This is a genomic window from Pseudoalteromonas sp. PA2MD11, from assembly GCF_017808125.1.
Classification (GTDB): Bacteria; Pseudomonadota; Gammaproteobacteria; order Enterobacterales; family Alteromonadaceae; genus Pseudoalteromonas; species Pseudoalteromonas simplex.
This window is the reverse complement of sequence record NZ_JADKNF010000018.1, coordinates 56,859-100,231: the sequence shown is the minus strand read 5'-3', so window position 1 is coordinate 100,231 and position 43,373 is coordinate 56,859. Positions and strand designations below refer to the sequence as shown.

The following is a 43,373-nucleotide window of genomic DNA, read 5'->3' as shown; positions in this document are numbered from 1 at the left end:
CACTGAGCAGGTAGCGGCTCAGTCCAACAAGCGATTATGCAACACAAACTGCGTGTCGCATAAATACTAAAATGTTATATGCCTATGATATTTTTGAGCCGTTCTACAGCTTTGGTGTTTCTTCTTATAAGTTTTATCATGCTATATGGTGTAGGTGAGCGCTTTTTAGGTGCATTATGGATGCTCTATAAGTTTTATGGGAGCAATGGAGAAGGGATTTCGCTTGGTGTCTCAGTGACACTTACTACTTACCTTGCCTCATTTGGTTTAATAGCTGTTTCAAGAGTTCTGTTCACCAAATCTGGTGATAAGGTTGTTTTATCACTATCCAAAGTTACGGGCTACATAGTGTGGTCTGGGCTAATACTTTTAACTATTTTGCTTGTTACACCACTAGCTCACCTCTACTCGAGATAGCGGCATATAACAAAGCAAATTAAAAGTGCGGACAAAAAACAGTTGGCTTTGTTCGTGCCTCACAAATTATAGCCAACTATTTTTAGCCGTTTATTTGCGGCGTTAGGCATACAAGGAAAGTCATGTTCAAATATCTCTTCATAGGTTTAATTTTTCTCTATTCACAATTAGCTTATTCTACTGCACAGCAGCCAGATACTATTATTATTGATGGAGTTGAACTCCCTTTAAACACTAACCCACTTGATGACTTCATAGAAAAGAAAGGATGGCAACCTCCGGAAGAAGCCTCTATATGGTCTTCAAATTGGCGAGGGTATATAGCCAAATGGGAAGTGGTTGCCGGTCACCTAACTTTAATAGATGCTTCGATTTTGTTGAAAGGGCAGCCTATTGATGATCCTAAACGAAAAACAATAGTGCCGGAGTTGTTCCCTGAAAGTCATAAATTAGTAGCTGATTGGTATTCAGGAGCACTAATTGTTCCTGATGGTGAGATGACGGAATATGTGCATATGGGATACGGCTCAGAATATTCGCATTATCAAATCCTGCGTGTAAATAAAGGAGTTGTGATAGAACACTTGTCGTTTACAGCGGAGCAATTTGAAGCTTATCAAAACCGCAAGTTTCAAAGCTTCAAAGAATCTGAAAAATTTAGGAATGAATTTGATGAGTTGGTCAATGGCAAAGATAAGTGGCTAGAAGAAGACGCTATACATTTTTTAAAAAGTTTTTATGCAGAATATTACCTTTCTTTGTAATGTATGCCTAACAAGCCAATTAAGCGCGGGACTGCTAAAGCTTGGCTCAGTTCCGCTTCGCTACACAGTTTAGCCAAGCATTATCAGCCCCTTATTGGGGCGTTATGTAACTAGAGAATATGAAAGCTCCGAGTAAAACCACAGAATTAAGAGAACTCATAAAAGATGCTCGTTGGGGCATCTGGCTTTTTGTTGGACTTAATCTCCTTGTTTTAATCTTCTTTTTACTCGATGGTATTTACAACGAACTTGTATTTGTGCTGCTCTTTATTCAAATTCTACTGTTCGTTGTGTGGTTTTTACCTGTATTTTGCTATCAAGTGTTTTACAAAAAATTAAGAGTAAAACTTGCTATATATAAAGCGTTAGCATCGTACAAAGAAGCCGTAAGTCATTTTTCGTGGTAACGTTACATAACAAGCGCCTAAACTCCGACAATGTTAAGTTGTCATGGTTTTGGCAAACAACGCAAAAAGCCACGCCAACACATTGCGTGTTAGGCGGGCGTTATAAATCACTATGAGCATCGAAGAAATCTTTAAAATAGCAGCTGCAATAATCGCATCACTGGGTGGTGGTGCATTGTTGCTTGCCGCATTCTCCCATTGGCTTGGAAGCTTATGGGCAAAGCGCATGCTGCAAAATGAAAGAGCCAAGCATGAGGAGAGCCTCCAAAAACTAAAGGCTAAGAATGAGGCAGCCCTAGAGGACTTGAAAGCTCAAATAGATACCTTGAAGCAAAAAGAGTTGAATCGTCACTTTGATAAATTGGCTATCTACAAGGATGTGATTCATATAGTTTCAGAAATTCTTAGAGAACTAGAGGCAGTTGCCACATCAACGCAAGAGTCTATTAGTGCAGACGTTGAGCATTCCTTCGCCCTAAATCGAAATAAAGCTTATGGCTACATATCGTTAGTTTCCTGCCAAGAAGTGCTGGATAAATACAATGAGATGATCGATTTCTTTATTCCATTACTTTACGAGGGCAAGCAAGCGACATGGGAGCAGATGAGAGAAAAAGCTGACTCTATGCTAAATGCCATGCGTAACGATCTTGGGATAAATGAAGGAGAAGTCGTGTATAGAGGCACAAGGTGATTTATAACAAGGCCAGCCAGAGGGACCAAAAAACCGCCGCTTTCGCTCTGGTTTTTCGGCCCCTGCTGGCGACGTTATAAGCCACAATAGCCACCGTCACTTTGGAACCCTGTGAGTATTTTAAAACTAGAGAAACGATATTTTAACTTTTGGCTTTTATTAGCGTATTTCCTCGTTATTGGGTTAATTGATTACCAATTATTCAGCCCAATACTCATATTATTAGCTATTCTTTTAAGCTACTTATTTCCTGAAAAACGCGAAAGTGGTTATTTCTTGGATGCTATTGATTTAGGGGAGTATTCTGACCAATATTTATATGCATTATATCGAGCGTTTCTTTCATACACGTATATTTATTTGGCATATTCCATTAACTATCAGCTTTCGTTGGATATAGTATTTTTTATTTTCTGGTGCACTGGCGGTTTTTTATATTCATTCGCGGCTACATTTGTACCCAAGGATGGCTTCAAAACAGGCGGTAATTTTAAAGTAGCTCAACTTTATGCAATCATGTATCTTTTAGTTACTTTACTGTTAACTTATTGGATAATAGTTAGTTTTAAAGGGCTTGATTGGTTTAGTCCCTTAGTCACAAATATCTATCATTTAGTTATCGGTGGCTTATAACAAGGCAATTATGTGTGGGACGCAAAACACTTGGCTTGCGCTCCTTCGTCGCTAATTTTAGCCAAGCATTTATGCGCCCCATATTGCGGCGTTATATTTCTATTGAGTCATTGGCATGAGTATAAATCAAGAATTGCTACCACTAGCGATTGAAAACTTCAGGAGCATATTGAATTCAGGCTTTAGCTCCGTATTGGCTTCATATGAATCATATGCAAAAGAAGCTGATTCAAGAGATAGAGACTTTGCCGTTTGCTTTGATGATTATTTCCATGATTGGGCGCAATCAAATTGGGAATTAATTGTTGAAAGAACTGTTTGCTCCAATGAATCCAGCTTAGTGATATACGGTTGTGGTAGCGACTATGAAGCTGCGGCACATAGCCGAGTTTTCTTTCACTCAATTGCTCCTACCCATGAAATTACTTGCAATAAAGGCCAGTTGGTGACTGATTTGTTCACTAGTGAGGGTATTGACCTTTTAAAGTATGATTTTGAAGGTTTTGTATCTTTTAGGGATGGAACTTATGATTTAAGCCCGCCTTTTGACCATATACTTTTCACTGAAAAAGAGTTTGAGGGTTGCGAAAGGCACGTAGTTATTTCTCTAAACGGAGTGATTTGGAGTGCAGTAGAAATATAACAAGTTAATTAAGCAATAGACGTAAAACAGCAGGCTTGCGCTCATTCTTCGCTTAGTTTAGCCTGCTATTTTTCGCCGTTTATTAAGGCGTTAGGTATACTAATGAGCCTGATGCCAATGGCTGATGCCGTTTCCGATGAAAAGTATAAAAAAGAAGCAAAGAGAATTATTGCTGAAAGGCAGTTGGTTGGGGCAGCCAACAATACCAAATGGAATGAGCTTATTTCTGAGGTTCGCGATTTTTCAGAAAAACCTTGTTACCGAACAAAGGTAGTTAACGGTTACATTTCTGGTTGGGATAGCGAATGGTACTATCACTTGCCATTCACACTGCTGAGTGTTGAGTGGATTGATATTGATTTGTCTGAAAAGGTTCTAAACCTTATTCAACGCATCGGCTTTGAATTTGAAGCGACAGACTCATTTATAAGAGTTTGGGGTTACTTTCCAAAGTGTTACAAAGAATTTGGTGCAAAGTATACCTAACAAACGCATCAATGAATGGACGTCTTTAGCTTGGCTGTCGCTCATTCTTCGCTATTTTAGCCAAGCTTAATCCGCCCATTATGCGGGCGTTAGGCAACTCGATGAAATGTAGCGTCTGTGGAAATAAATCTAAACGGAAAATCGAATTTAAAATTAGTCTGTTAGATTGTTTTGGATTGTTTGTACTTTGCATTCCTTTCGCCTCAATTTTGTTTGCGATAGTCTACGGAGTAACATCACTGTTTGTCGGTGCCGTTGGATCAATTTTGGCAAGTGTAAACACAAACCCTGTACTTTTAAGGTCTTTAGTATCTGTAGTTATTTTGTATTTAATACTTGCACGCTTTTTAGTGAAGTACATGCCAAAATTGCTCAACATTCTTGGGTATTTCATCAACTATAAGTTGGTTATCTCGGCAGATTGTGACAAATGTAATCAAAGGTGTGTAATGCATAGTTACCCAACTGAGCCTCATGCGTAACACATTGCCTAACAAGCAATTAAACAGGGATAAAAAACTTGCGGGCTATTCGCTTCGCTCAATTTTAGCCTACAATTTTTTACCCGTTAATCGAGCGTCACTGATTAAATACTCTAACGTGTTTTTGTCCAATAATGAGTTAAAGCCATAGACTTCAACTCACTATTGATAAATATTTAAGACTAACAATGTGTCTTACACTATTTAGGCAGGCTTTAATTTTTAAGTTCTATATAGCACTTTAATAACATGCCAACCAAAGCGAGTTTTCACTAGATGCGGCTCTAAAATTTCGCCGCTGAAAGCTACTTTGTCAAACTGTGGCACCATTTGCCCACGTCTGAATTCGCCCAAGTCGCCGCCTTTTTTACCCGACGGACAGGTTGAATATTTTTTAGCTAACGTCTGAAACTTCGCACCTTTTTTAAGTTGCTTGATGATGTCTTCAGCTTGTTCTTTATGCTTAACAAGGATGTGCAGTGCGTGCGCTGTATTTGCCATGGAAAATCTCGTAAATTAAAACGCGCGTATAATAACATAAAAACGCATAATCACTGATATGTTATCTAGTTAATCAGGCTGGCTTACAGGTAAGTAATGAACTCTTTTCACTCCTTTGAGACTGTTAAGTGTTTGAATGTGGGACTTTAATAAGCTTGGCTCTATGTTTTTATCGAACTCAATGATTACACGCCCGAGCTCTGGGTCTACAGCTCTTAAATAGCCACTATTCACTTTTGAAAAATCAGCTAACTCAGCAGACTCAACATATTCTTTTGCTACAGACAAAACGAGTACACCACATTCATACTTTAAACCTTCGTAAACGCACTGATTTCGATCTTGCTTACAAGCACTTATAAAGCTCGTAAACAAAAGGATGTTGAAAATAAAAATACGCTTAAACATTATTGCCCCTAAAAAGCGGGTATTTATTAAAAATACCCGCTATTACTTTACTCTGCTACAGGAACTGTAATTGGTAGAACAACCCTTCTTAGAACAGCACTTTCATCACCTCTAACCCATAAAATAACTTCATAGTTTAGTGGTTCTATTGATGCACTTTTAACGCCTTGCAATGTTACATCAAAAGTTACTGTGTCACCTGGTTTAGCCGCCTGGATGACTTCTGGTGTGATATTAGCTACCCACTCTTCTCCAGAGATATGTTCAATCGAAATATCAATCTCTTTCAGCGCTTCATCTAATGCTTCAGAGATTCTATCTGCGATTTCATTACTGTCTGTTGATAGCATAAATGATACACCGCCCGTTGCGCTTACAACACGGTTGATATCTTCTGTTGTATCACTGTTACTACCACTTTGAAGTCCAAACACCGTGATGCCGTTATCTTGCAGCTCACTAATAACTTGTGTGAAACCTGCACCTGGATAGTCAGTTTCGAGATCAGAATCATGGAAAGCGGCATCGGTCGCAAGTAGCACAACCTTTAATGCCCCTTCACGCCAACCTATACTAGAAGGCGATATTTCACCCGCGTCTGTGTATTGACCGTCGTCGTTGATATCGCGTCCTGCGCCTGTTGCTACTTGATAAAGGCCTTCAAGTTGTGACTCTTGATAATCACCGCCATAAAAGGTCTCTAAACTAGTAATACCTGACTTCACATCATCAACATTAGTGGTAACTTCTTGAAGTAAATAAAACGCTTCATCACCACTTCCTGCACTACCATACCCATCAATTGGAAAATCAGAAAATGCCGATACACCAAAGGCTACGTTAATACCCCGACCAGTTAAGTTATCAAGGATTGCATCAGCTTGTGTCTTTAAATTACTAATGTCATCGTCATAGCTACCGCTAACATCAATTAAAAACATAATATCTAATGCATTTACTGTTGTTTCTGGTAAAGAAAACTCGATGGTTTTATTAATTTCAGTGCCTTTGCTCAATGAAGTAGCTGCCATAACCTCAAGATCAGAGTCCACTGTTAATTGTGCTGTTTTAACTGCCGAATTAAGGTTTAGTAATTTTGTAGGTGATGTAGTGCCTACATCTTTAGACTCATCAGATAAAACAACTGTATTACTTGCAGTTGAAAGTAAAATATCACGAACTTCAGCGGCTTTTAACGATGAGTTGATACCTTTGATCAAACCAGCAGAACCTGTGACTAAAGGGGCAGCATATGATGTCCCGCTTCCAACTTCGCCATTACCCCAACCTAAATCGACACCGGGCGCAGCTATATTTACCACTTCCCCCATACGTGAAAAAGTAGCATCCATATTGCTACTATCAGTAGCAGCAACAATTAGCGCGTTTGTTTTCCACGCATCAGCGCCAATATCATCTTCAGATAGTAATAGTTGGTGATCAGCTTTTTCGCAGTTGTTACCTGCAGAATACACAAGTAACGCATCTTTTGATTTTGCATATTCAACAAGGTTGGTTTGATTTAATCGCCAGCTACGACGGCTTTGTAACCTTACTTCAGTTGGATCTGAGCACTTACTTGTATCACCCCAAGATAAGTTAACAATACTTGCGCCATTATCTATTGTTGCTTTAGCACCAGCAATTAAGTCAGTTACAAATGTTTTCTCGCCAATGCCAAATGGGCAATCAGCCGCACTTAAAATTCCATCACAACGTCTAAAATACACATCGGCATGAATAACATTTGCATACGGGTTAACCCCCGAATAACTTTTACCTTCTGCCATATTGTACGCTGCAACAAAGCTAGTAACCCACAAGCCATGCTCTGAATCAGTATCGTCAGTATCTGTGGTTACATAACCTCCGTCTGCTAATATCTGTAATCGAGATAGTCGTGACTCATCTAAACTAGTTTGTGAATCTGAGATACCTGTATCTACAACTCCCACTTTTACTGATTCTAAACTGTCTTCTTCAATAGCTTGCCATGCTTTATCTGCAGAAATGATACTGTGCCAATAATCACCTGTGTAAGTCGATTCATCTTCAACACTTGCAACCTTCTTAGCCATTGCCAGCTGCATCGATTTATTCGATTTTCGCTTTTTAAATTTGATCGGATTTTCTCGTAGGCTATCTGGCGCTACAATTTCATTTAATCCAGAGTGACGTACCCCTTCAAGGTTTGCTAGATCATTAATCAACACAGACTCTTCAGCTGTATCTCTGACCCTTACTTGCATTAATTTTAATTTTTTGTCGTAGCTGTTTAATGAACCACCCAATGAATCAATTTTATCGAGTACTGCCTGCTGCTCTTCAAGGGTAATATCTTCTTTTAAATGCACTAGTACTTCATTTTGAGCTGCTTCAACGCTTCTTCCGTTAACCTCAATGGTTTCTAAGCCTTTAGGTGAACCAAGCGCGTCTGTAGGTACATTGACAACAATTACATCAAGCGTCTGAGTAAATGTTTGACCATCGTTATCAGTAACAAGAAGCTCAAATTGAAGCTCTTCATCAAAGTCTACATCTGGGGCCGTGAACTCAAGGTTAGTGTTTGAATTATCGGCTATTTCTACCTCAACGCCACTTACTTGCGACCATGCATAAGAGATAACTTCACCATTTGGATCAGATGCCTCAGGATTTAAGGTCGCCGATGTATTTTCATTAATTTCTTGGGGATCTTTAGCATCAATTACAGGAGCAATTAATACATTTTTAATAGTCAATGTTGTTGTATGTTTAGCCGAAGCACCTTGGTTATCTGTTGCTGTTAATTCAATTTCAACAGTCGTATCTTCATCAACCTCGGGGGCGGTAATTAAAAAAGTAGCGTCAGTCGTATTAGATAAATCTATTTCTGGGCCTGAGAGTTGTGCCCATTGATAACTACTGATAGTGCCATCGGAGTCCTTTACTTCAGGTTCAAGAGTTAAAGTTGTAAGTTCATCGAAGCTAACTTGACTCTCTGCGCTTATAACAGGTGCAATATTTTGTTTTTTATCATTACTGTCATTATCGCTACCACATGCTGCTAACAATGAAGTAGCAATTAAGGTAAGCGCAAAATTGCGAGGGTGTTTCATTATTTAATCCTTAAATAATTTAATCGTTATTACGAATAAAAGAACACTTTGGAGATATAAGCCTTTCCATGGTTTATTAACTAGAAATGCTAGGAAATATAACAATGGGCTATATATCCAAAACATAAGCACGCTAACATCTTGTCAGTGCGCTCTAGGTGGGAAAGTTTAATACAAAAGAACTACAATGCAACAATCACAAACAACTTTTTTCATTTAAACACAACAATTTAACAAGCGAAGCTTACTAAAAACCACTAATAGCAATAATACAAAAAGATGGATTTTGCTCATTTTGTCATCAAGCACCTTGCTATATGGCTAGTTAAATCCTGCCGTTATTTATTTGAATGATGATTTATAAAACCATTAATTAAGAAAAATTGCGCAATGTAATACGTTATCATTATTGCGATATCTGCATGCGCTATTTCTAAATAAAAACGGTTAAGGCCAAGAATAGAGTCTGATATAACAAACACGGCCCCACCTAACACTAAAAAGCCGTTCGATTTATCCGTCATCCAAGTAAGGCTTGCCATTATAGTAAGCACCAGCATGTAGAAAAGCACAGGAATGAGTATGTCATTTAAGTTTGGATAGAATAAGCAAAAAACGATGATGGCCAAAAATAGATAAAGAAGTACAACGTCTAGTCGCCAAGTTTTAATTGGCAACATGGTAATGATATAAAAAGCGTGGCTTATAAAAAATGCCGCTAAACCACCTATAAACAGTTGCCCTGTATCAAGGGCTAGCAACACATCACCTAGTGCTGAAAAACTAAGAGCGAATAATAAAGTAATAAAAGTGCGATTTTGTAACTGATTGCGCCCTTTTAATACCATCACAATCAACAGGCCGATTGGTAATGTTTTAAATAGCGCCATAATAGGCTGAGTTAATGATGGTTGTAAGAGCAGTAAAGCAATGTAAACCGAACTTAGGATTAGAAAGAGAATGTTCATATTCTTATTATTGTTGTTTGTTCCCAATAACGAGAATAGCAAGCTTTACTCTAAATGTTTATAAAAATAAACCGCACACAAAAATCGCACAGGTTGCACTGACCATCAAACAAGATGACTGGGCAGTGAGTTTGCAAAATTAACCGCTTACTTGTACGACTTGTTTACCGGTAAAGCCACCAGCAAGTTGTTTATTTAAAGCTGCTGAAACAGCCTCTGCGGTAAAATCAACGGCATGAATTTGTGGCAATTTGATCTCGCCACGGGCTGCATTATCGAGTAATAAGTTACCCATAAAGCTCAGCTTTTGCTGCGCACATAAGCTATTTGCAAGCCACGCTCCGCCTAAGGATACAATGCCAATATTTGGTGCGCGCCTAAACATAAGTTCTTGTTCAAATTTAGGTAATTCATTTAAACAGGCAATACGGCCACAAAAGCGCATTAGCTCAACGTTACGAATGGTGCTATCGCCACCAATACAATCAAGCACCGCGTCAAAGCCTTGCGGGCCTAATTCACGGCGAATTTTATCTTCAAGTTTAGGGTCTTTGTAATCAAACACCACATCAGCACCTAATTGCTTAAGTAACTTATGATTGTGTTTACTGGCAGTGGTAAATACAGTTGCACCACGTTGCTTAGCAAATTGAATAGCAAATTGACCAACGCCGCCCGCCCCTGCGTCAATAAACAGTGAATCCCCTTCGCTTAGTTGCAACTTATCAAGGGCAATTAATGCCGTCATACCTGAACAAGGTAAGGTTGCAGCATCTGCCGGTGAAACGTTATCTGGCACAACCGATACCGCATAGTTTGGCACCGTTGTGTATTCAGATAACACACCTTGGTCGCCAAGGCTGGCGTGCCATACAACACGCGCGCCCACACCTGGGAATACACCTTTATTTGCCTGAACAACCACCCCAACAGCATCATGACCTAATACATGGGGGTAATGCCATTTGCAAAAACCTTGTTTTGCAAAGTTGGCATCACCATGATTTAAGCCTACATATTCAACTTTAACCAAAAGCTCATTGCCTTCAGGGCTCGGTACTGGCACAGAAAGTTCAGATAACGCTATGGCGTCATTCGGCTCAATCAGTGCAAGCGCGCGCATTGTTGACGGAAGTTCTGTAGTTTGTTGAATATGTGACATTGAATACTCTGGGTTAAAGGTTGTTTAGTTCAAAGCTCCAACGACCATTAAATGCTTGATAAGCACTTACTTTGGCCTGTAATGAAGCAATTGTTGAATCAACAGCGTTCTCTTGCGCTATTAAAACATCCTGTCTCGCATCTAACAACTCTAAGTAAGGAATTTGTCCTTCTTGGTACATTGCTTGAGCTTGACCAAATGCTTTATTGGCATAATTAAAACGCTGATCAGCATAACTTAACTGTTGCTGCTGTTTGACTAGCCTTTGTAAAGTAAGTTCACTATCGCTAATGGCTTTTAGTACTTTACTTTGATAGTCACTGTAAGCGGCTTCACTTAAAAACTGCTGTGCATCACGCTGCGCTAATAATGCAGGATAGCTGAGTAATGACCATTCAACTTTTGGTGTGACTTGCCATTGTTGCACAGTATCTTCTAAGCCATTGCTGGTTAAGCTCACCACACCTGCAAACCCAGCCAAACTAATATCTGGCAGTAGTGCTTTTGAGGCGGCAACACTTAGCGAATAAGCCTGACTAAACTGATATAAAGCACTGGTGATATCTGGTCTCAGTGCCATTGCTTCACTGGCTTTAGTAAACGACACACTAAATTCGTGACTGAGTAACTCAGGCTCTTCGATTAATGTTATGTCACTTGCAAGTCGCCCTGTTAGCACCGCAAGGGTTGCGAGGTCGCGATATTGCAAGTAACTAAGCTCAGGAATAAGCGCTTGTTGCTGCTTTAACTGCGCTAGAGTACGGTTAAGATCAAGTTCATTCGCAACCCCCTCCTCTACTCGCGCTTTGAGCACATCAATACTTTGCTCGAGCGCCTCGATTTGCATTTCAATAATCGCTTGCTTTTGTACATTACCTTGATAGCTGACATAGCCTTGCACTACGGCAGAAACCACTTCAACCTGTAATGCTCTTAGCTGCTCCGCTTGGTTTAATGCACCCGCATTAGCTGCATCAACCAGTGCGGTAATACGACCAAACAAATCAAGTTGCCAATTAACATTAACACCAGCGTTTGATTGGCGCGTAATTGCGCCATCTAAGCTGCTGCGTTCTGCGCCCACACTTAGGCTGCCCTGCGGATAATAATCCGCGCGGGCTGCACCTAAACGGGCAATGGCTGCATCAAGCTGAAGTTGACTGGTTTTTAGGTCGTGATTCATTGCTAATGCATCAGTCACTAAATTGTTTAACTGCGCTGAATCTAAACGACGCCACCAGTTATTTTCGCTCGCACCTTCGTTTTGTTCACCAATTTGTGTATCGCTTACAAATTGTGTCAAGCTCACTTGCTGCTCTTGCATATCTACGCTTTGTGCGCAGCCAGTCAGTGCTCCAGCTAACAGCATCGCACTGACTAGTTTGCCGTGTTTAAAGATTCCATGAAGAGGCTTATGCATCGTGTTGCTCCTTCTGCGATTTTTTAGTGACTAACATATAAAACACCGGGGTGAACAATAAGCCAAACACAGTTACACCAATCATGCCTGAGAACACTGCGTTACCCATAGCATGACGCATCTCTGCACCTGCACCTGTGGCTAAAACAAGAGGTACAACGCCTGCCGTAAAGGCAATTGATGTCATTAAAATTGGGCGAAGTCGTAAGCGACACGCTTTAATAATGGCTTCAAGGTGAGACAACCCCGTTTTATGCTGATCTCGTGCAAACTCTACCATCAAGATGGCATTTTTACTTGCCAGTGCAACCAGTACGATTAATGCGATTTGCGTGAAAATGTTGTTGTCATCACCAACAAACCACACACCTAACAAGGCCGAGAAAATCGTCATAGGTACAATCAAAATAATAGCCAGTGGTAATCTTAAGCTCTCGTATTGCGCTGCAAGTACCATAAACACAAGCAATACAACAAGTGGGAAAACATACACCATGGTATTACCCGCTAATATTTGCTGATAAGTTACTTCTGTCCACTCAAACTCAATACCATTTGGTAATGTATCGGCAAGGATTGCTTCAATCGCATGTTGCGCTTGATCAGAGCTATAACCTGGTGCTGGGCTACCATTTAATTCAGCTGTAGGGTAACCATTGTAGTGCATTACACGATCTGGGCCTGTTGTTGGTGTGACCGTTAATACAGAGCCTAATGGCACCATTTCACCCATGCGGTTACGTACTTTAAGATTCAAGATTTGCTCAGGATCTTGGCGGTAATCAGCATCAGCTTGCGCATTAACCTGATATGTACGACCAAACAAGTTAAAGTCATTCACGTACACAGAACCTAAGTACACTTGTAGGGCATTGAATACTTCATCAAGTGGAATACCTTGGATAAGCGCTTGCTCACGGTCAATGTCGATATCCATTTGCGGTACTTGAATTCTAAAGCTTGAATAAAGCCCCATTAATGCTGGGTCTTGCTGCGCTTTCGCAATGGTTGCTTGTAAACTGTTAAAGAGTGCTTCAAAGCCTTTGTTTGCACGGTCTTCAATTTGCAGTTTAAAGCCACCCGTTGTACCTAAACCTTGAATTGGCGGTGGCGGGAATACCGCAACAAATGCTTCATCAATACTAGCAAACTTCTGATTTAACTGAGCCGCAATCGCCATTGCCGACATGCTCGGATCTTGACGCTCTTCAAAAGGGGCAAGCGGTGTAAATACAATGCCGCTATTAGGGCTATTTGTAAAACCATTCACCGATAAACCAGGAAACGATACTGTGTTTGCAACACCCGGTACTTGTAATGCAATTTTTTCCATTTCTTGCACGACTTCTTGAGTTCTGTCTAAGCTTGCCGCATCGGGTAACTGTGCAACAGCCACTAAATACTGCTTATCTTGCTGTGGGATAAAACCACCTGGTACTGCGTCAAACAATTTTACTGTGCCACCAACAAGTGCAACATAAGCAACTAATACAATCACACTCATACGAATTAGCTTTTGTACCAGCTTTTCGTAGCCATTGGCGCCTTTATCAAATAAGCGGTTAAAAGGTTTAAATAACCAGTTACCAAATACACGGTTTAATAGCTTAGTTAAACGATCTGGTTTTGCATCATGACCTTTTAATAGTAACGCCGATAACGCAGGCGATAGTGTTAACGAGTTAAACGCTGAGATAACCGTCGAAATAGTAATGGTTAAAGCAAATTGTTTATAAAATTGACCAGATAAACCCGTAATAAATGCCGTTGGAATAAATACCGCACACAATACAAGTGCAATGGCGATAATTGGCCCTGTTACTTCTGTCATTGCAACACGGGTTGCTTCAAGTGGCGATAAGCCCTGCTCGATATTACGCTCAACGTTCTCAACCACAACAATGGCATCATCAACAACAATACCAATGGCAAGAACCAAACCGAATAGCGATAAGGTATTAATCGAAACCCCCAACCATTGCATAACCGCAAACGTACCAATCAAAGATACCGGTACTGCAATCAGTGGGATTACTGATGCACGCCAAGTTTGTAAGAACACCACAACAACGATTACAACTAATGCAATTGCTTCTAGTAGCGTTTTAATAACAGCATCAATTGAACCGCGTACGAATACAGTTGGGTCATAAACAATGTCGTATTCAACACCTGCCGGAAAGTCTTTTGATAATACTTTCATGGTTTCACGCACTTGATCAGAAAGCTCAATCGCATTTGAACCTGGGCGCTGGAAAATCGGCATTGCAAGCGCAGGTTGACCATCTAACATCGCTCTTAATGCATAGGTGTTTTGGCCTAATTCAAGGCGTGCTACATCACTTAGGCGTGTAAGCTGACCTTGGTCACCTACTTTGATGATCACATTTTCAAATTCTTCTTGTGAGCTTAAGCGCCCTTTTACATTCATCAGAATTTGAAATTGATTACTTTTCGAGGTAGGTTGCGCACCTAAACTACCCGCAGCAACCTGTTGGTTCTGAGCGCGTAATGCATTTACTACGTCCATTGCTGTTAAATCGCGAGCAGAGAGTGCATCAGGGTTAAGCCAAACACGCATTGAATATTGACCACCACCAAACATTTGCACATCACCCACACCGCCTAAGCGCGCAATTTGGTCTTTGATATACAAATCAGCATAGTTCGCTAAGTAGGTCGTATCATGTGTTTTTTCAGGCGAGTACAAATGCACCACCATGGTTAAATCAGGTGATGATTTTTCGGCTACAACACCTAAACGCTGAACTTCTTGCGGTAAGCGTGGTAGTGCACTATTGACACGATTTTGCACTTGAACTTGTGCACGGTCTAAATCAGTACCTAATGCAAAAGTAACTGTTAAAGTCATGCGGCCATCACTGGTTGCTTGTGAAAACATATACAACATGTTTTCTGTACCATTGATTTCTTGCTCAAGTGGCGTTGCCACTGTTTCGGCAATCACCGTTGGGTTAGCACCCGGGTAATTTGCTGTTACTACAACCGTTGGTGGTACAACCTCAGGGTACTCACTCACTGGCAATTGAAATAGCGAAATTGCCCCTGCAATGAGAAATATAAGCGACAGCATCGCTGCAAAGATGGGTCGCTGGATAAAAAAGTGTGAAAATTTCATTTTGACCTACTGTTTAGCAACCAAATCTGAGTGATTATTTGAAAGAGTAAATGCAATTCCGTCGCTATTGATTGTGACTGTGTTTGGTGAAATTGGCATACCAGGGCCAACACGCGCCGGGCCATTCACAGCAATCACATCGTTTTCGTTTAGTCCTGATGTAATCGCACGTAAACTGCCGTAACGCTCACCCACCGTTACTAATTTGTATTCAAGAACATTGCCTTCACCTACAGTGAGTACAAAGCGATTCTTTAAATCAGTACCAATTGCACGCTCAGGCACAATGACTTTTTCACTTACTTTATTGGCAGCAAGCTTAATACGTGCAAATGAGCCCGCACGTAATTGTTGTTCATCGTTTTCGAACACCGCACGCACACGAAGAGTGCCCGTAGTTTCATTAATTTGGTTATCAATGAAGTTGATTTTGCCATTGAAGTTAAAGCTGGTTTGACCCACTTTTTGCATCACAACCGCTTGTTCACTTTGCGCTGTCACATCAGTAAACGATTGATTCCATGTACGCTCATCAATATCAAAATAAGCATACATTTGCTGGTTTGAAACAATGCTTGTTAACACGCTTTGACCAGCAAGAACATTGTTACCTTTGGTGATATTCGCGCGAGATACAATGCCATCAATTGGCGAACGCACTTGAGTAAATTCTAAATCAAGCTCTGCGGCCGTAAGTTCAGCCTGTAGCGCTAGCAATTGCGCTTCGCGTTGTCTTAGCGTTGATTTACGAGATTCAGCTTGCTCCGTTGAAATTGCTTTACGCTCAGTTAAGCGCTCTGCACGTTTTGCTTCACTTTTAGCCTGCTCTAATGCGGCCTTGGCGCTCTCTATCTGCGCTTTTAAGCTATCTACTACGGCAGCAAAAGGACGAGCATCAAGGGTGAAAAGCAAATCACCTTCTTTAACACTGTCACCTTCTTTAAAGTTAATTTTATCGATCACACCTGAAACACGCGGCATAAGCGCGACTTCTTGTGGTGCTTCTAAACGCGTTGTATAGGTGTGCCAATTTTGTACCGGTTTTACAAGTACTTGCGCTACATCGATAGGTTGTAATTGCTGTTGCTGTGCTGCTTGATTGGCTTCTGTGCCACACCCTGCAAGCGTTAAGCTCGCAATGGTCACTGCCACTGCAAGAATAGATTTGTTCATCACGACTCTCCTGTTAATAGATTGGAGACAATGTTACGCAACTAATTAGTGGATAAAAATGATAGATTTTTAAATTCATTAATGCCAGAATTGCACCAATAGAATTTAAGGAACTGCTATGGATACCACCAGTCGCTTATTAATGTTGCTTGAAGTAATTGAACGAGGCTCATTTGCCAAAGCCGCCGAATCTAGAAATATAGATCGCTCAGTTATTTCAAAACAAATTAGCCGCCTCGAAGATGAATTAGGTGTTCGTTTACTAAATCGTACTACACGTTCTTTTTCGTTGACTGCCGCTGGTGCTGAAATGGTAAAAAAAGCAGCCGAACTTAGAGATTTGTTATCAGATACCGTCAGGCTTGCAGAGAATTACCACCAAGAACCCCGTGGTACGTTAAAAATTACCTCATCAAGTATTATTGGTAAACGCTATATTCAACCAGTCATTAACGACTTTCAAAAACGCTTTCCGCAAGTTGAGGTGGAGCTACGTTTAGACGACAGGCTGATTGATTTAGTATCAGAAGGCTATGATTTAGCGTTTCGTGTTGGCGAACCAAAAGACTCGTCATTTATTGCCCGTAAAATTGCCCGCAACCGTATGTTGCTGTTGGCTTCACCGGAGTTTATTGAAACTTACGGTATGCCAAAACAGGTTGAAGATTTAAAAGAGCTACCTGCCGCTAGCTATTCAAGCCCAAGTAAACGCATTGGCGGTATTCGCTATCGTAATGCCGATGGCGATATTATTGAGCAAAATATTAAAAGTGTTTTTCGTGCGAACGATGCCGAAGTACTTTTAATGAAGGCTATCTCAGGCAATGCATATGTTCTAGCACCGGCATTTATTCTTGACGATGAAGTTAAACGTGGCGATCTCGTGCCTATTTTAACCGATATGGAATTACTCGATTACAGTGCGGTGTATGCGGTATACCCACACAGAGACTTACCAGTAAGAACACGTTTATTCTTCGATGCTATGCGTGAATACATAGGCAAAGATATTCCAGTATGGGAAGCAAACATTCCTGACTTTGACACTATGTACAAAGGCTAACTTGCAAAGCTTGAGTCGCACTAACTCGCTTTATTTTGTTGGCTTAATTCATATGCCGTTACTACTCTATTTCGTCCTTGCTGTTTGGCTTGGTATAGCGCATCATCAGCACGCTTAATAAAGTTTTTAAGGGTTTGATTTGGCATGTAGCAAGCAACACCAATACTAATGGTCAAATTAATAGCTTGCTCATCAATGTTGTGGATGGTTGTTGCTAAGTGCTCGCGCAGCATATCTGCAAAATCGTATGCACTTTGCGGGTCGCTGTCAGGTAAGAAGATAGCAAACTCCTCACCTCCGATACGAAATACGTAGCCTTTACTAATGCGTTGCCTAAAGAAACTGGTTACTTCAATCAAAATGCGGTCGCCCACTTCATGGCCGTATTGATCATTAATATTCTTAAAATAATCAAGGTCGAGCATTAAGATAAACAAGCCATTTTTGTTTTTAAGTTCAACTTCAAAGTAGTGGGTCATTGCCAAGCGGTTACCCGCGCCGGTTAAAGGATCAAGTAAAGCTAAGTTTTCGAGCCGCTTACCATATTGTGCACGGCTATTTTCAAAGGTATGAGACACTGCCCAAATACTGATGTAGGTAAACGAAAAATTAAGTGAAAAGTTAACACTATTGAGAGGTTCAAGACTTGATTTGGTTAATAGAATCCCCCCTTGTAGCACAGCCACTATCAGCGACAAAACTTTGCCGTATTGTTTACCTAATAACAGATAAAATAAGACCGGAAGTGAGCAAGTCCAAATAAACAACAAACTTTTAATGTCGCTGAGATACGTGCCTAACGTAATGAGTAGCGATAAGAAAACGCATAATGTGAGTGATTGCCAAAGCTGACCATTGCGCTTACGGGTATAGAAAAAGATATAAAAACAAAACGAAGCAAAAACGACTTCTAACGCACCTAGAACAACAAAGTCATTTATAAATAGATTAAAAACCGCGAACACGCCCGCTAAAACACCTAGACAAAAGCCCATCCATTTAAGAACGTTATTTCGTAATGCTTGAGTGCCTCTTAGCGCCCCAATATCCATCCGGTTTCTCGTTATTGTTATAATTGCTTAATTTTAACGCGAAAAAAGTAATATAGGAACAAGTTATTATTAAAAAGTGCATAAAGATGCACTCTATTATAGTGACTATTAAATCAACTAGCCCCACAACTTTAGAGGGAACACGCCCCAAAAGATTAAAATGACTGACCATTGCAATATGCTAAACATAGCAAAACCATTCAAGTAATTAATAGTAGTCATTCTTTTATGATTCAATAAGCGCCATAAACCATACAACATGGAAAACGGTAATATTGCCGTTGCTATAGCTAAAATACTACTCGCTACTGTCACCTCACCTAGACGTAAGAATGATTGGCTAAAGAAAAGTGGCAGTGGAACTAATAGAAACGTCGCTGCTAAAAATGGAACAAGTACTTTGCTCAGTAAGTTAAAATAGCCTAAAACCAAACAAATAGCGCCATAAATCAATATCCATAACAGACCTATTAAACCAAATAATAAACTTAGCCACATTGGTACCAGTAACCAAAGGCTGGTTTGCTCATATGTTCGAAAACCATCAGTAATTAAGTGTTTACCATTGTCGGAAATATACAATGCATGAGAAGCTAATCGCTTTGTATTATCGCGAAATAGATTATCGCCTACTGGGTGCAAGATTTTCTTTTGACCCTGAAATGGTTTAAGTACTAGCTCACTGCCATCTAATGATACAAATGCAAAATGAAGTAATTGGTCAAAATATTCAAAACGCTTCATGCGAGTTGGAGAAAGCGTGTAAAAACCTTGCCACTCATCTACTTTTAATTCTGAGCTTGATGGCGTCAATGGTTTATATTTTTTAATATCAAGGTGATTAATCAACATATCATCAAATTGTTTATAATCAGCTGTTTCGATATCAGCATTAAAAGCAATAAAAAATGCTTTTTGCTCATTAGGAAAATAACAAAAATTAGTTCGATAACCCAACGTAGAGCCACTATGACACTTACCAACTACACCATGCCTATCGCGAGTTGTAACTCCAAACGCGTAACCAATATCCGTTAATTGATTTAAAGCGGCTTCTGTTTTGAAAGGCTTACCCATACTTTTTAACAATGAAGATTCAATCAATACACGACCATTTACCCTTCCATCACCCATCAGGAATCTAGCAAAAAGAGCCATGTCATTCGCTGTAGTTGTAAATTGTCCTGCTGGCCTTAAATACATAGGGAGTGTGACTTGGCTTACACCATTTTCGAAGTGACCCATTGCAAGCATTGGATCTCGAAAAGGCCCCTCTTGCGATACAAATTTAAACGTACTCATGTGCATACCCAGAGGGGCTAGTAATTGTTTATCCAAGTATATTTCGTAACGCTCATTTACAACCGCCTCAATTACCATACCAAGTAAAGCATAGCCAATATTAGAGTATGATAGGCGACTCCCAGGTCGATTTCGTATATGTAGTTGATGCGGATCAATAGTATTTTGTAGGGCTGTATCTGGCTCTGCTTTTGTCGTCAAAAGTTGCCAAAGTCGAATATCTTCAAGACCCGAAGTGTGATCAAGCAAGTGTCTAACCCGAACAGGGGTCGTTGATGACCAGGAATTTTTAAAATCAATATCAGATAAAATTTCATCAACTGGTGTATCGAGAGACAGTTTACCTTCTGTTACAAGGTGTAATACACCAGTGGCAATAAGCGTTTTAACGATAGACCCGCTCTGAACTTTGTTATCTGTCTCCATTTGTAAATCAGAATCTGCGAGCCCTTTCGCTCCTAATTCAATTTCATCTTCTGAAACGGTTGACCAAACGACCCCAACTAACGATTCACGATGCAATGCTTGTTCAATTTGAATAGACAACTCACTTTTTGAAATTAACTTTTTTCCGAATGCGGGAAAGTGAGACACTAAAGATGATAAGATCAGTACGATATAAAATATTTTCACAGCTTTTTCATTTTTATTTTTATAGATCAGTCACAAGGCTTAAAACATAACCCTACTGCTTTTAAATCTTAGGCTATAGTGGCAAAGCACCTTATAGATCAAATAAACAGCTCAATTCCAATAGAATTTTAGTCATCGATTAAGTCGGCCACTTCCTCAATTAAATCATCAAATTCATCGTGAATATTGCGGCGCTGTTTGTCGGTTAATGTAGGTTTTAGTTCCACTAATAAATTAACGTAGTTATCGAGATTTTTATCATCGGCTGCAATTAACTCATCGCTCATAAAAGCTAAGCGATTATTAATGATGACTGCCAACTGGCTATCAAAGTCTGTTGGTTTTTGCTTTTGCATAAATAACGTTTTTAATGCATCTAAACGCCTTTGTTTGTACTGCATCCACATTAAAAATGTACTGACTCGATAATTTGATGAACTCTCTATGAGTGTTTTTTGCTGCGCAGTGAGTTTGCTACCGAACCACTCTTTATAGTTTTCAAGGTTTTCTTCTAAACGTTCTTTTTTATGTTGCTCAGGCGATTTTTCTTCGTGTTCTTTGTACTCATCATTAATGTTTTCTTGCAGTGCAGCAACAAACTCTACGCGCTGCTTATAAGAAAGTGAATTCGCTAAAGCGATAAGTTCAGGCTCAATTTTATTAATCAATGTTTGCCAGTGCTGCTTCGCTTGTACAAAGTGTGCTTTAAGCTCGTTATGGTCAACTTGCTTATCTAACATGGTCTTTAAATTTTCAAGGTCGCGTTTATATAAGGGGAGTTGTGTTTCTCGATGCCAATCTCGGCTGGTTTTAACAATATGCTCAAATTTATCAGCTTGGTCACTGTTCAGGTCAACATAATCATCAATCCAAAACCCTGATAACCAACCTAAATTATTGTAAGTGAAGCTCGGAGAACACCCTGTTGCTGTAAACAATAAACTAAATACTATTAGATACTTTGATAGCTTTTTCATTGTAGTTTTTTCAAATCCTATTTCAAAACAAAGTAAACTTACCACTAAGAACAAAAATTCAGCAACCAAATTAAATGAAATTAATTATCATTTAATTATTGACGAACAGGTAAACCTAAGTAATAATCGTTATCAACAACTTGGTTCGCTAGACTATTCTCACAGCAACATCATACTGTTAAAGGTTTTGATGCTGTTTTACCAAGTTAGTTCAAGATGTAACTCTTGATTGTCATCTGTTTCCTCGACCCAAACATAGACATAAAACGTTACACTTTACTTGCTACATTGCTCATATCGGTGACGGTAGATATGACACGAAAAAGCCCGCTAAGGGCTTTTTTTATTTCTTTAATTTTTTTGGAAAATCTGTATCTTAAGCCTACTTGTTAATTGCAAAGCTTGCCGCTGTCTATAAATTGGGCATTTGCAGCTGTTGGGGCTAAACTAAAAGTGATGTTTTGCTCTGAGGCTGTTTGGCAAGGCATTTTATCAATAGCTGAATGCTTTGTTATTGATACCTAACACACATTTGGAGGCAGACTATGATCAAGCCTAATTTTAAATCACTATTGCTCGCTAGCACGTTAATCTTGTCACCTTTAGCAAATGCCAGTCTTGAAGATGCCCAATTAGCGGCAAATGAAGGCCGTTTTGAAGAAGCGCTTCATGAATTTAATTACCTTGCAGACAGAGGTTATGCCCCTGCAATGTATGAGCTTGCTAAAATGTACGAAGGTGGCTTTGGTGTGCAACGAGACTATCGTAAAGCAGCAGAGTTGTACGAAAAAGCAGTAAAAAAAGTGCATGCTGATTCAATGTTCGCATTGGGTGTACTTTATCAAGAAGGTAAAGGTGTCAAACTTGATAAAGAAAAAGCCATTTCATTGTATGAAATGGCGTCACAAAAAAACCATCCAGCGGCACAGTTTAATTTAGGGGTTATGTATGCCAATGGCGAAGGGGTAATTCAAGATTACCGTACCGCGCTTAGTTGGTACCAAAAGGCGGCTGCAAATAACTTTACTCTTGCGCAATTCAACATGGCTTTAATGTATTACGAAGGGTTAGGAGTTCCTAAGAATCTCGAAAAATCATACATTTGGAATACCATTGCTGAATACAACGGCAACATGGATGCAAGTCATAGCCGTAAGCTTGATGAGCGAAGTATGATGCCTGCAGAAATTGAAGCTGCTAAAGAAAAAGCAGATGCCATTTATGCAAAAATACAGGCTGGTTTATACGCACCTGACGGGCGTCTATAAATAAACTTCGTACTTGCGCTTAAGGGCGCAAGTACAGCCATTTTAATAGTTTGATCAGCAACTTATTTTGTTTTAGCAATAAACTAGTGCGAGGGTTAAACTTACCGGATACCAAGGTATTTCGTGCATGGCTAAAGGTTTTAAAACCTTCAATGCCATGATAGTGCCCCATCCCTGACTCACCAATACCACCAAACGGTAGCTGATCTGCTGTTACCTGCATCAATACATCATTAATTGCTAATGTACCGCTTCTGATTGATGTGCTTAATTTACTGATTTTCTCTTTATCGTGCCCCAAAATATACAAAGCAAGAGGTAATGAGCCACCATTGATCGTATCAATCACCTGCTGCAATGACTCATAACCGATAATGGGCAGCAAGGGGCCAAAGATCTCGTCTTGCATGACGCGCATATCATCATTCACTTGCGTTAAAATGTGCAAGCCCATACGGTGTTTTAGTTCATCAACTTGATGACCTTCTATCGGCTCAAATACTTGCGCGCCTTTGTCTTTTGCGTCAACTAAATAAGCAGCTAATCGCTGGTATTGACTCTCGGAGATAATTGAAGTCAGATTTTTACCTTCAACACCTTGTTTAAAATGTTTTCGGTAAATATCACAAAGCTGCATTACCAACTGATGCTCAAGCCGCTTTGGAACAAATACGTAATCAGGAGCAACACAAATTTGCCCTGCATTGTTCAATTTACCAAATAAAATAGTTTTCGCTGCTTCTTTGATATTTGCATCATCAAGAACAATTACTGGCGATTTACCACCTAGCTCTAACGTCACTGGGGTAAGGTTTTTACTAGCACTTTGCATTACTTTACGGCCGACAGCGGTTGAACCAGTAAACAGCATATGAGCAAAAGGAAGTTGGCAAAATTTTGCAGCAAGTTCTGCTTCGCCTTCAATCACGATACAATGCTCTTTCAATTCATCAGCCAAAATCGTTTTTATAACTGCGTTAGTGTGAGGTGTATATTCGCTTAACTTTAGCATTACGCGATTGCCTGCGGCTAATGCGGTTATGGCAGGAACTAACGCAAGTTGAATTGGATAATTCCATGGGGCAATGATGCCTACAACCCCTTTCGGCTGATAACTGATATGTGCAGACGAAGGCCATAAACTAAGTCCAACACCACGAGATTCATTTTTTGCCCACTTTGGCAAACGCTTAATCACATCACTGATTGTTTTAACTGTTGGGAAAATATCGCCTAGTACAGTATCGAAGGCTGTACGGTATCCAAAATCTTTACTTGAAGCATTCACTAAAGCCTGCTCGTTCTCAATAAGCGCAACTTTGACGCGTTTTAGAAGCTTTATTCTAATATCTATTGGTAAGTAAGGTTCAGCTAAAAATGCATCGTTCAGCTGATAATATTGTTCTTGTAATTGTGAATCTAGATCGACCAAAACGAGTACTCATCAAAAAGGTTTAAACAACTATAACGATGAATAAAATCGAGAGCAAATAAAAACAGCGCCCATAAAGAGCGCTGTGAGTGGTTGGTAAGAGTTGAAACTATTGTTCTGTATTCATTAATTTTTACATTTAAAAAGCAAATACACTCGCTGCTACAGTCATTGTTACTAAGGTGATCATGGCAATAGCTATTAAGTTAAGTGCGAACCCAGAACGGATCATATCGCGCATTTGAATTTGCCCTGATCCAAACACAATCGCGTTTGGTGGTGTCGCAACTGGCATCATAAACGCACAGCTACATGCAATTGCAGCAGGAATGACCCACACAAGCGGTGTACCAAATACTGACTCAGCAACTGGACCTAATAGTGGTAAGAAACCTGCAGCAGTGGCTGTGTTACTGGTTATTTCTGTTAAGAATGTAATAAGAGCCGTTACCGCTAAAACACTTAAAACTAACGGAATAGCGCTTGCGCCCTCGATCATATGGGCAATATATTCAGCAAGGCCAGACGACTTGATTTGTGCAGCTAGTGTTAAACCACCACCGAATAGTAGCAACACGCCCCACGGCACTTTAGCTGCACTTTCCCAATCAAGGATTCGCTCACCATCGCCTTTATTTGCTGGTAACACAAATAACATCAATGCTGCAGCAATCGCTATGCCCGTATCAGAAATTTTAAGGCCAGAGAAATCAGCAATCATAGGCCTAAAAATCCAGCATACTGCAGCTAAAGCAAATACAACAGCTACGCCTTTTTCAGCGCGCTGCATAGCTCCTAACTCTTGTAACTGTGACAAGAATAAAGATTTAGTGTCTTTGCTTGCACTTTTTGCACATTGTGTATCTACTTTATAGGCAAACTTAGTTAACCACACCCAGCATAAAATAAGCATAACTGTCGCAAGTGGTACACCTACTTTCATCCACTCAGCAAAGCCAATATCAATCTTGTAGCTATCTGATAGGTATGCAGCCATTAATGCATTTGGTGGCGTACCGATTAAGGTTGCGATACCACCGATGCTAGCACCATAGGCAATTGATAATAACAATGCTTTACCAAATTGGTCATTATCTGGGTTAGACTGTTTAACCAACATAGTAATCGACATTGCAATCGGTAACATCATCACAGCAGTCGCTGTATTTGACATCCACATTGATAAAAATGCCGTTACTAACATCATGGCTAAAATTTGTAGGCTTGGCTTAGTACCAGCACGAAGCATGGTGTTAAGTGCAATACGCTTGTGTAAACCCCAACGCTCCATCGCGATTGAGATCAAAAAGCCGCCTAAGAATAAAAAGATCAAAGGGTGTGCATAAGGTGACGCGACCCCTTTGATTGCTGCAATGCCAGCAAGAGGTGATATAACTAGTGGCAATAAAGACGTCGCAGGAATTGGCACAACTTCGCTTACCCACCAAGAAGCCATCCAAAATGCAAGGCCTGCAGTACGTAATGCAGGTACACTCATACCCGCTGGTGGATCAATTAAGCAAGTTAATAACATCACTAATGGGCCTAGCAGTAACATCACTGTGCTCATTAATGGGCGTGGCTGTGAACCATCTTTTGTTTGATTTACTAATGACATACCGACTCCTTAGAACTTGTATTTAAGGCCAAGTGCAACGCTGTTATCTGATTCAAGTTCTAAATCTAAATCAGTATAGAATAAGTAAGCAGTGGTTTGTTTATCGAACACATAGTCAACACCTGCTGTCCATTGTTTACCTTCTTCAGCATGGCGAATTTTTGAGTCGTCTTTAACATATTGCAGCTTAGGTACCCATTTATCGATTGCATAGCTTGCGCTAAGTGCATAGCCATTGCCTTCTTTCGTACCGTCGGTAGATTCACTGCGCTGGAATAAACCCGCTAACTGTAGGTTTTCAAGTTTCCATGCGGCAACAACACGGCTTGCCGTCAACTTGTTAAGTGCATCAACATGGCTGATAGCGACATAGTAGTCTTTAGATTTTAATGCACGGTCACCATAAATAACCGTTGCCGCAAAACCATCCTCATCGTTGCTGCTGTCATCTTTTGGAGCATAAGTTAGTGCAAGTGATGCGCCACCGTATGTTTTTGAGCTGTAGGTAATGGTATCGCCGATACGGTCTTGACCAGGGATCAGCTGTGCAATATCTGCTTGGGTTTCGTTAAAACCGTCAACTTTACCTTCAGAATATTTAAAACGCGTGTCGTTACGACCGACAACCACTTCACCAAAATCGCCTGCAAGGCCTAAGTAAGTATTACGAGCTGAAAATGGCTCACTGGTATCATCATGCTCAAAGCCTTTTACTTGCACTTCGTATTTAAATACTGCTTTAAGCGACTCAGTTAGTTTGTGGCTACCTTTAATACCAATGCGCGAAAAAGGTGCTTCGATTTGCGTACCTTCATCAACATAGCGCATAACGCCTGTATCTGTGTTTGCTATTTGAACTTCTGCTTTACCGTATACCGCGTAGTCTGCTGCCATTGCTGAGCCAGTTGTGCTCGCTAAAATCACAGCCGCTGCTACGCGTGTTTTTGTATGAGTGAATATTGTTGTCATTATGCGCCCCTTATTAGGTTCAAATTGTTGTTCCTAACTAGTAAGGCAAGTTGGTTGCCAACTTAGTTAATTTTAAAAAAGATGTTAAATAACAGCGAATTAACTTTGTTGACGTAAAAGAGGCTGGCTTTTATGGGTGGATTTCCACACATTTTTAAAAATATGCTGTCACCTGTTCCACCCATTGTGAAGAGTTTAATGTGAGAGAGTTGTTTAGTCTTTGAACATTTCGCGATTAATACCGTATTTGGTCATCTTGTCGTAAAGGGTTTTACGGGCAATTTGTAATGTGACCATGGTGTCTTTTATGCTGCCGTTGTTTCGCTCTAGCGCTTCTTCGATGAGTGACTGCTCATAAAAGCTAATCTTCTCAGCAAGACTTAGATCTTGAGCAAGTTCATTTTGATTATTTGTGTCGCTGTAAGAAGCAAACGCAAGATCAGAACCTAGCAATACCGCACGTTCAGCCTGATTTCTAAGCTCTCGCACATTTCCCGGCCAATCATACGCAAGGAGTCGTTGTTTAGCTTCACTACTCAATGGCGCAGGCGGCTTATGAAAACGTGTCGCCGCTATCGAGCTGAAGTGTTTAAAAAGCAGTGGAATATCAGCTTTTCTGTCACGTAATGCCGGAATACTCACTTTTACTAAATTTAGGCGGTAATATAAATCGGCTCTAAACTCCCCTGCTTCGACTAGTGTCATTAAGTCTACTTTGGTAGCAGCAACTATACGTACATCTAAATCAATGGCGTGGTTGTCACCTACAGGGGTTACTTTGCGCTCTTCAAGCACCCTCAACAACTTTACTTGTAAACTCGCAGGCGTAGACTCTATTTCATCTAAAAAGACAGTGCCGCCTTTGGCAAATTCAAACTTACCTTGACGAGATTGTGTCGCCCCTGTGTATGCACCACTGGCTGCACCAAAAAGCTCACTTTCAATAAGTTGCTCAGGTATTGCGCCGCAGTTTATAGCAACAAAATTAGCCGCTGAACGATTACTTTGATCGTGTAAATAGCGAGCAACTAACTCTTTACCCGTGCCTGTTTCACCTTCTATTAGCACATCTGCTGGCGTATCGATTACTGCATTAAGTAAATGCATCATTTGTTGCATTTGTTCGGTTTCACCCAAAATACGCACACCGGGCGCAGACGTTTTTTCAACAGCAATTTTTAAGGCGCGGTTTTCCATTACTAACGCACGTTTTTCTGAAGCACGAGCAATACAATCTAATAACTGCTCAGTTAGCGGCTTTTCAAATAGATCATAAGCACCAAGCTGCATGGCTTTAACGGCCACAGATACATCAGCAAAGCCGGTAAGAAAAATAACCGGTAGCTCGCTATCAAAGGCTTTTACTTGCTCTAAAAATGCCAAGCCATCCATTTTTGGCATGTTTATGTCGCTTAGTACAATACCTTCGAAGCGACGACTTAATTTTGAAAGTGCCGCTGTAGGCTCACTAAAACACTGAACTTGATAACCTTCAATCTCAAGGAGCTGCTTCAATGAATCACGGATCACCGCTTCGTCATCGATAACGATTACCTGATCACAGGTCGCTGCAACTTCACTCATGATGTTTCCTTGTTAGTTTGTAAAGTTATAATAAATTGTGCTCCGCCCTTAAGGCGGTTATGGGCCGTTAGGCGGCCATTAAATGAGTCGATTATTTGCCTTGAAATAGACAAGCCAAGGCCTAAACCATTGCTGGTTTTAGTGCTATAAAATGGCTCAAAGATATTACCTAATGCATGTTGATCAATACCCGGGCCAGTATCGAGAATTGATAGCTTTACTCGGTCGTCAAACAGTTCAAGTTCAAAGCTCAGTTCGCGTTTGTCAGATTCACTCATTGCTTGGCTGGCATTAGTGATCACGTTAACCAAGACTTGCTCAAACTTAACGCTGTCGACCCATACTGTTATGTTTGCATCAATATCTGCGGCTTTAACTTCGATATCATCTTGTTTTAACTGTGCGCTTGCAATCATTAAGGCATTTTTTAACATACTCGCTAAGCTTTGCTGTCTCAGTTGAGTTTGTGCCGGTTTACTAAAATGCTTTAGCTGTGCAACAATTTTGTGTACACGCTCTATTAACGACTGCACCAGGACTAAATTTTCGCTGGCTTGCTCAATATTTCCTTTGATAAGCAACCTTTTTGCACTCACTAAGTAGGTATTCATGGCACTTAATGGCTGATTGATTTCATGGTTAATGCCAGCACTTAACTGACCAATAGTTGCAAGTTTAGCTGTTTGGATCAGCGCTTTTTGAGCCTTTTCGAGAGCCTGAGTACGCTCTATAACCTCTTGCTCAAGACTGTGCCTAGAAAACAATAGCTTTTTATAACCAGCAAAACGTACCATTGCCGTATGAATAAGTACTACCGCAATAGCATAAAACACACTAAACCAAAGAAGCCTAGGGATTTGTGCAAGCTCGACATTCGTCACATCCACCAACACACTCGCTTTGGCGTTAATGATATCAATGCTTTCAACAGCACTAATAAAGCGCGATTGCTTACCGTTTAATAAAACTTTTTGAAGTATGGTTTGTTCATTTAGAGGCTTATGGGTATAGGGCAGTAAAGTGGGTTTATGTGACAGATATCGGCGCGATTTAACTAATGCAGCCATTTGTTGATTATCAAGGGGCTTAAGTGACTTTAAACGCCAATCAGCTACATCAGACATAACAATAACGTTGTCTTCAAGAGCAATGTAGAAATGTGAAGTGTCTGATGCATTAAGTAGCTGGCGGTCTTGTTCAAATTTTTTGGCATTAACTTTTAGTGCCACTACCGCAACCACCTCGCCTTGATAAAATAACGGCTCAGAAAAATAAAAGCCTCGCTCACTAGAGCGCATACCCAAAGCAAAATAAGCAACTTTTTCACCTTGTTTAGCTAAATAAAAATACGGCCGAAAAGCAAAATTACTTCCTAAGAAAGTATAGTCAACTTGCCAGTTACTACTTGCTAAAACAGTGCCTGACAAATCCATTACGTAAACATCTGAAGCCCCACTCGCTCGCTGAATATCTTCAAGATAATCATTGACCGCATCTCCACCAGCACCTTTTTCGACAATAAATGATTTTACCAAATCATTGGCACTTACTAAGCTAGGAATGGTTTTAAATCGTGCTAATTCACTTGCGATATAATGGCTTAGCTGGGTAGCTTGTGTTTGACTTTGATGCTGAGCTTGTTCGTAATCATGGCTTCTACCGAGATAAAAAACTAATATTAACAGCATGATTAGCAATACACCTGCTGCAATAAATTTTTTACTTAATGACGACATTCAAACCTTACGAACAGGACAACTAGAAATTGAATTGATAGTGTAACGATAATTCCTCAGTTGTACCAGCGACTGCGCCATTGTCAATGCGAGGATCAAATGCGTTGTATTTTTTTCCTAACAAATTTTCTGCTTTTAGCATTAGTTGGCTGTTGTTGTTTAACTGCCATTTTAAACTGCCACCCAATAAGCTGTAAGCAGATTGTTTAAAGTGAGCACCTGTCTCTGAGCTTACTTCAACTGTATCGCGCCACAATAAGTTTAAGCTCACCTGCCATGAATCAGATAAGTTATAACTACTGATTATGCTTGCAAAGCGCTTAAAGCTCGCATTGATGGGATCTTCAAAGTATTGCGTATAAGTGCCTGTAATCGAAAAATTTTTACTTGATTGCCAAGTGCTATCAAGCTCGATACCACTGTTTTGGGTGTTGAATGAGTTTGTAAAGGTAAACAATGCATCATCTGATAATGTTGGCTCAATATTTATAAAATCATTAAGTTCATTATAAAAAAGCACTGCATTAGCTTGTAACTCTGAGGTTTTATAATGCCAAACAAGTTCAGTGGTTTTTATCGACTCAGAGCGAAGCGATGGGTTACCAATTGTCACATCATCATTTGAAAAAAGCTCATTGGTAACCGGTGTTCTAAACGATTCACCATATTGCAGCTTAACAGTATGTTCTGAATTTATTTTATAGACACCCGCAAGACGTGGAGAAAGTTTACTGTCGATGTCCTTCACATCGTCATAGCGTGCGCCAATAAATAAAGTAAGTGCATCTGAGTATGGTATTTTTAGCTGTCCATAAGCACTCAAGGTTTCGAATGTAAACTTAAGTGACGAAAACTCAGGAAAGTCCATCACAGACACGATCCCTTGCTGTTCAAAGGCAGGGTCGATAATTATTTGCTCTGAATCGAAATCATAATAAGACGTGCGAACTCCTGCTTCAGTTTGCTTAGCTTCTGAGTATTCAATTCCCGCAGCAAGCTGCCATTGGTTATCGAATTGATAACTTAGCTCAGTTTCGAATTTACTGTCAGTTGTTTGCCACGCAGGGCCAACGAGAAAGTCTGGAATATCGTCAAATGTAGCAATTAACCCTGCACTTGAAATATTATGCTTTGTGAATGAGTAACTAGAATCTAGCTTTAACTTATCGTTATTGATCCAGTTGTATTTAATTCCCACAAAGGTGTTATCACTGTTATGTTGGTTTTGCTTAGAATATCCAGCGAGGTTTAAAAATTCATCAAGGGATGTTTCATTGTAACGGGCACGTAATTGCAGTTTTTTATAATCAATACCTGCGTCTAGATAAATTGCCTCAAGTGGATCTTTGACCCCCTGCGGATAACTTTCACCGTCCTTATGTTCATAAGCGAAATTTACAAAAATACGTGTATTGTCACTAAATATCCTGTTGAACTGACCTGTTGCACCGTATCGGCCATTGTTACCAACTACAAATTGCAGTGCATTTCGCTCTTTAGACGTAACAATGTTCATAACACCTAAAAATGCATTACTGCCATAAAGTGCTGACCCAGGGCCGCGAATAAACTCTATTTTTTCGATAACTTCCACAGGTATGTAAGGCAAATAAACAGAAGCCTTACCAAATGATGATTCATTTATTCGCTCACCATTTATCATCACTAAAACATTACCGCTATCTAGATAAACGCCCCGAGCATGATCTTTAGGCACCGCCCCTACCCAATCACCTCGAGTTGATTGCATACCAGGCACAAAATTCATCACTTCGTAGGCGTTATCAACCCCTAATGCTTGAATTTGCTTACGACTAAAAATACTTATTGTAGAAGGGACTGATGACAAAGTTTCGTTGGTTTTACTTGCTATATCGACTTGAACATTAAGTAAGTCTTCAAAACTTAAAGAAAATAAGTCTTGCTCTTCAGTCGCGTTTGCAACCACTGGCGAGGTTGAGGCAACTGCAATAGTAAAAAGTGCTGAACATCTGAAAAGATCCACGGTAAGCGATACCTGTACTTATAGCCCGTGTTGCAAAAGCAACACCATGTTTACACTATTAATACAAAAGATTGGTAAGCTTGCAATGTTTTTATAATTTAAGTTTATAAAGTTTTCTTAAATAGCGACAAAAAAACCCATTTTCAACTGTAAATGGGTTTCTAAAAACGTCTGTTTTAATGAGCCAAGCTTAATTAAGCTATTTCAACATTTCCAGTGCGCTTTGCTTTGATGTACTTATATAATCCAATAAGTGACGCCGCTATCCAGAAAATCTCAATAACAAAACTAGCAAGGTTAAAGTTATAACAAAGACTGATCAGTAACAGAATTGCGCCCGTTAAGTTCATCATGTTATACACAAGGCCGGTTGGCGATGCTTTATTCAGTTGTAGTAAAAAGAAAGCACCAACCACTAAGAATGTGCCTGTCATGCCAATAATATCAAATAAAAGTGCTATCACGTGCGTGAGTCCATTTTGTTCATATGTTTATACCCATACAACTGGCCCAATCCATGGGGAGGGTTGTTTTCATTCATTGAAACAGCAAACCGGTCAATAGTATCAGAGCATGAGTGAGAAACGAGGATAAATGTCCGTATTTTAATTCTATTTATGGGTAACCTTACCACCGATTATTTTTAAAGCTGGAGTACCACGGATCATGGTCTGGCGGGCAAATGGGCGTTGGCAGTCAGGGCAAATACCGGTGTCATTGGTAAAATCTTGGCTAATCCGTTCAACAAAACATTTAACCAACGCGCCTTTTCCACCTTTACGGTATTTAAATAACTGCGTTTTACATTGTGAACAAAAAATATCGACCGTTTTAGTTGGCCCTTTTTTATTTGGTTTTGCCATTAATCCATTTATTATTTCAAAAAGTGCATGCTATCACGCTATGACCAGAGACCCAAAACCAAGCCAATTAATGAAAATTGTAAAATAGCATAACCTGAATTTACCAAAAACAGTTTTAACGGCCGCTGCTCGAATATGTAGCCTATGCCTATAGCAAGGCTTACCCAACATAAACCAATTATAAAACCTGTACCAACAGCCACCCCAACAGCAACATTGGGCCCAACAAATAATGAAAAGCTAAATGAGATCAAACAGCATAATATTAAACTGCTACCAAAAACTTTAAATGGATTAATTTGTTGCAAATCTAACTCTGTTAGACCACAGCTCTCCATCCAAATACGCTTAAATAACCAAGGTGAATACCAGACAATTCCCAATAAGAATGAAGCAAGACCTGCAAAAAAAATTGCGAAAAAGTTAAGTTGATAAAAATGCATACACCAGACTCATACAACGATTAGGTTTAACATGACTTTAGTTAAGGATCAGCGATGCAGCAAATTTAAAACACGTAATTTTGTACCTATTTAGAATTCAATCCTGTACTGATTTACGCCTTCTAATTATTTTACTTACGTTAATAATCACTTTACTGCTTAACTGGTTTTTTCTGTAATTTACGCTGTAATGTTCTTCTGTGCATATTCAGTTGGCGCGCAGTTTCGGAAATATTACCATCGTTACTGTGCAAAACATGTTGGATATGCTCCCACTCAAGGCGCTCTGGCGACATAATTTTGTTTGGCTTTGATTCTTCAAGTGATAGGTTTACCTCTGTGTCTCCCAAGATTGTTTTTAAAAGTGAATTAAAATCGACAGGTTTTGGTAAATAGTCGTCAGCACCTAATCGTATGGCTTCGACTGCACTGGCAATACTGGCAAACCCAGTGAGTAACACAATGCGAGCTGAAGGAAATTGTGCTCTTAAGGGTTTAATCAGGGCAAGTCCATTATCATCCCCGAGTTTTAAATCCACTAGAAAGTGGCTCGCCTCAAAAGTGGTTATATGCTGTAAAGCTTGCTCAGCGTTATGAGCGAGTGAACATGTGAAGCCTTGTTTTGTAAAACGCCTTGCCAGTGTGCTGGCAAGATTTTCATCGTCTTCAATAATTAAAAGTTTCATACAATTTTTAAACTAACCATCGCAATTGCACCTTGCTGTGGGTGATTGCTTAGTGTTAATGAGCCATTTAAGCGCTCTAAAGTCACATTCGAAAGCATAACTGCCATCCCCATACCATTGTTACTTGGCATGAGTTGGCCACCTAATGATGCCATTTGTTGTTCGCTAAAACCTTGACCGAAATCACGTAACGACAATGAAACTGTTTGCTGATCTATGTGCCACTTAGCTTCTACGCAGTATTGCTGATTATGGTTATTCGCCGATACGGCGTTTTGCAGCAAGTTTAAAATAGCCGGTAACAGCATGGCATCACTTAAAATCGAACAATCAGGGGCGTTATTTAGCCACTGTAAGTTTTGCTCTGGAAAATGCAGTGTCATCGCATCTTGAATGGTGCTTTGTAGTGTTTCAGCGCTGATCACTTGCCGTGTTTGACCGGTCCTTAAGGCATTTGAAAGCGACCTAAAATGAGCAAGCTGTTCTTTACACTGGGCTAATGGCTTAGCCATTTCTTGTACAATGGGGTCATCAGCTTGTTGTTCTTTCAGTTCTTCAAATAACAGCTGTAAGTTTGCGATAGGCGTTGCAAGTTGGTGCGTTACTTGTGCAGCAGCGCCATCAAGCGTTAATAATTGCTCATGCCTTAATTGTTGCTCACGAGTTCGTGCAATGGTGGCTTCTCTTGCTCTCAATGTACTGTTTAATGTACCAATAACAAAAGCAATAACAATGGCGCTAATAACAAAGTTAATCCACATACCAATAAAATGATGCGTCATCTGCATTTGGTGCATGGTGTGCTCAGGCATATTTATCAGTAAAAAGCTATAAGCGGCGATTGCCAGCACTGCGGTATAAGCAAGCCCTTTCGCATTAACAGAGACCGCAGCGATCATTATCGGTAACAGTAATAACGACACAAATGCATTGGTAGCCCCGCCACTTAATGACAGCAAAATCGTTAAAAACAGTAAATCGGCTGTCAGCTGCATCAGTAAAGCGGCTGGTCTGGCTTTGGTTACTTTTCTATAAGCGAATATACTTAGCAGCTGAAAGATTGCTTCAACACAAATAACAGCAAGTAAAGGCAGTAAGGGGATTTGGTATTCAAATAGAAAGTACACCGCAATAACAGCAACAAATTGTACGGCGATTGCGGCGCTTCTTAAAATTAGTAGGCGACTAATCGCCGGATCGGTTTGCATAACGGACTCTTTAAAACTTAATCATCGTCCATTGAAATTGTAAAAACAGCACAAGGCGTTCCTTGATGAAACACCATTTGCCATTGTTTACCATTAAAACGCCACAGTGACATACGAATGGAGTAATTAAACTCTGACCGCGCAGAACGTCTAAAGGCTGCTTGATAGCTCAGCTGTGCAATATCATCACTGAGCATTCGACCTTTAAAGTGTTGATTATAAAACTGCGGTACTACCTCAGTTGGCAGACGGGTTAACACTTGGAACTTATTAAAAGACGTACCATCAGCAGCTATTTCAATAAAATCATCATCAAGTAATGCATCAAGCGCTTCAGCAGATTGCCGAACTTCTGGCTCAAGTAGCTGCCGCTCAGCATCAATTAAATGATTAAATAACGTCTCTTTAATTTTACCGCCCATAGTAACCCTTACTGTTTGAGCACTTTACCGCCCTTCATAACAAACTGAACCTGACTAAGTTCATTAATGTTATCAAGCACATTCATATTAACGCTGATAATATCTGCTTGTTTACCAACACTCAAGTCGCCAAGGTTATGACTTTGTCCTAATAGTTTAGCAGCTTCAACGGTGGCTGATTTAATTGCTTGCTTAGGCGTCATGCCATAATTAACTAATAACTCAAACTCCTTGGCATTATCACCATGCTTAGATACGCCAGAATCTGTACCAAAGGCTATTTTAACCTTGTTTTTTAATGCTAATTTAAACGACTCTTCCATTTTTGGCGCCACAAATTCAACCTTCTCAGCAATAGCTTTTGGCATATTCGGGTTATTTAGCACTTCTTCTTTTACTGTCGCGCCAGCGAGTAAGGTTGGAACTAAATACGCGTCTTGCTTTTTAAAAAGCTTAACCGTGTCTGTATCTAAAAAAGAGCCATGTTCGATTGAATCAACACCCGCTCTGAGGGCTGCTTTTACACCTTCTGTGCCATGAGCATGAGCGGTGACTTTTCGGCCTAAATGATGAGCAGTGTTAACAATGGCACTGAGTTCTTCATCAGTAAATTGCTGATTAACCCCGGCCGCTGTATTACTTAAAACACCCCCTGTTGCCGTAATTTTGATCACATCGGCACCACTTTTAATTACATCGCGTACCGCACGAGTACAATCGTCAGCACCATCACACACACCTAATCCCCCACCCTCTGTCGCTTTGGTAATATCACGGCGATAGCCATGCATGTCAGCGTGGCCGCCGGTCGGTGTGATCATATCACCTGCTGCAAAAATGCGCGGGCCAACAATGTCGCCACGCTCAACCGCTCGTTTTAATGGGAAGATAACTTGATAGCTGCTACCTAGGTCGCGCACAGAGGTAAAACCCGCATTAACCGTGCGTTTTAAGTATTTTAAAGAACGTAGTGCATAATCTGCTTCGTATTCAGTGACCCATTGATGTGGGTTACGCGTTGCATCTCGCTCAAAGGTAACATGAACGTGCATATCAATTAGACCCGGCAAGACCATCTGATTTTTTAAATCAATAACATCTGCATCATTGAGGTCTAACTGCTGTGTTGTTAAGTAGCCTGCTTTTATTGCAGCAATTTTATTACCTTCAATAACCAATGTTTGCTGCTCTTTAACACTCTGTTCAGTGCCAACAAGTACCTTTCCTGCATGAATAAGGGTGGTTTGTGCATTAACCACAAACGTAGATAACAAAGATAGTACCGATAATGTGCTTATTTTTAGATTTATTTTTTTCATAATCGCCTCATTTTTATACTAGGTTTAACTTAAATACTGAGTAAATGCCATTATTTACGACATAGCGCGGCAATGAACTAGTGTTAACAAGTGAATTTTGATATAACTTCGGGAAAATTTAACAAGTCTGACCACATAAAGAGAACACATTATGTCTTATGCCCAAATTACTGGCTGGGGTAAATGTATACCACCAGCAAGCATCAGCAATGATGAAATCAGCAATATTGTTGATACCAATGACGAATGGATCACAACACGTACAGGCATCAAATCTCGCCGTGTCAGCCATGTTTCTACTGCCGATTTAGCGACCGTTGCCGCAAAACAAGCGCTTGCTTGTGCTGGTGTTGATGGTAAAGACATTGATCTTGTACTTCTTGCGACTTGTACACCATCAACTATGGTGGCAAATACGGCCTCTTTAGTGCAAAAAAACATTGGCGCGGTTGGCGCTGCAGCAATGGACACAAACGCTGCATGTTCAGGCTTTTTATATGCATTACAAGCAGCAACGGCACAAATTCGTGCTGGTATGATCAAAAAAGCAGTCGTTATTGCCGCTGAACGTATGACGTGGTACATAAACTGGGCACGTCGCGACAGTGCTGTATTATTCGGTGATGGTGCTGGTGCCGTGGTATTAGAAGCCTCAGACACACCATCAGGTTTACTTGCCACTAAAACAGGTTGCGACAGTGAAGATCGCGACATTCTGCATATCGAAAACTTCGGTAGCGATTTAAATAAGTACGAGCCAATTGGCCCTTCTAACTTATTATTCGAAGGTCGCGAAATCTTCAAACGTGCTGTTAAAGGGATGAGCGAAGCTTGTGACGACGTTCTGAACCAAGCGCAGTTAGAGCTTGATGACATTGACGTATTAGTTCCTCACCAAGCCAATTTACGTATTATCCAAGCTATTCAGCAACGTTTGAAAGTAGCTGACGAAAAAGTCATGGTGAACATTGCCGATTACGGTAATACCTCTGCTGCAACAATTGCGATCGCAATTTGTGAAGCGGTTGAGCAAGGGCTTATCAAACCTAACTCAAACATTATGTCAGCAGCCTTTGGTGCTGGTTTAACTTGGGCGGCGAGTTACATTAAATGGGGCGAGCGTGTAACACCTATCTCGGTTTCTGATGCAACTCTACCTGAGTGTGATAAAACAGGTCTTGAACTGGTTGCACCGGCTGTTGCAGCATGTAAAGCGGCAGAGTAATCCCCCTATCATTTATAGAGAAGCGCGGCTGAGTCCGCGTTTTTTTATGGGCATAAAAGGATTAATTTATGGAACTATTAGGCATACATCATGCTGCAATCATCTGTAGCAACTATGAAAAATCAAAGCATTTTTATAATGAAATATTAAAGCTGCCAATCATTCACGAACAATACCGCGCTGAACGTGACTCGTATAAATTAGATTTAGCACTTCCTGATGGCAGCCAAATAGAGCTTTTTTCGTTTCCTGAAGCGCCACCGAGACCAAGCTATCCAGAAGCACAAGGGCTACGCCATTTGGCGTTTAAAGTCGCCGATATTGCAAAATCTAAGCATTATTTAGAACAACAAGGCATTTCGGTTGAAGAAATAAGAGTGGATGAAATCACCGGGAAGCAATTTACGTTTTTTGCCGATCCCGATGATTTACCGTTAGAGCTTTACCAACTTTAATTTATTGGAAGCGATCTTGTAGGTAGTTGAACACAGCACGAATACCCAGTGCCTCACCGCCTGCAGGACGACCCGGTAATGCACGTAAGTTCCAGGCCATCACATCAAAGTGAACCCATGGCGTACTTGGTTCAATAAACTCTTTTAAGTAAAGTGCCGCGGTGATCGCACCACCAAATGGAGTGGAAGCACAATTAGCAATATCTGCTACGTCACTTTTTAATAATGCTCTGTATTGATCAAATAATGGCAGTTGCCAAACAGGATCATGACAGCTTTCGCCTGCATCCATCAGTTTATTAGCCACTTCACGGTTATTTGCGAAAAAGCCAGGTAATTCTGTACCGAGCGCAACACGGCAAGCACCTGTAAGGGTTGCAAAATCAACGATAAGATCGGGGTTATCATTTTGTGCTTCAGCAAGTGCATCACACAGCACTAAACGGCCCTCAGCGTCCGTGTTATCAATTTCTACTGTGATCCCTTTGCGAGTTTTGATCACATCACCCGGTCTAAATGCATTTCGAGAAACCGCATTTTCAACCGCAGGTACCAGAACACGTAAGCGAATTGGTAAGTTGGCAGCCATAATTAACTGCGCAAGGCCAATAACATGTGCTGCACCGCCCATGTCTTTTTTCATGTTGCGCATACCTGAACTTGGTTTTAAATCTAAACCGCCAGAATCAAAACACACGCCTTTACCGACTAAGGTAATTTGCGGTGCATCTTTTGCGCCCCAACGTAAATCAAGTAAGCGAGGTTTATTCTCAGACGCACGACCAACCATATGAATCGTTGGGTAGTTTTGCTCTAATAATTCATCACCCACCCACTCACAGAACTCACCATCAAAGGTATCAGCTAAATCAGCCATTACTTGTGATAAATGCTGCGGCATCATATCCGCAGCAGGCGTATTCACTAAATCACGCACTAAATTAATTGCACTTGCATACTGAGATAAACGCTTTACTAACGATTCGTCTTTAATGGCAAGGGTAGCGCGTGGCGAAGGTTTTTCTTTATATTCACTAAACTCGTAACCGCCTAACACAAAGCCCAGTGTTACTTGCTCTACAAACTTTTCATCACCTTGTATTTGGTAACAACCTGCAGGCAGTTTTGTTGATAAGTCACCTGCTAACCAAAAGTCTTGTAAATCATTTACCAGACAATAAACATGCTCAAGTGAGCCGGTTTCATTATTAGCAACTAAGGCCATGCCTTTATTTTTAAAATCACAATTTGTTAGCCAATTTTGTAAGGCTTGCGGCTGCTCGGTTAACCACGTTGATAGGTCAGCTTTAGCAATAAATGACAGGGGAATTCCCGAAGAAGAATGGCGAATTAATGAACTCATTAAACGACTCGATATAAAGAAAAGGTATTTAAGCATACCAATATCTTGATACAAAAGGTATAGGCAAAATCAGATAAAAAACCTAATCAGTCTTTGTTTTGTTTCTCTTTTTCTTCTTTTGCTACTTGTTGATCCAGCTCTTTAATTGACTTATTTATATTGAATGAACTAGGTAGCACATCGACACCAACCCATTGCCCCAGCTTTACAACCAAAGGAATGGTAATAGGCGCAAAGGGTAAAACTGCAAACACACCTAAACCAAGCCCTTTTAAGATATCTAAAAACTGCTCATTAGCAGTATGTAACTCTTCTTTAGTAGCTTGGCCTTGGGTGTATCGCCTATAAATATGAAGCATTTCTTTTGTTTCTTGCTTTTCTTGGGCAAGTGCGATTTTGAGTGCTACCATAGCGCGCTTAAAACGTAATGTTTGACGCTTTTTGGTAATTTTAGCCACTCGAAATGGGGCTCGATGAATAACTTTATATAATCGCATTTAGTTATTTTCACACAGCATGCGACGTTCACAAAGCATAATTTACTTATATTAGATTTTACTTTATCCTTAATACTCTATTCGTAACTATTTTTCAGTATTAAAAATGAACCAACCTAAACAACAAGCTGAGCCAAAACCCAAAAAACCAGCTTCAGATGAGTGTTGTGGAGGTGGTAGCTGTTGCCCATGTGTATGGGATGAATACCGAGAAAAACTGCAACAATGGCGGTTAAGCAATAATTTGCAACAAGCTTAATAGACCGTTCCAAATCAAAAACCGTTCAAAAACCATCCAAAAAAGCCTTCTATCTAATTATTTTTGCATAATTTATATATTTTCTTACGCTAAAATCCAATATCTAGAATAAATTATCCTCTTTACTTTCAATAAGATAATCCACAAAAGAACGACAAAAAACAAAGAAACACACACAAAACAACATAAAATTAACAATTTGCAAAAATTATTTACAGGATGTATAAGAGATTTACACCAAGTTCTAATACTTTATTTGGTGACATAATCATAACTATTCTAACTGGGGAAGTCGGAATGAAATTCAAAAATAATGCGCTACAACAAGCAATTAAATTTGCTTTAGCGACAACAACAGCAGGCCTGTTTGTGTCGGGTTCGGTTGTTGCTGCAGAGCAAGCAGCTGAAGAAACGAAAGTTAACAAAAATGTAGAGAAAATTGCCGTGGTGGGTACTCGTTCAGCACCACGTTCAATCGGTGATTCACCAGTACCCATTGATATCATTGGTGGTGAAGAGCTAGATAAAGGTGGTAACACTGATATGCTTGAGCTTTTAAAAGGCTCCGTTCCTTCTTTTAACGTTCACCAAAACCCAATTAGTGATGCTGCGTCACTTGTTCGCCCAGCTAACTTACGTGGCCTTCCTTCTGACAGTACTTTAGTACTTGTTAATGGTAAACGCCGTCACCGTGCATCTGTTATCGCTTTCTTAGGCGGTGGTATTAATGATGGTGCTCAAGGTGCCGATATCTCTGTTATTCCAAGTATTGCCTTAAAGCAAGTAGAAGTACTTCGTGATGGTGCTGCTGCACAGTATGGTTCTGATGCAATCGCAGGTGTAATGAACTTTGTATTAAAAGATGCCTCTGAAGGCGGCTCATTCGAAATACGTCAAGGTGAATACTACGAAGGCGATGGAGATACAACGCAAATTTCTGGTAACGTGGGTCTACCATTTACCGATAGTGGTTTTGCTAACTTAAGCTTCCAATATAAAACAGCTGATGCGACTAGCCGCTCAGTACAACGCCCTGATGCAGCCGCACTAGATGCCGCAGGTGTGCCTGAAGTATCTTCGTTAGCACAAGTTTGGGGTGCACCAGAAGTTGATGATGATATTACTATCTTTGGTAACATCGGTCTTGAGTTAAGTAATTCATCTGAATTCTACATGTTTGGTAACTACTCTGAGCGTGATGTACGTGGTGGTTTCTACTATCGTAACCCACACACTCGCCCAGGTGTTTACTCAAATGACGGCGGTGAAACACTGCTTGTTGGTGATTTAACTGGCGATATGAGCGGTAACTGTCCTACCGATATCATGATTGATGATAACGTTTTAGATAACCAAAGATACATCGATGAAGTTGCTAACAACCCAGACTGTTTTGCGTTTAACGAAATGCTTCCGGGCGGTTTTACACCCAACTTCGGTGGTAATATCACAGATACTGCATTAACAATTGGTACTAAAGGTGAAATCACATCTGGTTTTCTTGAAGGTGCATACTATGACTTAAGCGGTACAGTTGGTTACAACGAATCGCGTTACTTCATCTATGACACAATCAATGCGTCATTAGGCCCAGAAAGCCCGCGCGATTTCAGCCCAGGTAAATACTCACAGTTAGAGAAAAACTTTAATGCTGATTTATCAAAAGGTTTTGACTTTGGTTTAGCTTACGATGTAAACGTTGCCGGTGGTCTAGAATGGCACGAAGAAACATTCACAGTTGTTTCTGGTGACGAAGCGTCTTTCACAGCTGGTCCACTAACTGAACAAGGTTTTGGTATCGGCTCGAACGGTTTCCCTGGTTTCAAACCATCTGATGCGGGCGAGTATACACGTCGTAACTATGCTGCATACGTTGATGTTGAAGCACCATTCACAGAAGACTTCTTAATGGGCTTAGCACTACGTTATGAAGATTATGATTCATTTGGTTCAACAACTAACTACAAGTTAACGGGTCAATACCACGTAACTGAAGACTTGAACATTCGTGGTTCAATCAGTACTGGTTTCCGTGCACCAACTGTTGGTCAAGCAAACGTAAGTAACGTTCAAACTAACCTAAGCAGCGGTGTACTTGTTGACTCGGCACTTTTACCACCAACAAACCCAATTGCAGTGCAATTAGGTGGTACAGAGCTACAACCTGAAGAGTCTCAAAGCTACACGTTTGGTGCAGTATGGACACTTGGCGACTTATTCTTCACAGTTGACTACTACAACATCCAAGTAGATGACCGTATCAGTCAATCAGATAAAATTGAATTAAGTCAAGCAGATAAAGACACACTTGAAGCAGCAGGCGTACCAAACGTACAAAACTTAGCGCAAGTAAGCTTCTTCACCAATGACTTTGATACAACAACGCAAGGTATTGATGCAGTAGCTAACTACTCAACTGATTTGTTAGGCGGTAGCTCAACATTCAGCTTAGCGTACAACTGGAACGACACTGAAGTAACTAAGTCAACAGACATTACTGGTGAATTTAAAGTAAGCCGTTTAGAAAATGACTTACCAAACCACCGTGCAACACTTAGCTGGGCACAACAATGGGAGAGCTTCTCTGCATTTACACGTG

General features: G+C 40.3%; 38 protein-coding genes (1 of these 38 only partly in view). 11 read left to right on the top strand and 27 right to left on the bottom strand.

What is annotated here, in order from left to right:
• The first annotated feature begins 539 nt into the window (after positions 1-539).
• From ISP07_RS17470 to ISP07_RS17450, 5 genes are all read left to right on the top strand, one after another.
• On the top strand, positions 540-1,181 hold the full coding sequence (locus ISP07_RS17470) for a hypothetical protein (protein WP_209328390.1): 642 nt from the start codon (positions 540-542) through the stop codon (positions 1,179-1,181).
• A 519-nt stretch (positions 1,182-1,700) separates the two neighbouring features.
• Entirely contained in the window at positions 1,701-2,282 is a 582-nt protein-coding gene (locus tag ISP07_RS17465) for a hypothetical protein (RefSeq protein WP_138558702.1), read from the top strand.
• Between the two features lie 111 nt (positions 2,283-2,393).
• Positions 2,394-2,915 (top strand): hypothetical protein, encoded by a 522-nt coding sequence (locus tag ISP07_RS17460; protein ID WP_209328389.1) that lies wholly within the window; start codon positions 2,394-2,396, stop codon positions 2,913-2,915.
• A 115-nt stretch (positions 2,916-3,030) separates the two neighbouring features.
• Positions 3,031-3,558, top strand: coding sequence for a hypothetical protein (locus ISP07_RS17455; RefSeq protein WP_209328388.1), 528 nt, complete (start codon positions 3,031-3,033; stop codon positions 3,556-3,558).
• Between the two features lie 102 nt (positions 3,559-3,660).
• Positions 3,661-4,044 (top strand): DUF6678 family protein, encoded by a 384-nt coding sequence (locus ISP07_RS17450; RefSeq protein WP_209328387.1) that lies wholly within the window; start codon positions 3,661-3,663, stop codon positions 4,042-4,044.
• Between the two features lie 223 nt (positions 4,045-4,267).
• On the opposite strand, the gene ISP07_RS17445 is transcribed toward ISP07_RS17450, so the two are convergent.
• From ISP07_RS17445 to ISP07_RS17405, 9 genes are all read right to left on the bottom strand, one after another.
• Positions 4,268-4,423, bottom strand: coding sequence for a hypothetical protein (locus tag ISP07_RS17445; RefSeq protein WP_209328386.1), 156 nt, complete (start codon positions 4,421-4,423; stop codon positions 4,268-4,270).
• Between the two features lie 325 nt (positions 4,424-4,748).
• The gene (gene ppiC, locus ISP07_RS17440) at positions 4,749-5,027 is read right to left on the bottom strand and encodes a peptidylprolyl isomerase PpiC (RefSeq protein ID WP_054552145.1); all 279 of its coding nucleotides are present in this window, start codon (positions 5,025-5,027) and stop codon (positions 4,749-4,751) included.
• Between the two features lie 69 nt (positions 5,028-5,096).
• The gene (locus tag ISP07_RS17435) at positions 5,097-5,435 is read right to left on the bottom strand and encodes a hypothetical protein (protein ID WP_138617368.1); all 339 of its coding nucleotides are present in this window, start codon (positions 5,433-5,435) and stop codon (positions 5,097-5,099) included.
• Between the two features lie 47 nt (positions 5,436-5,482).
• Positions 5,483-8,533, bottom strand: a complete 3,051-nt coding sequence (locus tag ISP07_RS17430; protein ID WP_209328385.1) for a S8 family serine peptidase — start codon at positions 8,531-8,533, stop codon at positions 5,483-5,485.
• A 338-nt stretch (positions 8,534-8,871) separates the two neighbouring features.
• Positions 8,872-9,501 (bottom strand): lysoplasmalogenase, encoded by a 630-nt coding sequence (locus ISP07_RS17425; protein ID WP_209328384.1) that lies wholly within the window; start codon positions 9,499-9,501, stop codon positions 8,872-8,874.
• A 139-nt stretch (positions 9,502-9,640) separates the two neighbouring features.
• Complete coding sequence (locus ISP07_RS17420; RefSeq protein WP_209328383.1) at positions 9,641-10,663, bottom strand: zinc-binding dehydrogenase; 1,023 nt, start codon at positions 10,661-10,663, stop codon at positions 9,641-9,643.
• 13 nt (positions 10,664-10,676) lie between these two features.
• On the bottom strand, positions 10,677-12,083 hold the full coding sequence (locus tag ISP07_RS17415; protein ID WP_209328382.1) for a TolC family protein: 1,407 nt from the start codon (positions 12,081-12,083) through the stop codon (positions 10,677-10,679).
• Positions 12,076-15,222, bottom strand: coding sequence for an efflux RND transporter permease subunit (locus tag ISP07_RS17410; protein WP_209328381.1), 3,147 nt, complete (start codon positions 15,220-15,222; stop codon positions 12,076-12,078). Before ISP07_RS17410 ends, ISP07_RS17415 begins: the two co-directional genes overlap by 8 nt.
• Before the next feature lie 6 nt (positions 15,223-15,228).
• Positions 15,229-16,395 carry an efflux RND transporter periplasmic adaptor subunit gene (locus tag ISP07_RS17405; protein WP_209328380.1) on the bottom strand — a complete coding sequence of 389 codons (1,167 nt, stop codon included), beginning with the start codon at positions 16,393-16,395 and terminating at the stop codon, positions 15,229-15,231.
• A gap of 118 nt (positions 16,396-16,513) precedes the next feature.
• On the opposite strand from ISP07_RS17405, the gene ISP07_RS17400 reads away from it, so the two are divergent.
• Positions 16,514-17,458, top strand: coding sequence for a LysR family transcriptional regulator (locus ISP07_RS17400; RefSeq protein ID WP_063703579.1), 945 nt, complete (start codon positions 16,514-16,516; stop codon positions 17,456-17,458).
• Positions 17,459-17,478: 20 nt separating this feature from the next.
• Here ISP07_RS17400 and ISP07_RS17395 read toward each other — a convergent pair whose 3' ends face one another.
• From ISP07_RS17395 to ISP07_RS17385, 3 genes are all read right to left on the bottom strand, one after another.
• Positions 17,479-18,510 carry a GGDEF domain-containing protein gene (locus tag ISP07_RS17395; RefSeq protein WP_209328379.1) on the bottom strand — a complete coding sequence of 344 codons (1,032 nt, stop codon included), beginning with the start codon at positions 18,508-18,510 and terminating at the stop codon, positions 17,479-17,481.
• Positions 18,511-18,627: 117 nt separating this feature from the next.
• Positions 18,628-20,445, bottom strand: coding sequence for a serine hydrolase domain-containing protein (locus tag ISP07_RS17390; protein ID WP_209328378.1), 1,818 nt, complete (start codon positions 20,443-20,445; stop codon positions 18,628-18,630).
• A gap of 128 nt (positions 20,446-20,573) precedes the next feature.
• Positions 20,574-21,422, bottom strand: coding sequence for a DUF6279 family lipoprotein (locus ISP07_RS17385; protein ID WP_209328377.1), 849 nt, complete (start codon positions 21,420-21,422; stop codon positions 20,574-20,576).
• Between the two features lie 545 nt (positions 21,423-21,967).
• On the opposite strand from ISP07_RS17385, the gene ISP07_RS17380 reads away from it, so the two are divergent.
• The gene (locus ISP07_RS17380) at positions 21,968-22,690 is read left to right on the top strand and encodes a tetratricopeptide repeat protein (RefSeq protein ID WP_054552133.1); all 723 of its coding nucleotides are present in this window, start codon (positions 21,968-21,970) and stop codon (positions 22,688-22,690) included.
• Between the two features lie 19 nt (positions 22,691-22,709).
• On the opposite strand, the gene ISP07_RS17375 is transcribed toward ISP07_RS17380, so the two are convergent.
• From ISP07_RS17375 to ISP07_RS17315, 13 genes are all read right to left on the bottom strand, one after another.
• Positions 22,710-24,122 (bottom strand): coniferyl aldehyde dehydrogenase, encoded by a 1,413-nt coding sequence (locus ISP07_RS17375; RefSeq protein ID WP_209328376.1) that lies wholly within the window; start codon positions 24,120-24,122, stop codon positions 22,710-22,712.
• 139 nt (positions 24,123-24,261) lie between these two features.
• The gene (locus tag ISP07_RS17370) at positions 24,262-25,692 is read right to left on the bottom strand and encodes an SLC13 family permease (protein WP_228290669.1); all 1,431 of its coding nucleotides are present in this window, start codon (positions 25,690-25,692) and stop codon (positions 24,262-24,264) included.
• A 57-nt stretch (positions 25,693-25,749) separates the two neighbouring features.
• A complete protein-coding gene (locus tag ISP07_RS17365) occupies positions 25,750-26,709 on the bottom strand; it encodes a porin (RefSeq protein ID WP_209328374.1) in 960 nt (319 codons plus the stop codon).
• Positions 26,710-26,922: 213 nt separating this feature from the next.
• Positions 26,923-28,293, bottom strand: coding sequence for a sigma-54-dependent transcriptional regulator (locus ISP07_RS17360; RefSeq protein ID WP_054552130.1), 1,371 nt, complete (start codon positions 28,291-28,293; stop codon positions 26,923-26,925).
• Positions 28,290-30,029, bottom strand: coding sequence for a sensor histidine kinase (locus tag ISP07_RS17355; RefSeq protein WP_209328373.1), 1,740 nt, complete (start codon positions 30,027-30,029; stop codon positions 28,290-28,292). Before ISP07_RS17355 ends, ISP07_RS17360 begins: the two co-directional genes overlap by 4 nt.
• A gap of 22 nt (positions 30,030-30,051) precedes the next feature.
• Positions 30,052-32,034: a TonB-dependent receptor plug domain-containing protein gene (locus ISP07_RS17350; protein ID WP_209328372.1), complete on the bottom strand. Its 1,983-nt coding sequence runs from the start codon at positions 32,032-32,034 to the stop codon at positions 30,052-30,054.
• A gap of 194 nt (positions 32,035-32,228) precedes the next feature.
• Positions 32,229-32,498: a CBU_0592 family membrane protein gene (locus tag ISP07_RS17345; RefSeq protein WP_209328371.1), complete on the bottom strand. Its 270-nt coding sequence runs from the start codon at positions 32,496-32,498 to the stop codon at positions 32,229-32,231.
• Between the two features lie 147 nt (positions 32,499-32,645).
• Positions 32,646-32,897 (bottom strand): hypothetical protein, encoded by a 252-nt coding sequence (locus ISP07_RS17340; RefSeq protein WP_054552126.1) that lies wholly within the window; start codon positions 32,895-32,897, stop codon positions 32,646-32,648.
• A 38-nt stretch (positions 32,898-32,935) separates the two neighbouring features.
• Positions 32,936-33,340 carry a DUF1761 domain-containing protein gene (locus tag ISP07_RS17335; protein ID WP_054552125.1) on the bottom strand — a complete coding sequence of 135 codons (405 nt, stop codon included), beginning with the start codon at positions 33,338-33,340 and terminating at the stop codon, positions 32,936-32,938.
• Positions 33,341-33,492: 152 nt separating this feature from the next.
• Positions 33,493-34,026, bottom strand: coding sequence for a response regulator transcription factor (locus ISP07_RS17330; RefSeq protein ID WP_209328370.1), 534 nt, complete (start codon positions 34,024-34,026; stop codon positions 33,493-33,495).
• Entirely contained in the window at positions 34,023-35,234 is a 1,212-nt protein-coding gene (locus ISP07_RS17325; RefSeq protein ID WP_209328369.1) for a sensor histidine kinase, read from the bottom strand. Before ISP07_RS17325 ends, ISP07_RS17330 begins: the two co-directional genes overlap by 4 nt.
• A 17-nt stretch (positions 35,235-35,251) precedes the next feature.
• On the bottom strand, positions 35,252-35,656 hold the full coding sequence (locus ISP07_RS17320; protein WP_054552122.1) for a DUF4440 domain-containing protein: 405 nt from the start codon (positions 35,654-35,656) through the stop codon (positions 35,252-35,254).
• Positions 35,657-35,664: 8 nt separating this feature from the next.
• Positions 35,665-36,975, bottom strand: coding sequence for a metal-dependent hydrolase family protein (locus ISP07_RS17315; RefSeq protein WP_209328368.1), 1,311 nt, complete (start codon positions 36,973-36,975; stop codon positions 35,665-35,667).
• 151 nt (positions 36,976-37,126) lie between these two features.
• On the opposite strand from ISP07_RS17315, the gene ISP07_RS17310 reads away from it, so the two are divergent.
• Together ISP07_RS17310 and ISP07_RS17305 are read left to right on the top strand one after the other, a co-directional pair.
• The gene (locus tag ISP07_RS17310) at positions 37,127-38,200 is read left to right on the top strand and encodes a ketoacyl-ACP synthase III (RefSeq protein WP_209328367.1); all 1,074 of its coding nucleotides are present in this window, start codon (positions 37,127-37,129) and stop codon (positions 38,198-38,200) included.
• A 68-nt stretch (positions 38,201-38,268) separates the two neighbouring features.
• A complete protein-coding gene (locus tag ISP07_RS17305) occupies positions 38,269-38,655 on the top strand; it encodes a VOC family protein (protein WP_209328366.1) in 387 nt (128 codons plus the stop codon).
• Position 38,656: 1 nt separating this feature from the next.
• On the opposite strand, the gene ISP07_RS17300 is transcribed toward ISP07_RS17305, so the two are convergent.
• Together ISP07_RS17300 and ISP07_RS17295 are read right to left on the bottom strand one after the other, a co-directional pair.
• Positions 38,657-40,018 (bottom strand): leucyl aminopeptidase family protein, encoded by a 1,362-nt coding sequence (locus tag ISP07_RS17300; protein ID WP_209328365.1) that lies wholly within the window; start codon positions 40,016-40,018, stop codon positions 38,657-38,659.
• A gap of 86 nt (positions 40,019-40,104) precedes the next feature.
• Entirely contained in the window at positions 40,105-40,515 is a 411-nt protein-coding gene (locus ISP07_RS17295) for a hypothetical protein (RefSeq protein WP_054552118.1), read from the bottom strand.
• Positions 40,516-40,621: 106 nt separating this feature from the next.
• Between ISP07_RS17295 and ISP07_RS17290 the strand changes: the two genes are divergently transcribed.
• The gene (locus tag ISP07_RS17290) at positions 40,622-40,774 is read left to right on the top strand and encodes an oxidoreductase-like domain-containing protein (RefSeq protein ID WP_082389209.1); all 153 of its coding nucleotides are present in this window, start codon (positions 40,622-40,624) and stop codon (positions 40,772-40,774) included.
• 297 nt (positions 40,775-41,071) lie between these two features.
• Positions 41,072-43,373, top strand: the 5' portion of a protein-coding gene (locus ISP07_RS17285; RefSeq protein ID WP_138599852.1) for a TonB-dependent receptor plug domain-containing protein. The gene runs 284 nt beyond the window's last position; only the first 2,302 of its 2,586 coding nucleotides appear in the window; it begins with the start codon at positions 41,072-41,074; its stop codon lies beyond the right edge, outside the window.

Coding starts and splice junctions, on each gene's coding strand:
- ISP07_RS17470 (WP_209328390.1), top strand. CDS start 540: ATGTTCAAATATCTCTTCATAGGTTTAATTTTTCTCTATTCACAATTA.
- ISP07_RS17465 (WP_138558702.1), top strand. CDS start 1,701: ATGAGCATCGAAGAAATCTTTAAAATAGCAGCTGCAATAATCGCATCA.
- ISP07_RS17455 (WP_209328388.1), top strand. CDS start 3,031: ATGAGTATAAATCAAGAATTGCTACCACTAGCGATTGAAAACTTCAGG.
- ISP07_RS17450 (WP_209328387.1), top strand. CDS start 3,661: ATGAGCCTGATGCCAATGGCTGATGCCGTTTCCGATGAAAAGTATAAA.
- ISP07_RS17445 (WP_209328386.1), bottom strand. CDS start 4,423: ATGTTGAGCAATTTTGGCATGTACTTCACTAAAAAGCGTGCAAGTATT.
- ppiC (WP_054552145.1), bottom strand. CDS start 5,027: ATGGCAAATACAGCGCACGCACTGCACATCCTTGTTAAGCATAAAGAA.
- ISP07_RS17435 (WP_138617368.1), bottom strand. CDS start 5,435: ATGTTTAAGCGTATTTTTATTTTCAACATCCTTTTGTTTACGAGCTTT.
- ISP07_RS17430 (WP_209328385.1), bottom strand. CDS start 8,533: ATGAAACACCCTCGCAATTTTGCGCTTACCTTAATTGCTACTTCATTG.
- ISP07_RS17425 (WP_209328384.1), bottom strand. CDS start 9,501: ATGAACATTCTCTTTCTAATCCTAAGTTCGGTTTACATTGCTTTACTG.
- ISP07_RS17420 (WP_209328383.1), bottom strand. CDS start 10,663: ATGTCACATATTCAACAAACTACAGAACTTCCGTCAACAATGCGCGCG.
- ISP07_RS17415 (WP_209328382.1), bottom strand. CDS start 12,083: ATGCATAAGCCTCTTCATGGAATCTTTAAACACGGCAAACTAGTCAGT.
- ISP07_RS17410 (WP_209328381.1), bottom strand. CDS start 15,222: ATGAAATTTTCACACTTTTTTATCCAGCGACCCATCTTTGCAGCGATG.
- ISP07_RS17405 (WP_209328380.1), bottom strand. CDS start 16,395: ATGAACAAATCTATTCTTGCAGTGGCAGTGACCATTGCGAGCTTAACG.
- ISP07_RS17400 (WP_063703579.1), top strand. CDS start 16,514: ATGGATACCACCAGTCGCTTATTAATGTTGCTTGAAGTAATTGAACGA.
- ISP07_RS17395 (WP_209328379.1), bottom strand. CDS start 18,510: ATGGATATTGGGGCGCTAAGAGGCACTCAAGCATTACGAAATAACGTT.
- ISP07_RS17385 (WP_209328377.1), bottom strand. CDS start 21,422: ATGAAAAAGCTATCAAAGTATCTAATAGTATTTAGTTTATTGTTTACA.
- ISP07_RS17380 (WP_054552133.1), top strand. CDS start 21,968: ATGATCAAGCCTAATTTTAAATCACTATTGCTCGCTAGCACGTTAATC.
- ISP07_RS17370 (WP_228290669.1), bottom strand. CDS start 25,692: ATGAGCACAGTGATGTTACTGCTAGGCCCATTAGTGATGTTATTAACT.
- ISP07_RS17365 (WP_209328374.1), bottom strand. CDS start 26,709: ATGACAACAATATTCACTCATACAAAAACACGCGTAGCAGCGGCTGTG.
- ISP07_RS17360 (WP_054552130.1), bottom strand. CDS start 28,293: ATGAGTGAAGTTGCAGCGACCTGTGATCAGGTAATCGTTATCGATGAC.
- ISP07_RS17355 (WP_209328373.1), bottom strand. CDS start 30,029: ATGTCGTCATTAAGTAAAAAATTTATTGCAGCAGGTGTATTGCTAATC.
- ISP07_RS17340 (WP_054552126.1), bottom strand. CDS start 32,897: ATGGCAAAACCAAATAAAAAAGGGCCAACTAAAACGGTCGATATTTTT.
- ISP07_RS17335 (WP_054552125.1), bottom strand. CDS start 33,340: ATGCATTTTTATCAACTTAACTTTTTCGCAATTTTTTTTGCAGGTCTT.
- ISP07_RS17330 (WP_209328370.1), bottom strand. CDS start 34,026: ATGAAACTTTTAATTATTGAAGACGATGAAAATCTTGCCAGCACACTG.
- ISP07_RS17325 (WP_209328369.1), bottom strand. CDS start 35,234: ATGCAAACCGATCCGGCGATTAGTCGCCTACTAATTTTAAGAAGCGCC.
- ISP07_RS17320 (WP_054552122.1), bottom strand. CDS start 35,656: ATGGGCGGTAAAATTAAAGAGACGTTATTTAATCATTTAATTGATGCT.
- ISP07_RS17315 (WP_209328368.1), bottom strand. CDS start 36,975: ATGAAAAAAATAAATCTAAAAATAAGCACATTATCGGTACTATCTTTG.
- ISP07_RS17310 (WP_209328367.1), top strand. CDS start 37,127: ATGTCTTATGCCCAAATTACTGGCTGGGGTAAATGTATACCACCAGCA.
- ISP07_RS17305 (WP_209328366.1), top strand. CDS start 38,269: ATGGAACTATTAGGCATACATCATGCTGCAATCATCTGTAGCAACTAT.
- ISP07_RS17300 (WP_209328365.1), bottom strand. CDS start 40,018: ATGAGTTCATTAATTCGCCATTCTTCTTCGGGAATTCCCCTGTCATTT.
- ISP07_RS17295 (WP_054552118.1), bottom strand. CDS start 40,515: ATGCGATTATATAAAGTTATTCATCGAGCCCCATTTCGAGTGGCTAAA.
- ISP07_RS17290 (WP_082389209.1), top strand. CDS start 40,622: ATGAACCAACCTAAACAACAAGCTGAGCCAAAACCCAAAAAACCAGCT.